This window comes from Paenibacillus sp. EB106-06-01-XG199, from assembly GCF_058791575.1.
Window position 1 is genome coordinate 1 of the sequence record NZ_JBYTDQ010000003.1, and the last position, 57,671, is coordinate 57,671.

Here is a 57,671-nt window from a genome sequence, read left to right on the forward strand (position 1 = left end):
TAGACTATAGCTCTTGTTTGCCATCTAAGATCATTCCTTCCGTTGAGCCTGAACATCTCAATTTTATCGGAATGGTCCTGGTGGTCAAACCCTCGTTCCCTCCACCCGCATAGCGGGTGGTTTTTTGTTTCGCGCGTTTCACGCACTCAACTGGCTAAAGCCATAAAAAAACCATCCCGGTTGCCGGGATGGGGATGATTGTACGTATTAGATTTACAGCAATGCTTTATTGAAGCGGTAGCCGGTAGTCTGCTCGAAACCCATATGACGGTAAAAAGCATGCGCAGGCGCACGTTCCACACGGTTACCGCTTCTAAGGAACAGCTGGCAGCAACCCTGCCCGCGGGCCCATTCTTCCGCTGCAGCTACCAATCTTTTGCCGAGGCCGTTGCCTCTAAGCTCCTCTGATACAATCAGCGCGTTGATTTCCGTAATACAATCCGCATGTTTGTAATAGGATTTCACCTGCCGAAGTCCAATCATTCCCACAACTTCATTGTCCAGTTCAGCGACCAGTGTGCAATGGAACGGATCATTCTCCATGCCTTCCATTCTCTCTTTCATCACGCTAAGTGTTGTCGGATAGCCGAATTCCCGCAGAAGGGCTGTTACTCTCTCCAGATCATTCATGCCGCATTTGCGAATTTGCAGTACTTGCTCCTGAGTACTACTGTTCATTCTCATATACCTCCACTTTTAGCATAGACGCCGCCTGTTTGGCGGTAGTCCGCGCGATTTCTACATCTTCCGCTGCACTGAGGGCTACTGCCATCCGCCGTCCAGGACGGATTTCAGGTTTGCCGAATACCCTAACCTGCGTACGGGGAAGCGCCAGCGCTTCGCCGATTCCGGATATGGCAAAAGCCTGTCCGGTTTTTTGTGCTTTCAGGGTAGCCGAAGCGCCCGGTGTTACAAGCGCAACCGAGTCCAGCGGAAATCCAAGAATGGCTCTGACATGCAGAGCGAATTCCGATAAATCCTGCGTAATCATTGTAACCATGCCGGTATCATGCGGTCTGGGCGATACTTCACTGAACAATACTCCCTGCTCTGTAAGAAACAGCTCCACTCCAAAAATACCAAGGCCTCCAAGCTGATCAGTTACCGTTTTGGCGATATTCTGAGCTTCTGCCAGCGTGCGCTCACTCATCTGATGCGGCTGCCAGGACTCTACATAGTCGCCGTCCTTCTGGATATGGCCGATCGGCGGACAGAATACAGTTCCGCTTGCCGATCGGACCGTAAGCAAGGTAATCTCACTTTCAAACGTAACGAAAGCCTCCACGATGACCCGTGTCCCTTTGGCCCGCGCTCCTTCCAGAGCCGTATTCCAGCAGTCCTCCACATCACCTGGTTTCTTGCAGACGCTCTGTCCTTTGCCGGAGGAGCTCATAATCGGCTTGATCACACAGGGTGTGCCAAGCTCTTCCACTGCCTGGCGTAATTCGTCCAGACTGTCCGCGAAGCGGTATGCCGCGGTCGGCAGGCCAAGCTCTTCAGCCGCTAAACGCCGGATACCCTCCCGGTCCATGGTCAGCCGGGCTGCACGTGCAGTCGGGACTACGAAGAATCCTTCCGCCTCCAGCTCCAGCAGCGCATGAGTGGCAATAGCCTCAATCTCGGGCACAATCAAATCAGGCTTCTCGGCACGGATGAGCGTCTTAAGCGCGTCCGCGTCCAGCATATCAATTACATAGGAGCGATGGGCTACACCCATCGCCGGGGCATCTTGATAACGATCCACAGCTACGGTCTCTACGCCAAGGCGCTGAGCTTCGATAATGACTTCCTTACCCAATTCCCCGCTGCCCAAGAGCAGCAGCTTACGGCTTTGAGCTGAAAAAGGAGCTCCCCACATTGTCGACTCCAACCTCTTTCGGCTAATTTGACTGCTGACTCTCTTTTTCTGTAAATGTCGCAGTTTTCATTGTAAATTTTCAGGCTTCTTTATTTTCTTCCATCAACGACCAGATTGCAAGCCTTCTTCGACATTTTCCTACAATCTTCACAGATCTCCGTCTACGAGATCGTCGAAATTTCTCTCCAGAACATTTAATTGATGGCCTATTTGGCCCCAATGTTCCGCAGAATCACCCCCTTTCAAGAGACCGGACATCACTTCCTCCCGCTCAGCCAGAGCTGCTCGGAGTATGTCTGCCGAACGTTTCAACGCCTGCTCCGCTACACCCGTATAAAAATCCAATAATAAACCTTCCTGCGTCCCGGCGGCTCCGGCAACTGCTTCCTTCAGCCAAGGGTCCGCTGAGGCTCTGACTTCATTGCGCCCCGGGCCCTCAAAGAAATGACGCGGCGATTTGAAGCGGCCCCATAATGCTGCCCAGTCCAGAGGGGATAACCGGCACTCCAGCTTATCCGGGGAAGGCCAGTGTTCTTCGGCATTGTCCATGAGCTGAAGCTCCTGAGCCGAAATCGACAGTTCCGATGCGGCTGATGAAGCTGCCGTCCGCACGAGTTTTTGACCTGCCGCTTCCAGGCGCAGGGTAGTCGCCCACAATTCCTGTTCCAGTTCACGCTCAAGGGTGCGTTCCAGCTCTCTGCCACAGGCTGTAAAGATATCTTTCAGATTACCGCTATCCTCACGCAGCACGGAAGGGTGGAAGGATTCCTGGAAGAAACGGCCAAAGGCAAAGCCAATCCGCTGCCGCACATGATAGAGCAGTTCTTCACCTTCCCGGCGAAGGTCGCGCAGCGGACGTTCCTCGGCGGAAAGCGCCGTGAGCCGTGCTTCTGCGGTGCGGCGGCGTTCCTGCAGCTCCAGCAGCCCGGCTTCCCGCCGGCCTGCCTCCATCTCAGCCAGCTTCTGCCATTCTTCCGCCCGCCTGCGCACGGAGGCAATGTTCTCTTGCGCGGCTGCAAGCGACAACCGCGGCAGTTCTCCGCCCGCGAATTCCGCAAGCGCCTCTTCAAAGGTCTGGAAACGGGAGCTTTCATAAGCTTCCCGGTTGTGGTCTGCTTTGCCTTGCAGCGCCAGCAGGCTGGACAAGGTATATATCCGCGGCGAGGTAAGGCCGCCGGCACGCAGGTTCTGCGCGACATGCCCCTTCACCTCTTCCAGCTCCGCTTCGTCTGCGGCCAAATCAGAAGCGTTGATGATAAAGAACATTTTATCCAGCGCGAAGCTGTCTTTAATTCTTCCCAATTGGGCCAGCAGACCACGGTCCGCTTTGGAAAAGGCATGATTATAATAGGTCACAAAACATATCGCGTCCGCATTCTTCATGTAACCGAAGGTTACACCGGTATGACGGGCATGCAGGGAATCCGCGCCAGGGGTATCCACCAGCACAATGCCGCTCGCGGTCAAGGGACAGTCATAATACAGGTCAATCCCCTGCACAAAACAGGCCCGGGTCTCCTCGGCGACCAGTCCACGGTATTCCTGCAGATCAACAGTCCGCACCGTTCCGAGCAGTCCCTCCGCTTCTGACCAGCCCGCAGCGGCCGCCCGCAGGAATCCGGCATGCGGCAGGGCGGAAGGATGCAGGCCGCTGACCTTCAGCCCTGCCACCTCAGCGGTCCAGCTCTGCCGCTGCGGGGGCGCAAGCTGCAGTACGCTGAAGGAATGGAGGATGTCTTCCCAGAAATCCTCCGCGGTCTTCATCGTTACCACCGCGCTGGCATGGCGGAACTCCCCTTCCGGTGACAGGATGCGGTTCACCGCTGCTGTCGCGGGGTGGGGAGACACAGGCAGCACTTCTTCACCCAGCAGCGCATTGGCGAAGGAGGATTTACCGGCGCTGAACGCTCCGAACAGCGCCATCGTAAAGCGGCCGGCGGCGATGCTCTCCGCCCGTGCCGCGAGACTGCGCACCGCCGAGGCCATGGCCGGCTCGCCGCGCAGCAGCTCTGCCGCAGCGCTCAGCGCCGCTGCGGCCTTCGTGAGCCGGCGGCGTCCGCCCGCCGGCGAGACCGGCCCTGCCGCCCAGGCTGCGGCGGCAGGCCTTCCGGCCGCTGCGCCCGGCAGCGGCTGGACCACTCGCGGTGCGGCGCTGCTGGCGCCTGCCCGCGGGGCAACCCTCACCTCCGGCAGAGTGCCGGGGGTGAGGGTCCGGCGCGGCGGCAATAGCGCCGCGAGCTCTGCCGCGCGGGCATCCGCCGCGCGGTCAAGGGCAGCAAGCGCGGCGAGTGCGCGCGCCTGCCGCTGCAGGGCTTCTTCGCGGCGCGACAGCTCGGTGCGCCGCTCTTCCAGCAGCGGCGGCAGCTTCGCCAGCAGCTCATCGCCAAGAGACAGGGCAGCCCGGCGGAACTGGGCTTTAATTTCAGCCGCAAGCGTGCGGGTGAAATTAAGCAACGCCTCGCCCGAGGCCCCGGTTCCCGGCTTCACCGCAGCCGCCAGCCACTCCTGGCTCACCGCCGGTAAACTTTGCTTGAGCAGATTCTCGGCCCCCTCCTCCCATACTCCAAGGTCTTCAGCCCATTCCCGGATCAACTGAAGAATATGCCATTCCAGTTGGGCGGTGATTTCCCGCGTTTGCAGTCCGTGCCAGGCTTTTAGCCGTTCTGCTTGCACCTTCTCCCGTTTCGCAGCCGTGAACAGCAGGCCCTGCCGGAAGCCGGGAGCCATGCTTTCAGCATAAGCACCCGCAGCTTCTCTTACATCGGCAGGCATCAGATTGCTGTTGCCCAGCAGCGCATCAAGTACGTTGCGCAACGTTAGGATTGACTGATCAGGCAGTTCTGCAAGCTCCTTACGTTCTTCGTTGCAAGCCTGAAACGCTCTTTCCACGGAGTACTCATCCGCACCGCCCGATGTTTCCAGCAGCGCCTCGCGCTCCTCCTGCTGCTGCTCGCGGTATTCTGTCACAACCGCATCGGCCACATGATGCACTGAGCGGGACAAGCTGTAGCCAAGCAGCTCCTCCCGCTGATCCAGCAGCTGGCGAATCAGCATAAGCAGACCGTCCCATTGATTTAGCGGATGCTCCATGTTCTTAAGGGAAGTGAACAAAATACCTGCGGATTGAATTCCCCATTCGTGGAAAGCGCTTTCCAATTGCTGCCGGTAGGCTTCAATGGCAATTTCCTGTTCACGGTGCTTGTCAATCTGATTGATAATAAGATACAGCGGTTTGCCCCAATCACTGAGGTTTTTGGCAAAAGCCAGATTATTCTCCGACTGCACATGATTGTAATCCATCACATAAAACACCACATCGGCTAAATGCAGTGCGGAGCGCGTCGCGGCTTGATGCCCGTCATCCGTGGAATCAACCCCCGGGGTGTCCATCAGAACACCATGTGCTCCAAGCAAAGGCACATCCTCCCAGACTTCAATCGCTGAATAATCACCGCCCTTACGGCAATATTCCTGCAATTTCTCCGGTGTGGTCTCCCATGCGGAATTTGTCTCATTCTGTCCTTCCACCTTGGGATAGAGCCGTACACGGGGCGCTCCGCTGCGTATAGACACGACATTGGCACTGGTCGGAACGGGTCCGGAAGGCAGTACATTGCTGCCGCATAACCTGTTAATCATACTCGACTTCCCTGCCGAAAAATGTCCGCAAAAGGCGAGTGTCAGCTCACGGGCACACTCTTTACTCTCCAAATCGGAGAGTACCCGCTGCGTTTCTGTCGCTCCCCACCGTTCCATCAGCGCTCCCAGCAGAGTAAGCGGCGAATCCGTCACATTCTCTGTTTTAATCTTGGTTTGTTCTGCTGCCACTATATCCACCTCCGCTGCATCCTAGAAAAAATCGACTTTATTTGAAGTCTATGTACTTAGCCTTCATAAAGCGATATCTAAAATAAATATATCTTAACGTAAAAATAAATGGCATAACTAGAATAATTACATTTTATCACCAGTTTGCCACAAATCAAATATTCACGAATTACAAAATCCCCTATAAACCTTTACAAAATTCAGTTGACTAAAAATTATGCATCCCTGACTTGACAATGCAATATTATGGAATTATTATATCCATATCAGATATATCGCTAATGGATATATCCATATCAGATATACCTTTTATTATAGAAAATGGAGGTGTGCCAATGTCCAGAGCTAATTCACTGCAGACCGAACAGTTGACTGATTCGGCTTACTACATCCTGCTTGCCTTACTCACTCCGAAACACGGCTATGCGATCATGAAATATATTGAAGAATTGACAGACGGGGAAGTTAAAATCGGGCCTGCAACACTTTACACCTTAATCAAGAAAATGCAGAAATCAGGCTATATCCTATTGAATGAGGACGACGATGACCGGCGGAAGACTTATCAGATTACCCAGAGTGGAGAGCTAATTATTACAGCTGAAATCGAACGGAGACTTAGAATGGTTGCACACGGGAATGCCGCATTACAAGCTGCGAAGGAGGAATAATCTCATGAAGAAGGATAAACAAACGCGTTATGTAATATCGAAGGGTCTGGCCTTTGCCGAGGATGCAGATATGAACAAATTGAGCACACTGTCAGAAAAAGGCTGGTTTCTGGATCATTTCTCTTTGTTTGGTTACGTAATCCGCAGGGGAACGCCGCATAAGCAGATTTACTGTCTGGATATACGTGAATTGCCGAAGGAGGAGGAAGCAGAGTACCATAATATTTTTGCAGACAGCGGCTGGACTTATGTATGCTCCGCTGGAGATCTCCATATCTTCTCGGCAGAACCGGGAACTGTTCCTATCCATACCGACCGTGCGACTGTTTATGATAAATATACCAAGGTTGCCCGAATCAGCAAAATAGCAGCTTTTGTAACACTGCTGCTGACCTTAGGAAGTATTGCTTTAAGATTCCTGTCTACAAAGGTATGGAACAATTTACTTCTGGAAAACACATCTTTCGTAGTCTTAACGTTGTGCGTCATGGCATTCGTACCTTCCACCATGGTCTATATTGCATACTCCTTGCGTTTAAGGAAGTTCTCAGCTTAAGCTCATTCCCCTAAAGATACCCGCGTTTTCAATAACGTATGACGAACAAAGAGCCGGCCCCAAGGCCGGCTCTTTGTTCGTAAATCCTATTACGCTGTTTCCAGTACCGGAAGCAGAATTTCGAATACTTTACCGTGCTGCAGAATGGTCAGACCACGGGATTTGTCTCTCATAACAACCACTTCAGGCTTCTGGGACATCCGCTCCAGGTAATGCTCAGGCACATCGCCGGAATGGCTGATCGTGATGCCTTCTACTTCCTGCTCTTCATTTTCTTCCAACGGACTTTCCACTACACGGTCAAAAATATCGGAAAAAGCTTCAAAATTATTGGTATATACAGAAATGCATTTCATCTCTATCCCATCCTCTTCTTCATCTCTAACTTTTTGCTTGCCTTTAATACATCATTATCTTTCCTGATTACAGCTGTTTTCATACGTTTCTTGCCCTCACGGCATACATCCAAGAGCGGGCAAACCTGACAACTTGGATTCTGGGCTTTGCAGTGATAGCGGCCAAAAAAGATCAGCCGATGATGTGTAAGTGTCCATTCCTCACGCGGCACCGCCTTCATCAGCTTCTTCTCCACTTCCAGTACGGAATCCTTCCAGCCCGCAAGTGCGAGCCGCTTGGCTACCCGTTCCACATGGGTATCCACAGCAATCGCAGGTACGCCAAAAGCGTTGGACACAACGACATTCGCAGTCTTGCGGCCGACCCCCGGCAATGTTACCAGCAAGTCATGAGCCTGTGGCACTTCTCCGCCATATTGCTCTATAAGAATAGAACACAGGCTTTGAATATGCTTAGCCTTATTGCGATACAAGCCGATACGCCGGATATCCCTCTCCAGTTCCTCCAGCGGCACGGAAATATAGTCAAGAGGGGTTTTGTACTTTTGGAACAGGTCCTCGGTCACTTTGTTCACTGTTGCGTCCGTACATTGGGCTGACAGCAGCACCGCAATGGTTAGCTCAAAAGCGTTGCTGTGATTCAGCTCGCAATGCGCATCAGGAAACATGTCTCGAATCGTATCCAGAATGTGGCGGACCTCTGCAACTTTCACCGGCGTCCCCTCCACGGAGTATTTACACTCAACAAACCAGACGAGCGTATCTTCTCTGATGTAATGAAATATTAACAAGTATAACTGCTTATATTTCAAAAAAAACGTCTTGATCCAGACAATCTCCTGGATCAAGACGGTGTTTCTCACGGAAAATCACCATTGCCACTATTGTTTCACGACTTCAACTAAGACATCGTTTTTGAAATACAATATAATATTATCATTTTCTTTGAGAGATTGCACGGATAAAGTCGTGTCACCCTGGTGAATATATACACTCGAAGTGATCGCAAACTGATAATTCGTATCGCTCAGAGAAGAGCGTTTGGTTACGATCTGGTTATTTAGGCTGTCGTAACGCGAAACCGAGCGGGTAAGCTGCTTCAGTACAGTGACGATCACTGACCCGTCAGCATCTTTGCGGACATCTACCCGGTCAGCTGTAGTCAGACTGCCGAGACCTGTCGTAGTAACACCGTCACGGATAATTTTTACGCCACCGCTGACTGCAATCGTCTGGGAGGTGCCTGCATAATCCTTAAGCACGAATGAACCCGCAGCTGCATCTACTGACGACACAACACCAGTATTCTGCTTGATGTACTGAAGTGATACTGGAGTGCTGCCGCTTACGGCCAGATTCACGTAATCACCGACCTTCAAGTCGCCAATTTTAAGGGTTTGTCCTGCTTCATTGGTCATCGTTAAAGTCAAAGTATTCAGTTCAAGCGTTCCTCCGGACCATTTCACACCCAGCTTATTCATTGGTGCATTAAGAGTAGTGATTTCAACCTGCACTGATGAGTTCACTTTAAGCACTGAGATGACATCCTGATTGCTCGTAAGCACTGCGGTTACCGAAGAGTTAAGAGGTATATCTGTGATGGCAGAAGATGTACGTCCGAGAATATCAATTACCTGTGGATAACCCAGGGTAAGAGTTTGACCTCCTGCGAGCTTCAGAACAATCGTTCTGGTTGTTGTATTAATCTCGGACAGGGTTCCTGTATATTTGGTGCTGGTTTCTACCGAAAGGGCCCGCTGGCCGACAGCTTTTACGTCCACCCTGCGCCCTTCGTAGAGATAAATCCCCATAGTAGTCAATGATGTGGTAATGCCCTCGTCAAAAGCAAGTTTTGTCTTGTCATCAATCTGTACCAGATGTGCTTTACTTTTGCCGTCCATAACTGTCAGCAGCTTTGTCTTGCTATTAAAAGCAATTACAGTCGCACCGATAAATTCATCCATCTGGCGGTTCAGCACTTCAATCTTTGTCACCTGATCAGAGCTGTTGAGGGTAATCCGAACATTGTCTCCACTGTTCGCATCGGCAAGCAGATCACCGATTACCGGGTTAGTAACGTTAGGTATCACAATTGTCGGCGCCGGCGATGTAGCCAGCAGCTTCACTTCGCGAGCACCGTCAGACTTTTTATAAATAATGCTTGAGCTTGTAAGCTCATAAATCGATCCCTCTACCGTTCGCTCCGTGCCTGAAGTCACTTCCACCGAACGGATGACATTGCTATTTATCGTATATTTCACAGCAGTTCCGGTCTTCAGGTCGGCTGGCAGCAAAACTGCGTTTTGCGAACTGAACAGTGTAACCCCGTCTTCCCACTTGAACGTTTCTGCAATTCCGGAAGCATTTTTGAACGTGATGCTTTTTGCTGCCTGATCCACACTTTGAATTGTCCCTGTAGTCGTTTTGTTCACAACGCCCGAGGTCACCTGAACCTTTACCACCTTATTAGTTCCTGTGAAAGTTTCACGCAGCAAGGTAACTTTACTGTTTGCCGTAATGGCTCCGGAACTAATCGTGCTTCCATTTACATCTACAAAAGAAGTATCAGTATCATAGCTGTACTGGTCATATCCCGTAGCAGAATCAAGCCAAATCGTACTTGGAGTGATCTTGGCAAAGTTCCCTTCGACACTTACCACCTGCTGGGCAGGATCTGTCACCTCAACATAAGCTGCATTATAGGTTGCACCAATAACGGTTACTTTGGTATATGGCTGAACATCATTCAGATTGATTCTTGTGTCTGCCGTACTAGTGTAGTATGCAGTTACGGGAGTCAAATTGAAGACAGACGGTGAACCGTTGCTGTAAACGGTCATTTTCCCGTCCTTCAGGGCACTGATGCTCCCTTTGACTGTGTTGTCATACCCTATAGTGTTAAATGCTTCTGCGCGGCTGAAGAAAGTTGCCACTTGTGCACGGGTTACCGCTCCTTGTGGATCAAATCGGTTGCCGTCAAGACCATTGGCCAGTCCCAATTCTACGGCAGTGTTCACGTAACCTCGTTTATTCGCCGAAACCTTGGCATCATCAGCGAAGCTAGTCGGCTTGCCTGATACTGCGCCCGCTTCGGAGTTTTTGCCGAGAGCACGGACCAGCAATTCGGCAATCCATTCACGTGATGCCTTGCGGTCGCCCCAGGATGTCTTTAGATTATCCGCCGACATTTCAACCGTCTTGTTCAGAAGGCCCTGCTGGAATGCCAGCACAACAAACGGCTTAAAATAATTGGACACCTGGAAATTAGTCGGAAGCACCACGTCAGTGCCGGTATTTACTTTGTCCTCAAGCTTCATGAAGCGAAGTGCGATCAGCACAGCTTCCTGCTGGGTAACAGAGTCACCCGCACGGAATAATCCGTTATTTCCGACAACAAGACCTTGCGCTGCCAGCTTATAGATATGTTTTTCTGCCCAGAAGCCTGTTTTTACATCGCTGAACAATCCTGGTGCAGCTGCAGGCGGCGTAGCTGTAGGTGCAGTTGTAGCTGCAGGCGTAGCTGTTGCTGTAGGCGTTGCTGTAGCTTTTGGAGTTGCTGTTGCTGCAGGCGTTGCCGTAGCTTTCGGTGTAGCTGTTGCTGCAGGCGTTGCCGTAGCTTTCGGTGTAGCTGTTGCTGCAGGCGTTGCCGTAGCTTTTGGTGTAGCTGTTGCTGCAGGTGTTGCCGTAGCTTTTGGTGTAGCTGTTGCTGCAGGTGTTGCCGTAGCTTTTGGTGTAGCTGTTGCTGCAGGCGTTGCCGTAGCTTTTAGTGTAGTTGTTGCTGCAGGCGCAGCAGTAGCTTTAGGGGCAGCAGTTGCTGCGCTCTCAGCGAATGCAGCCCCCGCACTGCCAAGCACCATAGCGCCGGCCAGAACAGCAGATGCCGCTTTGGTGGAATAAGCTTTAATAGAGTGATTGGATCTTTTATGACCGGACAATAGGTTATTCCCCTCTCTATGCTTCATGTAAATGGTATATTAGTAATTCGGCAAACATTCCCAAAAATCCTGTGCGACGTTTATAATGCGCTGTTCTCCCGGGTAATTGGATGTTCTAAATCCACATGCCCCATTAAACTTTCCACTTGCTCACCGTCTACCAGAAGCTCAACGCTTTTCACTTCTTCGAACTGGAAGAAGAGTTGAGCCAGCGCACTGATGGCCATGGATTCACCGCCTGCACCCAGTTGAGCCTCAGCCGGTTTATGAATGTCCATCACAATCTGTCCATCTGTAAATTTAAGTGATTTAAGCTCAATACCGCTCCATAACGGGATCATATCTGCCTTATCGCTGTTTTGAAGCGTTTTGAAGGCTTCAGTATATTTCTCCGTATCATTTGCGAAGCTTATCTTTGCTGCAGCCTTCACAAGTTCCATCTGCTGCGAATCCGTATAGTACGCGGAAATGCTCTGGCTTTGTTTGTCGACTTCAACGGGCTTGTCTGTTGCAGCAGGAGCATCGGTGCTAACCGGCTCGGCAGTGGCGGGTGTATTGAGTCCTCCTGCATTGCTGTTGTTGCTATTGCTGTTGCTGTCTCCATTTCCGTTATTTCCTTCGGCTCCGCTAACGACTGCAGGAGAATTTTGCCCCGCTTCATCAGCCGGTGCTGCAGCCGGCTTGTCTCCGCAGCCTGAGATCACCAGTAGAAGAAGTGCTGCAACCCCTGCATATGTCAGTTTTTTGTTCATCAACATTTACCCCCTCTAGATGAATACGGGCAGACAGAACTGCAAAGCCTCTTTCGCCTGCAAATCAGGCCGAAAGCTGGCTTTGCAGCTCTCATCTGCCGCTAAGTTTGCTGTTACATTCCCAGATATTCCTTAATCCCACTGACCATGGATGCTGCCACATTGTTCTGCAATGTTTCCGAGAACAACAGCGATTCATCGCCTTTATTGCTTAAGTAACCTACTTCAAGTAGTACGGCAGGCATTGTCGTCTCACGAATGACGTGGAAATTGCCATACCTCACACCACGGTCGCTAAGCCCGGTCGCCTTGACAAGATACTTATGCATCACTTTCGCCAGTGCCTTGCTTGCTTCCCGCTGATAATATGTTTCTGTTCCACTTGCAGCCGATGAACCACTGCTGTTCGCATGGACGGAAATAAACAGATCGGCCTTAAGCTTATTGGCCATACCCGCACGGTCTTTTAATTCCAGGAACGTATCATCGCTGCGAGTAAGAACTACATCGATTTTATTCTCCTGTTTCAGCAGTTCTGCTGCTTTAAGAACAACGGCCAAATTAAAATTCTTCTCATATTTACCGGTAACCCCTACAGCTCCGGAATCCTTGGCCCCATGGCCGGCATCCAGCACCACCAGCTTCCGGCCGTTATTGCCGGGCTGTGTCGTCGTATCTTCTGTGCTTTGCGCATTCAGATCAACCACAACCAGCTTGGAGGCATCACCTGATACTTCAAGACTATAGTTCTTGGAAGTGTTCAAATCAATTACAAAGCGGACGGTATAAGGGCTTGTACTGTACAAAGAATAACGTACACCTGATACATCCGGGTAATCCGTTACAGCAAGTTTACCATTCAGGTTAGGGTCAAGTTCTTGTCCACTTCCGAACACATCCGAGAACGTGGCATTTGGCAGATCGATAATAATCCGGTCCGGCCCTGTCATCTTTGTTATATTCGGCGCGGAGCTACCATCCATTGCAATGGTTAGACGGTTCTCGCTGAAGCTGATGCCATTCACCATTGTCAGGCCGCTTGTCGACTCTGCCGGAGGAACAACGACGGTTGATCCACCGTCACCAGAACTTCCCTCTGAACCGGTGTTATTACCGCCAGTTTCCGGGGTAATAATGTTTACAGTCTTCTGGGCGTTATCCCAGGTGACAGTAAGGCCAAACTGCTCGCTGACAAACCGGATCGGAACGAGTGTAGTACCTCCGCGCGCTACTGGCGCCGCCGTGAGAATCACGGTTTTGTCATCAACGAAAGCTGCCGTTTGATCCACGATCAGTTTGATCGTCTTGCCCTGCTGTTCAATTGTAACCGTCTTGCTCTTCTGATCCCAATCCACCTTATAGCCAAGGTTTTCGGCGATCATTCTTAGCGGCACCATAACTGAGTTCTTTACATTTTCGACCGGCGCATCCTGCCCTGCTGTCAGCTCCTGGCCATCCAGATAGATCTTATTCCCGGCAGCAGCATGTCCATGCTCCGGCAATACCAGTACAAAGAGCAGCAGCAACAGCGTAAAAGCAAATTTCTTCATTCTTCACCTCTAAGAATCTAGTATTCCGCCAGAGAACGGCGTTCATGATGATCTCGCCATTGACAACCCTCGACATTGATTAGACGCTGGTATCCGCTAAAAGTTGCGAATAAATCCCATTAAAAAGCTAGTAATTCCGCGCTCTATTAACAAGATTCTATATCTATAATCCCAAATATTCCTTAATTCCGGCTACGATTTCCCTAGCCAGCCTGTCTTGAAGCTGGCTATCATACATGCCCGCCTCATTCCCCTGATTGGTAAGATAACCTACCTCCAGCAGCACTGCCGGCATTGTAGTTTCTCTTGTAACATGCAGACTTTTGCTCCTGATCCCGTTGTCCTTGAAGCCTGTTCCCGCGACCAGATGCTTATGGAGGACCTGGGCGAGCGGCAGACTTTCAGTACGGGAATAGTAGGTCTCACTGCCATTGATCTTTTCCCTGTTGGGATATTTAAGGTCCAGCGAGTTTCCATGCACTGAAATAAACAGGTTCGCTTGTTTTGCTTCAGCAATTACGACCCGGTCCTGCAGACCGAGTGTACTGTCATCTGTGCGGGTAAACACCACGTCGACCAGACCTTCCTGCAGAAGCAGTGCCCCAACCTTATTCACAACTGAGAGATTGAAGTTTTTCTCCAGCTTCCCTGTCAGGCTAACGGCTCCAGATTGTTTACCGCCGTGTCCTGCGTCGAGAACGACAACCGGCTTGCCTGTAATTCCCGGTCCTACGGTAGTACTGCCTCCATTAGCCACTACATTTAAATCAATTGTAACCAGCCCGGTGCTGTCGTCAGTACTTACCTGATATGGCTGTGTTCCGATCGTTTGAATAACGAACCTTACGGTAGAGGGATTGGAACTGAACAGCGCATAACGGACTTCCGAAATCAATGGGTAACCGGTAACATCCAGCTTGCCTTGCGGACTGCCGTTAGGGGCTGTGCCAGGCAGACTGCCAACGAAATCCGCCGCGAACGAGGTATTGGGGAAATCAACCACAATCCGGTCAGGGCCGCTCATCTTGGTAACAGTAGGCTTGGCTCCACCCGTGGCGGAAACGATCAAACGATTTTCGCTGAACACCGCCCCCATGATCTGAGGAGACGTAACTATCGTACCGCCGCTGCCGGGGATCGGCGTTGGTGTTGGGCCTGCGGTTCCTGTCACGATCTCTCCCTCTGATCCAGTTTCATTCGGGACAGGGGTTGGACTTGGACTCAAAACAGGCGCCGGTGTTGAGCTGGCGGACGGCGCTGGAGTTGCAGAAATGTCCGTACCGCTTGTAGAACCGCCGCTTAAATAGACAGTTTTGTCGCTGTTGTCCCAGCCCACTATAAGCCCAAATTGCTCACTTACAAATCGGATAGGCACTAGTACAGTTCCATTATTCTGCTTGGGTGCCGCATTTAGAGCTAGTGTAGTTCCATCGGCTTCAGCCGTTTTGCTTCCTACGGCCAGCAGCACGCTTCTGCCATCCTGTTGAACGGTTACTTTACGCGACTTCGGCTCCCAGTCGACTTTGAACCCCAGATTCTCCACAACAACCCGAATAGGAATCATAACGCTTCCATCGACATATTCAATTTTGGCGCCTTTGGGCATTGTCAGCTCCTGATTATCCATAATAATCTTGCCTGTCCCGCTTCCGGCGGCGGCAGCTTCATGGCCGGCGAATGATAGCAGTAACAGTGGCAGCAGCAGCAAAAATAACACCCGTTGTCCGGCTCTTCTCATCCTTTCTTTTCCTCTCCTTCTGGTAAATGATAGATACATAGATAAGATTAAGACGACAGAAATCTCCAAAAGTTGCCTTCTGCGGCAATGAATATATCGATTATAGCAAAAAAACTTCTATTTCCGACACCCGGAAATAGAAGTTTTGTGTAAAATTTGTAAAGATTACGTATTCTTCAGGAATAAAACTCCGTTTCCCCTATGACTGGACGTGCTCTTTACATCGCTTACGAAAACAGCTTTGCCGCGTGGCGCTCCTCGTAGGCGGCGATTTCATCCGCATGCTGAAGTGTCAGCCCGATATCATCGAGCCCCTGCAGCAGGAACTGGCGGCGGTGCTCATCCAGCTCAAAGCTGATCACCAGTCCGTATTCATCGCTGAGCGTGTTGTTCTCAAGGTCAACCGTCAGGTTGTAGCCTTCATAGGCTGCCGTACGGCTGAACAGCTCATCGACCTGCGATTCCGACAGTTTGATCGGAAGAATCCCGTTCTTGAAGCAGTTGTTGTAAAAAATATCTGCATAAGATGGGGCAATTACTACTTTGAAGCCATAGTCCATAATCGCCCACGGCGCATGCTCCCGGGAGGAGCCGCAGCCGAAGTTGGCCCGCGAAATCAATACAGATGCGCCTTTATAGCGCGGTTTATTCATCTCAAAAGCGGCATTGTCATTGCCCGCTTCGTCAAAACGCCATTCATAAAAAAGAAATTGTCCAAATCCAGTCCGTTCAATCCGTTTCAAAAACTGCTTCGGAATAATAGCATCCGTATCTACATTTACCCGGTCAACCGGGGCAACGATTCCTGTTAATTTCTTAAAAGCTTCCATTGTTGTATCCTCCCGCTCTCTCTACGATTTCTATGAATTGACGGCTTCCGTCTTGTAGTTCCAGTCGCGGACGTCGGTGAAACGCCCCTTGATTGCAGCCGCTGCGGCCATTGCCGGGGATACGAGATGCGTGCGTCCACCGCGGCCCTGGCGTCCTTCAAAGTTGCGGTTCGAGGTCGATGCGCAGCGTTGTCCAGGCTGAAGTACATCCGGGTTCATCGCCAGGCACATGCTGCAGCCCGCTTCGCGCCATTCAAAACCTGCTTCCGTAAACACTACATCGAGACCTTCCTTCTCCGCCTGCAGCTTCACACGTCCGGAGCCCGGTACAACAATTGCCGTAACCTTGTCGGATACCTTGTGTCCTTTGGCTACTTCGGCTGCAGCACGCAAATCCTCAATCCGGCCATTCGTGCAGGAACCGATAAAGACATAATCAATCGGAATTTCCGAAATAGGTGTGCCTGGTGCCAGATCCATATATTCAAGCGCTTTTTCAGCGGCTTTACGTTCATTTTCAGTCGGGAAATCAGCAGGGTTCGGCACACTGGAATTGATGTCTGTGCCCATGCCCGGGCTAGTTCCCCAGGTCACTTGCGGAATCAAAGATTCCACATCAAACTCAACAATTGTGTCATATTCTGCACCTTCATCGCTTACAAGGCCTTTCCAAGTTTCAACGGCAGCATCATAAGCGGCACCCTGAGGGACATATTGGCGATCACGCAGGTAGTTGAAGGTAGTTTCATCTGGAGCGATCAGCCCCGCTCTTGCCCCGCCTTCGATTGACATATTGCAGACGGTCATGCGTTCCTCCATCGACAGCTCACGGATGGATTCGCCCGTGTATTCAATAACATAGCCTGTTGCAAAATCAGTGCCGTATTTGGCAATGACACCGAGAATCATATCCTTGGCAGTCACTCCAGGATTACGGTTGCCGATGAAGCGGACTTCCATCGTTTTGGCTTTGGATTGCTGCAAGCACTGGGTAGCCAGAACATGCTCAACTTCACTTGTGCCAATACCAAAGGCCAGTGCGCCGAATGCTCCGTGCGTGGAAGTATGGCTGTCGCCGCAGACAATGGTTTTGCCGGGATGTGTCAGGCCGATTTCCGGGCCCATAACATGCACGACACCTTGATCGATATCATTCAGGTCGAACAATCTGACTCCGAAATCACGGCAATTCTGCGACAGCGTGTCAATCTGCTGTTTGGAGATCGGATCTGTAATGTTGTAACGGTCTTTCGTAGGGACGTTATGATCCATGGTAGCAAAAGTAAGGCCGGGACGGCGGACTTGGCGTCCGCTGAGACGGAGACCTTCGAAGGCCTGTGGAGAGGTAACTTCATGAACCAGATGCAAATCAATATAAATAATGCTAGGCTTACCTTCCTCTTGATGGATTACGTGATTATCCCAAATCTTCTCAAACATTGTCTTCTTGCTCATGTCTTCACCTCATATAGTAGAATCGTTCAATGGAAGAGAGTGTGGAGTCCCTCTTGAATGATCTAAATATAACATCGCCCCGTTTATAATTCCAAGATATGATTTCTATAGAACTGATAGGGTAGGCCTATAAGATAATGGTTTGACCGGACTAGGAAATAGCACATCATGTACTTTCGCGGAGTATTGTAGAATACACCATCTTCTGGCCAGGTCACCCAACCTATATTAAACTGACTTACTATAGGTTATACTTATAAGCAATGATGTTCATTCAAGGAGCTTACTAATGGAACTAAGACAATTACAGTATGCACTGCAAATCGCGGCGGAACGGAACTTCTCCCGTGCTGCGGATAAACTGCATATCGCCCAGCCCTCGCTCAGCCAGCAGCTGTCCAAGCTGGAGAAAGAGCTTGGGGTCATGCTGTTTCAGCGCAATACTAGCTCGGTAGAGCTTACCCATGCCGGGCACAAGTTTGTGGAACAGGCAGGAGCGATTATCGACGCTGTGGAGCTGCTGCGCCAGGAAATGTCTGATATTTCCCAGCTTCGTACGGGAAGTGTGGTGGTAGGCAGCATGCCGATCACCGGAGCACATCTGCTGCCCCATGTACTCCCAGTGTTCAAGCGGAAATATACCGATGTGGAAATTACACTGCTTGAGGATTCTTCAATGAATCTCGAGAAACTGACTGCAAGCGGCCAGACTGATCTCAGCCTGCTTTCGCTCCCGCTGGAAATCCCCACTCTTGCTTACGAGGTGCTTGGTGAAGAACGGATTGATCTGGCCGTGCCGCCGGAGCATCCTTTGGCTTCCCGGAGCACAAAGGGTACACGCACCTCTCTTGAAGAATTAAAGGATGAGCCGTTCATCGTGCTTAAAGAAGGCCAAGGGTTCCGCAAAATGACGGTGGAGCTATGCCGCGAAGCCGGATTTGAGCCGCGCATCGTGTTTGAAAGCAACAATATGGAGACGGTTCAATCCCTCGTAGCTACCGGAATGGGCGTTACACTCGTGCCACACTTTATCGCCCGTGCCCCGCGCAGCGAGTTTGTTCCCGTCTATCTGCCGCTGGCCGAACCAGTGCCAAGCCGAACCCTGGTGATTGCGTACCGCAGGGGCCGCTATTTGTCCAAAGCCGCAGAAGCCTTCATCGGCACTTTCAAAGCAACCGTTGCCGGTCTGGCAGATGAGTAGCACAGAACAAAATGATTATTGTGTCGCCTTAAAAATGCCCTTTCGGCTCCGGCAATGGAAACGAAAGGGCATTTTTTTGTATTCAAGCGGTCCCTTTGTTCCGGAATCACCGGCTTTCTCCTCTACAAACTCCCGAATGGCCTGATTCTAAAATTCTCCCGGAGAATAAACATAATATTGGAAACTCCCGCTATTCCCAAAAAATATTAGTTCGTTCTCCCTTTGCAAACCACACTTTACCGTGGTATTCTAAATGTCAAATAGTGAAACGTGCAGACGGGACCAGTAAGAAAATGTCTCTATCCGCGAGCAGAGAGTAAATTCCGGCAGGCTGAGAGGATTTACCGCGGTTATCATTTCTGAATCCTACCCCCGAGCGGCCTGCCCCTGCAGGACGGAAACTCCCGTTATGAGAATGAAGTCGGATGAACCCTCATCAATGAAGGTGGTACCGCGGAAGTAATCAATGCTTTCGTCCTTTGCTAAGTCTTAGGATGGGGGCTTTTTGTCGTTTTCTGGGTTATCTTTATTATTTTAAGAAGGAAGTGAAGAACAATGACGACACGAATCGTAGTCAAAATCGGCAGCAGCTCACTTACCGGTCCGGAGGGCGGGTTAAACCGTTCCGCCGTGGCCTTCTTCGCTGCCGAGATTGCCGCACTCCGCCAGGCTGGCTGCGAGGTCCTGCTAGTAACCTCCGGCGCTGTAGCGGCCGGATTCCGCGGCATCGGCTACCCGTCCCGTCCGAAGCTTCTGCATGAGAAGCAGGCAGCGGCGGCGGTTGGACAGGTCCTGCTGATGCAGGCGTACCAGGAAGCGTTCGCGCAGCAGGGAATACCCACTGCACAGATCCTGCTGACCCGCACCGATTTCTGCAGCAGGCGGGCGATGAACAACGCCGTAATGACGGTGGAAGAACTGCTCCGCCAGGGTGCCGTACCGGTATTTAACGAGAACGACACCGTATCTGTCGACGAGCTGAAATTCGGCGACAACGACACTCTCTCCGCTCTGGTTGCCAACCTGCTGAAGGCAACGCGTCTGCTCGTCCTCACGGATATGGACGGATTATACAGCGGAGACCCGCGCAAGCATCCCGATGCCGTTCGTTACCGGCAAGTGGAGGAAATTACACCGGAGATTTATGCAATCGCCGGCGGTGCAGGCTCCAGCGTAGGGACAGGCGGCATGCGCTCCAAGATTGATGCCGCGAAGATTGCAACCCGTGGCGGAGTGCCGGTATTTATCGGCAGAGCCACCGAACCCGGCGATCTGGAGCTGGCGGCAACAGGCGACGGCAAAGGCACGTATTTTGCCACCACACTCTCTTCTCTCCCCGTCAAAAAACAGTGGCTCGGTTTCATGTCCACGCCGCTTGGTTCCCTCTATGTGGACGACGGAGCCGTTGAAGCACTGCTCCACGGGGGCCATAGTCTGCTCCCCGTAGGGGTCAAGCGGATCGAAGGAAGCTTCCACTCCGGCGACGTTGTAGAAGTACTCGGTCCAGACGCCAAGCTGCTGGGAAGGGGCATTGTGAATTATGATGACGCCCAGCTCCGCAGCATTCAGGGGCTTCCCAGCCGTGAGATTGTGCCTAAGCTGGGCGAAGTACACCGGCTTGAGGTCATCCACCGTGATGAATGGATTACTTTACGGTAACGTCCGGGTTGATGATTGACCCTAAGTAAGTCAACAATATGTTGATTCAGACATAATAAAAGACGTTTCTGAACGCTTGGCTAATAAAACTTTAGGAGGAACGGATATGAGTGAAGTCGTGAATAAAGCCACATTGGCCAAAGAAACAACCGGTGTACTGGCAAGCCTGACTACCGGTCAAAAAAATGAAGCGCTGCTAGTAATGGCGGAGGCCCTGCGCCGCGAAGCTCAAGCCATCATTGCCGCTAACGGCGAAGATCTGGAACGCGGCCGGCTGGCCGGCACTCCAGAGTCGATGCTAGACCGGCTCGCCCTTGATGTCGGACGGATCAACAGCATCGCAGAAGGTCTGCAGCAAATCGCCGTGCTGCCCGACCCTATCGGCGACACGCTGGAAACCATCAACCGTCCGAACGGTCTCTCCATTGAGAAAATCCGCGTACCCCTTGGCGTGATCGGGATTATATACGAAGCCCGTCCCAATGTTACCGTGGATGCGGCCGGTCTCTGCCTTAAGACAGGCAATGCCGTAGTTCTGCGGGGAGGCTCTTCTGCCCTGTCCTCGAACCGCAAAATTGTTGAAGTGCTGCATGCCGCCTTGGCCCAAACCGCGGTGCCGCCTGGTGCACTGCAGCTGATTGAGGACCCAAACCGTTCCTCCGTCGATGAGATGCTCAAACTTAACGGGCTGCTGGATGTCATTATCCCGCGCGGCGGAAGTTCCTTGATCCAGAATGTTGTGCTCAACGCTACTGTTCCGGTAATTGAAACAGGTGCGGGTATATGCCATACTTATCTCGACGCAAGTGCCCGTCCTGATATGGCAGAGCAAATCAGCCTGAACGCCAAAGCCCAGCGCCCGTCCGTATGCAATTCCATGGAGACGCTACTCGTTCATCGCGACTTTGCCATACAATATTTACCTTCCCTTGCGGAATCCTTCCGCACAGCTTCTGTAGAATTACGCGGTTGTCCGGAAACGGTTGCCCTTGTACCTTGGGCACTGCCGGTTACTGCGGAGGATTATGCGACAGAATACAATGATTATATTCTTAACGTCCGGATAGTCAGCGGACTGGAAGAAGCGCTGCGGCATATTGCCGAGTCCAGTACCAAACATTCCGAGTGTATTGTAACCGAAGATACTGAACATGCAGCCCGTTTCCTGCAGGAAGTGGATGCAGCAGCTGTATACCATAATGCTTCGACCCGTTTCACAGACGGCTTTGAATTTGGATTCGGCGCCGAAATCGGAATTAGCACCCAGAAGCTGCACGCCCGCGGCCCGATGGGCCTGCCCGCGCTCACTTCATGCAAATATAAAATATATGGCTCCGGCCAAATCCGGAGTTAGTACAAAGAACAAGGGGGACTTTTAGCCATGTGTCAGCAACCCGCAATTCCACTGATCAATCATAAAATTCTTTTTTATGGCGCAGGCTCAATGTCAGAAGCAATTGTACGGGGCATGATTGCCCGAAATGTCATTGATTCCAACAATATCGTTATGCTGAACCGCAGCAGCAACGAGCGTTTGGCTGAGCTGCGCAGCCGTTATGGCGTGCTTGGCTGCAATGATCCGGAACAAAAAATTGAACATCTGCGGACGGCTCCAGTCATTGTCCTGGCGATGAAGCCCAAGGACGCTGCCGAAGCGCTGCGCGTATTAGGATCTGTGCTCTCACCGGATCAGCTGGTGATCTCCGTAATAGCCGGTCTGACCGTCCGCACGATTCATGGCCTGTTGGGCACCTCTCAGCCTGTTGTGCGTACGATGCCCAACACTTCCAGTTCCATCGGCCTTGGAGCTACAGGAATTGTGTATTCCAAAGAAGTTAATGAAGAAGGACGCCGTACGGCGCTCAACATCTTTGAATCCGTTGGTATTACAGCTGTGATTGAGGAAGAACGAATGGAGACCTTAACCGGAATTTCCGGCAGCGGTCCGGCTTATATCTACTACATGATGGAAGCGATGATCGCTGCCGGCATCCGCGGCGGACTTCCACCGCAGCAAAGCACCGAGCTGACCGTGCAGACTGTCCTCGGCGCTGCGCGCATGGTGCAGCAGACGGGTGAGGAACCGGCAGCACTGCGCAAGAAGGTCACTTCGCCAAACGGCTCAACGCAAGCAGCCATTGAGGTGCTTGAAAAGGCCGACTTCTTCGAATCGGTCATAGCCGCAGTTAACCGCTGTGCAGAACGCTCACGCGAGATGGGTGTTGCGCTGGAGAAGGAACTGTCCTAAACTCCAGCCCATGCAACTCAGGATCGCACAGAAGCCCGCAGCCACTTTCCTCACGGAATGGCGCGGGCTTCTTATTATTCAGCTTTTTTAACCTCATCCTCACTTCGATTGTTGCAAACAACAAAAAAGAACCCTGTTGCTTTATTCCCAGCAACAGGATTCTTCCGTTTGTGCCGCTATCTTCCACCACTGCGGAACTTCTGTGTGTAGTTCTTAACATCCTCGGCGTTTTTCACCCGGTTGCGGGCCCATTCCAGCAAGATGCGGTCAATATAGCGGAAATGAACCTTCCCGGCGAATACCGATTCTTTTAAGGCAAGCAGAATCAGCTCTTCCGGGTACCGGTCCTGATCCACCCAGCCGGAGATTGTTTCACATTCCATCGGAGACAGTGGACGGCCGAATTCCTTCTCGAAGATACTGAACAGACTACGGCTCTCATCAGCGGCCTTGCCGGGTACAGCGACAGCCGTTCTGCCGTATCCCCCGTCCAGAACGGGAAAACCGGTAGCAAAGCGGGCTGCCTCGCGTGAAGGAGCCGTTCCAGCGTTCTTATCCTCTAAAGCCTCTTTCGCAGCTTCAGCCAGATAAGCACCCAGCTTTGTATACATTCCAGAGAAGTTGTAGCGCTCATAATGGATATCTCTCAGCTCATCATTATCTTCGTCGATGCTGATAAACCCTTCCTTCATGAGCTTCTGCAGTTCTCCCGCTATGACAGCGATACTTCGGCCTGTTACAGCCTGCAGTTCCTCCAGCGAAGGAAAGTCGATGCCCTCTACCTGCCGGAACGACAGAAGGTGAATCAGCAGCATCGCCTCACTGCCGCTGAGATTCAGCTTCCGGTAATGCTTCAAGAGTGCATAAGGAATGATGGCCATTCCATTCTGAAGACCAGCAGCCATTCCTTCGCCCCATGTACTCCATCCTTTGCCGTCCATGCACCAGCCCCCTTTATGCCCTTACGGGTAGAGACGGTACAGCGTACGAGGGAACGGTATCGTTTCTCGCACATGATCCAGACCACAAATCCAGGCCACTGTGCGTTCGAGTCCAAGACCGAAGCCGGAGTGTGGCACTGAACCGTAGGTGCGCAGATCCATGTACCATTTATAGCTATCCATCGAAAGATTATGTTCTTTGAAACGTTCCTCCAGCAATGCCGGATCGTCGATCCGCTGCGATCCGCCGATAATCTCCCCGTAACCTTCCGGAGCAATCATATCCGCACAGAGTACAACTTCAGGACGCTCAGGATGCGGCTTCATGTAGAAAGCCTTGAACGAAGCCGGATAATGCGTAATAAAGACAGGTTTGTCATTGGCTTCAGCAATTGCGGTTTCATGCGGCGCACCAAAATCGTCGCCCCAGGCAATTTCATGACCATTATCGTTCAGGAACTTAATCGCATCATCATAAGTAATACGCGGGAACGGCGCTTTGATATTCTCCAGCTTGGAGACATCGCGGCCTACCGCTTCCAGCTCAGCACGACAGTTGGTCAGTACCGATTGTACGATAAAGCTGATGAATTCTTCCTGAACTTTCAGACTTTCTTCGTGATCCGTGAAAGCCATCTCCGGCTCGATCATCCAGAACTCGATCAAGTGGCGGCGGGTCTTTGATTTCTCAGCACGGAAAGTAGGACCGAAGGAATACACGCGGCCCAGCGCCATTGCTGCAGCTTCCATATAAAGCTGGCCACTCTGCGTCAAATAAGCATCCTCATCAAAATATTTCGTGTGGAAGAGGTTGGTAGTGCCCTCAGCCGATGTCGGTGTCAGGATCGGCGGATCCACCTTTGTGAACCCGTTCTGATTAAAGAACTGCTGAATAGCGCGGATAATCTCTGCACGGATCACCAGTACGGCCCGCTGCTTCGCGGAGCGGAGCCAGAGATGACGATGATCCATCAGGAAATCGATGCCATGCTCCTTCGGTGTGATCGGGTAGTTCTCGGTAAGATGCAGAACCTCGATGCCCGTCACGGTCATCTCATATCCCGATTGAGCACGCGGCTCTTCGCGGATAATGCCGGTCACATACAAGGAACTTTCCTGGGTAAGGCTTTTGGCATCATCCCAGACCTGCTCAGGCACTTCGGATTTTACAACAACCCCCTGGATATAGCCTGTACCATCCCGGAGCTGCAGGAATTGAATTTTACCGCTGGAGCGCTTGTTGTTTACCCAACAGCCGATAACAACACTCTCTCCGACATGTTCATTAACGCGTTTAATTACACTCTTGTTTGCCATGCCTACGATCTCTCCTCTAGTTTAGCCGTTAACCCCTTGCACAATACGATAGGTATCGCGTGCAATAACAAGCTCTTCGTTCGTCGGTACTATAAGCACCTGCACCTTGGAATCAACTGTAGAGATGCGGCGCGGATCACCGGAACGAACCTTATTGGCTTCTGTATCCAGTTCGATTCCGAGGAACGTAAGCTGATTCAACACTCTTTCGCGCAACAGGGATGCATTCTCACCCACGCCGGCAGTGAACACGATAACATCCACACCGTTCATAGCTGCTGCGTAAGAACCGATGTATTTGCGCAGACGGTATTCATACATTTCAAAAGCAAGCGTAGAGTTAGGCTCGCCTTTTTCTGCACCATCAATAATATCACGCATGTCACTGCTGATGCCAGAAATAGCCAGCAATCCACTATGTTTGTTGAGCATGGAATTCACTTCGCCTACGGACAGCTCTTCCTTGTTCATCACATAAGGAACGATTGCCGGGTCAAGATCACCGCTGCGTGTTCCCATCATCAGACCTTCCAGTGGTGTCATCCCCATGGAAGTATCAATAGATACTCCGCCTTTAACCGCAGTAACACTGGCACCATTACCGATGTGACAAGTAATAATCTTCAGATCCTCGAGCGGACGGTCAAGATATTCCGCTGCAGCTTTGCTGACAAAATCATGCGAGGTGCCGTGTGCTCCGTAGCGGCGGACTTTGTATTTGTTGTAGAGCACTCTTGGGATAGCGTACATATAAGCCTTCTCAGGCATCGTTTGGTGGAAGGCTGTATCAAACACAACAACCTGCGGAACGCCGGGCATATTCTTTTCTGTAGCCGTAATCCCCATCACAGCAGCCGGGTTATGCAGTGGAGCAAGGTCGAACAATTGACGGATCTTCGACTTGGCATCGCCATCAACCAATGAGGATTCCTTGAAGAATTCTCCCCCGTGAACTACACGGTGGCCTACGGCATTAATTTCTTCGATCGAACTGATTACGCCATGCTCGCTGTCTGTCAGGCAAGCCAGAACCTTGCGGATGGCGGTATTGTGTTCCAGAATTTCACTGACTTCAGTGACTTCCGGTTTGCCTGTTGGCTTATGGTTCAGAATGGAAGAATCCATCCCGATGCGTTCTACCAGCCCTTTGGCCAATACAGATTCATCTGTCATATTATACAACTGATATTTCAAAGAAGAACTTCCTGAGTTAATTACTAATACGTTCATACACGGTCACCATCCTTGTCATACTTGAAGAAGCCTTCGCCCGATTTCATGCCCAGTTGTCCCGCACGCACCATCTTCTTAAGAATAGTCGATGGACGGTATTTCAGTTCCCCATACTCACGGAACATGTTATCCAGTGCGGCAAGAATCGAATCCAGACCGAAACGGTCAGCCATTTCAAGCGGTCCATACTGGAACTGATAACCGATGCGCATTGCGTCGTCAATATCCTCTGGGGAAGCGACACCTTCCTGCAGAACATGCATAGCTTCGTTAATGAACAAGCAAATAAGGCGCGAACTAACAAATCCTGGGGATTCATAAATCATTACGCCTTTTTTCTCAACGACCTCGTCAACAAAAGCTTTGGTGTCTTCGAAGGTACTGTCAGATGTCTTCAGTCCACGTACAATCTCCACAAGATCCACCTTACCTACCGGATGTATGAAATGCATGCCGATTACGCGTTCCGGGTACATTGTAGAGCTGGCAAGCTCCGTCAAGCTGAGCGTTGACGTGTTGCTGGCAAGAATAATGTGGCTCGGGCACACTTGGTCGAGCTGATTAAATACTTTTTGCTTAGCTTCCAGGTCTTCCGTAATTGTTTCGATGACCATATCACACGAGCTGAGCTCGGCGAAATGTGTCACTTTTTGGATGCGGCTAAGAATCAGTTTCTTTTCTGCTTGGGTAATCGCCCATTTCTCCAATTGTTTATCAAGACTTGTCTCGATCATTTCGTAGGAGTATTCCAGTCTTTCCGTGTTTTTCTCCACCAGCATAACATCAAGACCCTTGGCTGCCAGCATTTCAGCAATCCCTTGTCCCATTGTGCCACCGCCGATGACACCTATTTTTTTAAAATTCATAAAAAAGTCTCCATCCTTTCAGGTATCTATACTTTTGTATTGTACCTTTTCTGTCGTAAAAAATATGTAGCCCGACATATAATAATATCTTAGCATGTCTGAAAAGTAAAAAAAAATAACCGGCATAAAGAATTATGCCGGTAAAAGGACACTGTCACGAAATTGACAACGAAATTGCTCTCCGGAGAGGACTTCTTCCTTCATTAAAATGTCAAGAGAGTAATCAAATACATTTCTTTGCTTCTCCAGCAGGTCCCGGGTACGAACCATGAGCTCATCCAGAATCTTGCTATTTTCCTTCATCAGCTCTTCTGTAGTTACCATTTCCAGGTTGGCGATCCCAAGTGACGTGAGTCCCGACTTCATCATGGTCTCGACAATATTCAGCGCCTGATCGAAATCGCCGCGTGAACCTGTGCTGCGGCCCCCATAATACATCTCCTCGGAAGCTGCTCCGCCAAGCGCGATCATAATCTGATTCTCCAGATAATCCTTGGTATACAAATACTGCTCGGTTTGCGGGTTATGACGAACATAACCAAGTGCTTGTCCACGCGGAGTCAAGGTAACCTGGCTGACGCTGCCCGGACGCAGCAGCTCCGCCATAATAGCATGTCCAAGCTCATGGATGGCCACCCGCTGTTTCTCTTCATGATTGGTTTCGCGGTCAGTCTTCTCGCCCATCATCACCTTGTCAATCGCCATCGCCAGATGGCGCTGCTCGACTTCGGTCAGATTCTCGCGCATCATATAAATCGCCGCTTCGTTCATGACGCTCTCCAGCTGTGCACCGGAGAATCCGTAGGCTTCCTCGGCGATCTTGTCTAAATTCACCTCAGCATGCAGCGGCTTATTCTTGGCATGCAGATCGAGGATTGATTTGCGGCCCTTCTTGTCAGGCATATCCACCTGGATATGACGGTCAAAGCGGCCGGGACGCAGCAGCGCTGAATCCAGCATTTCCTTGCGGTTTGTTGCCGCAACAAGCAGAATGCGCGGTGTATCATTGTTATAGATCCCGTCCATCTCGGTCAGCAGCTGATTAAGCGTCTGATCGTATTCACGCTGCTGGCCACCTTCACGTTTGCCGCCGATAACATCAATTTCATCAATAAAGATAATGGCGCTTTGCTTATTCTCTTTCACTGCACGGGTCCGGGCATCCTTGAACAAGTCACGGACACGTCCGGCACCGACACCGACGTACATTTCCACGAATTCACTGCCTGAAGCGGCAACGAACACGGAATTGGTATAATGAGCCGCAGCCTTGGCCATCAGCGTTTTACCAGTTCCCGGAGGGCCTGTAAGCAAGATCCCTTTAAGCGGACGAATCCCGAACTTGCTGATTTCTTCGTGCCGGATCAGGAAATCAAGCGCTTCCCGCAACTCCTGCTTCGCGTTATCCTGACCGCCGATTTCTTCAAACGTAAGCTTGGAAGGGCCATTCTTCTTGCGTTTCTTGTCCCCGCCCGCATTCACCGTCAACCCGCCGCGCAAATGGGCGATCACCAGGAGTGCACAAACCATACCGGCTGCTATGATGACAGGAATAATGTTAATGCCCACAAAAGCCATAAATATCAGCAGGACCGGAACAAATCCGGCTATAATCTCTTTCCACCACTTAGGCATTGTTCCACACTCCCATCGTTGCCGCTGCACGCGGTAAAATGATGAACTTGCTCTCTTCACCGTTGCTCAGGCTCACATAGACGTTGTTGTCATCAATTTCAGTTGTTGCAGTCACATTCTTGTATTCCTGAAATTGCTCTTTCAATCCATCTAGTTTAGCAGGTATAAGTGTATACTTTTTGCTTTCCATCGCTTCTGCTACTGAGAACATCGCTTTATCCCAATATTCGTCCAGCAGTTTACTGGAATGCTGATCAACGTCCAGCTTGAGCGACCGTCCATTAATGGCTGACTTGCCTTCAGTGTTCACGTATTGCACCAGCTCGCGCAATTTCGTGCCAGGTTTCAAATCCAGTTTCAAGGTTACCTCATTGCGGTTAATAGTAATATGTGAATGATTAACACCTTCATAAGCCGATACTATCTTATCAAGCGGCTCATGGACCGCAAATTGACGATAAGCATAAAAGCTGCCAAAGAGCAGTGTAGCAGACAACAGAGACGTTAGCAGTACAGGCACAAGACGCAGTTTCAAGAAACGTCCTCCTCTCAAGTTGACCAAACTTAAATATATGATTTGCAATAAATAGCGTGTCTAGCGCCCATCCGAGACTGACATGCTCTTAAGCATGTCTTAATACAAGTAGAAGTATATCACAGGTGTATATACGATTTCGCACGAAAGTGTGAATATATTTAAAATTTTTGATACTAATTTCTGGGCATTCCCTTCAATCCTTGCTCCTTTATCGGCAAAAAGGACCTGAATGATTAATCCATTCAGGCCCTTTTCTATTCTGCTAATATATTAATTTCTCCTGACTTCGATATTGCTATTTGTATATACTTCGTTATGTACTCAGTATCATCAATATATACCCACAGCATCCATAAACCCGGCGGCAAATGAAAGGACTGGCAAGGCTATTTCAAAGGAAAGGATAATAAAGCCAAGAGCCACCAGCTTCCTCCTTTTGTTCTTTCTCCCATATTTCACTGCTCCCAATCCAACTGCAAGAGAAACTACGTACACCGCTAACGTTAAATAATCCACGACCTTCCCCCATCATCAACTAATTTTATCTACTGCTTGTTACAATTTTCTCACCTTTCAAAAGTTCAGACAGTTTGTAATATCTTGCACCCATGGCGTTCTTCTTCATAGCCCCCCTGAATTCTCTGCGTTATGTAATTCTTGATTCTGGCAGCCAGCTCATGCTGAACCCAGGCGTTTTTTGCGGTTCTCTGGAACAGGACAACGTAATATCGCGCCTTATTTTATGTACTCCTGCCTCAAGCATTTCTGAGTTCACCTGAACAAAATCATAATCTTCTTTGAAAGCCGGTGGGTCTACGGGGTTCCGGCGGTTTAACTCTTTAGCAGCAACCGGATCAAATTGGGATACCTTGAAATAAGGTAGGATATAAATTTCACAAAATGTCAGAGTAAAAAAACTGCCTATCGCTCCTACAGTTCCAAAATTCCCCTCTGCTGCTTTTGCCTCGGTTGTGCTTTAGTTCAACTTATTAGCAATATTATGCAAAAAAGCGGACAAGCACTGGTCCGCTTTGTCCGCTTTTCATTTGTTATTGCAAGCCTGCCTCTACTTGCTCGGCAAAGTATATCCATCCCCGATTGCTGTACCATCCGCAAAACGAAAGAACTTGTAATAATAACGTCCCTCCTGCTTGTAAAAAAGCTGCCAGGCGTACTCTCCATTATATACTCCCGGAAGCAGCCGTTTAATATCGACGCCGGGTAGCTGGGAGGCTATAATGGAGCGGATTTGCTTCTCCGAGGTTCCTTTGGCCAGCTCTTCCGCATAAACTCCGTTATCACCGCCGGCCGGCTTACCGTCTACGGTGAAACGTACCCACACCATCAGATCCGTACCGGCTTTATTTTTCCCTGTCAGCACCCAGTACACTGAATTTTCGTCCCATACCGATTTCTGCGCCTTGGATATCTCAGTAAGTCCCGCCCGGGTCTTGGCAACTTCTTTGGCCGCGCTGCGTTCATTCCATTGGTCCTTCATGATATAGGCATAAAATTGGCTTAGACCGAACAAAATGAGCAGAAACAGAGCGATCCCCAGCAGAAGCCATTTTTTCCTTTTCCTCAAAATGCAGCTTCCTTTCCTTAATATATGAAACGTTATAATGTCAACTACGGCGGCAGTCGAATTAACGCTTCAGCAGCCCTTCAAAAGTTTCTTGCGCCTTCCGGCGGATTTCTTCCTCGTCCAGTGTCAGGCACTGACCATGCTTCACAATCTGCTTGCCGTTCACCCAGACATGCTCGACATCCTTGGCGCTGGCCGAATACACGGCGTGGGAGAGCAAGTCGCTATGCGGCAGTAAATGGGGCTGGTCGATATCAATCGCAATAAAATCAGCCTTCATCCCTGCTGCAAGGCGGCCCACCTGGTTCAGGAAGATTGATTCCGCCCCGTACTGCGTGGCCATCAGCAGCGCTTCCGGTGCGGGAACTGCGGTAGGATCCCCGCTGACGCCCTTATGGATCAGTGCTGCAAGCCGCATTTCCTCGAACATATCGAGATTATTGTTGCTTGCCGCCCCGTCCGTACCCAGCGAAACTTTGACTCCGGCTCTCAGCAGCTCAGGCACCCGCGCAACCCCGCTGGCCAGCTTCAGGTTGCTGCCCGGGTTATGGGACACCCCCACCTTGTGGCGGGCGAGGATTTCGATCTCCTCATCGTTCAGATGGACACCATGGGCGATTAAGGACGGGCGGGTGAACATTCCCAGCTTCTCCAGGTGCGCTACAGGACGCAGGCCGTAATCAGCGGCATTCTGCTCCACTTCACGCAGCGTTTCCGACATATGCGTATGCATCGGCAGGTCCAGATCATGTGCTGCCTGCACAAACCGCATGAAAAAGTCCGGAGGACAAGTATACGGGGCATGCGGTGAAATCATGGTTGTAATTTTGCCGTCAGCCTTGCCGTGCCAGTTGCGGGCGAACGCAACAGCTTCCGCAAGCTTCTGGTTCTGCACCTCTTCAGGACATAGACCAATAACACCGCGCATCAGCACCGCACGGATGCCGGAATGTTCGACCACCTCGGCCACCCGGTCCATATGATCATACATATCCAAAAAGGTGGTTGTGCCGCCTTTCAGCATCTCCAGAACGGATAAGGAAGTGCCCCAGTAGACATCATCTCCCGTAAACTTCTCCTCCATCGGCCACATTTTCTCCTGCAGCCAGGCTTGAAGGACCATATCATCCCCGTAGCCGCGCAGCAGCGACATCGCAGCATGGCCATGGGTATTGACCAGACCCGGCATGAACAGCAGGCGGCTGCCGTCGAGCGTCACTGTGCCTTGTTCAAAAACGGGTTTCTCTTCCCCTATGTATGTGATCAAATCATTTTCTATAGTCATATAACCGCTCAGGACCGGCTTCTCGCTTCCGGGAACCAGAAAACGTCCGTTTGCAATTATCATCTTATTGCTGCTCATCTGTAATTCCTTCCTTTCCATCATGTAAATAATACGCCAGACTTTGCAGATCAGTCGTAAAGTCGGCAGCATGAATCCGGATGGTTGCAGGTGTCTTCAGAATGACCGGTGCAAAATTCAGGATCGCCTCGATGCCCGATTCTACCAGAATATCAGCCACATTCTGTGCCTCGCTGTCCGGTACAGTGATGATCCCGATCCGGATTCCCTGATCACGGATGGTCTGACTCAGCTCCTCCATTGGCTGAACCGTAAGAGAGTTGATCTTTTGTCCAATCTTGGGAGCGTAAGAATCAAATACAGCGGTGATTTTCATAGTATCCTTCAGATAAGCATTGTAATTGGACAAGGCATGACCGAGGTTACCGGCACCTACCAGGGCCACATTGATTTGTTGATCCAGCTTCAGAATATGACGGATCTTTTCGATGAGATAAGACACGTCATATCCAATGCCTTTTCTGCCGAAATCACCAAAATAGGCCAGATCCTTACGAATCTGCGCCGGATTAAGGTCCAGCTTCTGCCCGAGTTCCTGAGAAGAAACGGTTGAGATTTCACGCTTTTGGAGATCGTTCAGGAAACGCAGGTACACTGGGAGTCTGCGAACGACGGCCTCCGATATTTTATCCGATTTCATGTTTTCTCCTCCTAATTTAGAATTGCACTGACGCGATATCGTATGATAACCACGTGCAGTGCCCGCTCCACGAACGGGACACAGCCTATGGCACAAAGAGATAAAAAAAATTTATATACAATGACAGATTAGGAAACGCCGCCCTCGTCAAGCCATTCCGCAATCCGCGGAACCATCTGATCGGTAAGCATGTGCTCCATCTTCGGACCAGGGAGTGAATACAGGAAGTACTTCCCGTAATAAGCTTCGATGACCCTGGTATCATATACAATAACAATTCCCCGGTCTTGCGCTGTACGAACCAATCGTCCAAAACCCTGCTTGAACCGGATAACTGCTTGTGGAACAGACATTTTCATAAAAGGATTCTTCTTCTGGGCCTGCAGAAGCTCTGCCTTTGCCTCAGCAAGCGGATGATTCGGCGGCTGAAACGGCAGCCTTACAATCGCAAGACAGGTCAGCGCCTCGCCAGGGATGTCGACTCCTTCCCAGAAACTGCTTGTTCCAAGCAATACCGATGCAGAGCTGTCCTGAAAACGCCGGATCAGCTTGCTGCGGCTGCCTCCCTCCACACCCTGGCCCAAAACCGTAATGTCCTGGGAAGCCAAGGCCTCTTTCAGCGGATCATAAACCTGGCGCAGCATTTTGTAGGAGGTGAACAGCACCAGCATCCGCCCCTTGGTCGCCGCCGCCGCTTCAGCCAGCGAATGCACCAGCTTGTCTACAAAACGCGCATCGCCTACGCTGCCCTTAACACTGGGGAAATCGCGCGGGATGACAAGCAGCGCCTGTTCACGGTACTTGAACGGTGAAGGCAGCAGCGCTGTCATGAGACGCCCTTGCTCTGAGGCTTCAGAAAGACCAAGGTTGTCAATCATGAACTGAAAGGACTTGTCGACCGATAACGTGGCCGAGGTCAGCACTATGCTCTTCTTCTTGTCGAAGAACAGATCCTTGAGCTGGCTGCTTACATCGACAGGCACGGCGTAGAGCTGAAGCGACTTGCCCCGGTAGTTGCCGCTCCCTTCCATCCAGTACACGATATTATCGTCACTGAGACCCATAAAGAAGCGGATTTGTTCCCGGATGGATGCCAAATCCTTGAATAAGCCTCCGATATCGGTCACCAGGCTGTCCGAAGACGATTGACTCTCCGTATCGCGCATCTCGCTGAGCATTTTGTCACCCCTGCGGATGATGTCGCTCAGGGCTAAGTGCAGCGTATTCTCCAGCGCCGCCAGCTCTTCCCAATCTTTGGGCTTGCTGCCGGGAAGCAGGCGTGTGACCAGCTGGCCGGCTTCACCTGCCGCTGCATCGCTGCGTTCGGGCAATAGGCCGAACAGCTTGTCGCTCAGTGTATCCCAAGTTTCCTTCACGGTAAGCAGGTCGGGATAGATTTTATCAATTACGCCGCTCCACTCCGAAGCCTGCTCACTGCCCGAGGACTGCAGAGTCTGACGCAGTGCCGGCAGCTGGCCGCTGCGGCTGTCTTTATACAGCCTTGTAAGCGTGTGAGCTACCGTGAAATACTTCATTTGCATGCCCAGATGCTTGCCCGCCACATCCTCCAAATGATGGGCCTCGTCAATGACAAGATGCTCATAAGCCGGAAGCAGCTGGTGCCCGGCTTTGACGTCTGCGAACAGCTTGGAGTGATTGGTAATGACCACATCGGCAATCCCTGCTTCATGTTTGGCCCGGTGGTAGTAGCATTTGCGGAACCACGGACAGGAACGGCCCAGACAGGAATCGGTATCACTGGCTACCGTCTCCCAGAAATCCCCGCCGCGACCGCTCAAATTCAGCTCCTCATCGTCACCCGATTCCGTCTGGGTCAGCCATACGATCATTTGCGCTGCCGTAAGCGCTTCTTCCCGGGGACTTACGAAGTCTTTTTTATTTATTTTATGTTCAAACTTGCGCAGACACAAATAGTGCCCTCTCCCCTTGAATATCGCAGCCTTAAACGGGAAAGGCACAACACTGGTCAGAAGCGGGATATCGCGTTCGCGCAGCTGATCCTGAAGGTTAATGGTATGGGTGCTGACCATAACCTTCTGCCCGGTACGTACGCTCTGATAAATGGCCGGCAGCAGATAACCGAGCGATTTGCCGGTTCCGGTGCCTGCCTCGATCAGCAGATGTTTGTCCTCCTGAAGGGCCGTATTCACTTCGCCAATCATGATCTCCTGGGCTTCCCGGCTTTCATATTGCGGAAGCGTATCCTTAAGCCGTTTGGTCACCTCGGCCATATAATCCTCAAAGGATACATTCTCCACAGGATTGCCAACACCTTCTTCTCTTGGAGGCGCCAGCTCAGTCCAGTCGCCTACAGCCAGTGCAAGCTGACGGTAAAAATTCAGCTCTCCTTCCGGCTGGAAGGTCTCCATCTCGCGCTCCCGCAGCAGGCCGTCAAAATACCAGGCCAAGTCACTGTCTTCATCGGCAAACAGCTCGTTAAGACGCTGAATGGTCAGCAGAGGCAAACTATACAGCTCTTCGAGACATTTAAGCAACACAATCGCTGTAGCTTCTGCGTCACTGTCCGCCTGGTGCGGACGGTCATGAGTGATGCCAAAATGGTTACTTACCGCACCCAGCTGATAGGTCGTTAGTGACGGAAAGCATATTTTAAGGAAATCGATCGTATCCAGAATCCGTCCCTGAAACGGCAAATAGCCGCAGCGGTCTAAAGCATTCTGCAAAAAATGGAAATCAAAAGCAACATTATGTCCAACAAGCACTACATCGTCAAGCAGCGGGACGAGCTCCATCATCATCTCATCCAGCTCTGGCGCATCCTTCACATCTTCATCGGTGATACCGGTCAAGCCCGTAATAAAAGGAGGAATCGGTGTTCCGGGCTTGACGTAAGAACCATACACCCGGGAGATGGACCGGTCTTCTTCTATAATGGCAAGGCCAACCTGGATGATCTCACCCACAGATTGGGTTCCCGTAGTTTCAAAATCAAGCACGGCAAATTTCATTATAAGTTCTATTCCCTTTCACTTGAGACTCTTTATCAGCATAACAGAAGTTACGAAAAAAGGCGATGCACACCGCTTGTTGAAGTGGATGCATCGCTTAAATGAGTGGGCTATGATTACAAAAGCGAAACAAGCTGTTTTCCGAATTGCAGCTTCCCTCCCCGCCTGCGGCAAACCTCCAGATTGACATTCGGTTCCGGGAGTGACGGGTCATGAAGCAAAGAAAGGCTGAACAGCTCCTTTGCCTCATTGAAGCGTTCCTGAGAAGCCCTGATGCACCCCAGCGCATTGTAGATCATCGCCTTCAGCTTGCTTTCGCGAATCAGCGCAAGCATATGATCCAGATGCCCCCATGCGGTCTCCCCGTCGCCCTCCTGCAGATAGGCCATGGCCAAATACAGGCGTGCCGCCAGACTGTCGGGGTGCTGCGCAATAACTTCCTTAAATTGATCAATACACTTCCGGTACATCAACAGCTTGTAGTAGCCCTGCCCTCTGACAAAAGAATCCATGAAAAGCTCAGGCGCTTCCTGCTGTGGCATCTCTTCGTCCGGCTGTGGCGGAAATTCCGCATGTTCCCGGAACTGACTCAACTTCTCGGCAAAGGCGAGCCACTCGTCCATAACCTCATCGCTAAGCCGGTGAAGCATGTTGTACTTGCATAAAAGGTCATCCCGGCGGGCACCCTCCGAAGTAGGGTAATCCGTGGCGATCTCCTGAAGCATCTTATTCATCTCAGCAAATAATTGTTGAAACATGGGACATCCCCCCTTACTGAAAATGAAATCAGCCTAAGCTTGCCTGCCTTCATTTTTCGCAAGTGGGGGGCTCTTCATCCCTGCCATTGATTACATGGCTTAGGTCTGGTGATTAAGCAATAGTAGCATGAATCTCATGATCGGCCAGCTTCACCGGCTTGTTCTCGCCATCCACAAAAACTACAGTTGGTTTATGCCCTGCCAATTCTTCGGCGGAAAGCATCGCGTAGGAGATGATGATGACAGTATCCCCAGGCTGAACAAGCCGGGCCGCTGCTCCGTTCAAACAAATGACACCGCTGCCGCGTGGTCCCGGAATGACATAGGTTTCCAGCCGGGAGCCGTTATTGTTGTCGACAATCTGTACCTTTTCGTTCTCAAGCAAATCAGCTGCTTCCATCAGGTTCTCGTCGATGGTGATACTGCCCACATAATTCAAATTGGCTTCGGTAACCGTTGCCCGGTGTATTTTGGATTTCATCATATGTCTAAACAAGGGTCGCAACCTCCTTGGGATTAAATACATTATTGTCAATCAGACGGGTTCTGCCAAACTTCACGGCAAGTGCAATAATGATTTCGCCGTCAGCATCACTCAGCAATGAAGCACCATCCAGCGTTTCCAGGCCCGGGAAGGTCAATATTTCCGCATAATCAATGACGGCAAGCGGAGAAGCAGAAATGACCGACACCAGCAGTTTCCGGGCATCGTCAACCGTCCGGACCTTGCCTTCTTCCATGGATTGGCGAACCTCACGCAGCGAACGGGACAATACCAGAGCCTGGCTGCGTTCCTCTGCACTTAAATACACATTGCGTGAGCTAAGCGCGAGTCCGTCGCCTTCACGGATGATCGGGCAGGCCACGATTTCAACATTCATATTCAGGTCAGCTACCATCCGGCGCAAAACCGCCACTTGCTGGGCATCCTTGAGTCCGAAAAAGGCGTAATCGGGTTGTACCATATTGAACAGCTTGCTTACGACTGTGGTGACTCCATCAAAATGCCCGGGGCGGGATGCCCCGCACAGCTGTGTGGTCAGCGAAGAGACCGATACCTGGGTGCGGATCGGCTGAGGGTACATCTCTTCCACACTGGGAATAAATACGATGTCGGCTCCTTCACGCTCTGCAAGCTCCAAATCACGCTGCTCGTCACGCGGATAAGAGGAAAAGTCCTCATTTGGCCCAAATTGCAGCGGATTAACAAAAATGCTCATCACTACCGTACTGCTTGTTTCCCCTGCGCGGCGCAGCAGGCTTGCATGCCCCTCATGCAGGTATCCCATGGTCGGCACAAAGCCGATGGGAGTATGCCCGCCCTTACGCATATATTCAAGCGCTTCACGCAGCTGTTCAATCGTTCTAACGACTCTCATCTTATTTCGCTCCTTTTCCGGCAGCGCCGTATAAAGATTCCAATACAGTTTCATCCGCATTAAATACATGATTCTCCGCCGGGAAGGAACGGTTCTTCACTTCCTGTATGTAGCTGCCGATTCCCTCACGGATCAGGCTGCCTACATCAGCGTAGGTCTTAACGAAACGCTTCTCCCGGTAAGGTGAAGCATATTGCAGCAGATCGTGGAAGACCAAGACTTGTCCGTCGCAGTACCGGCCTGCGCCGATCCCGATGGTTGGAATGCTGACCGCTTTGGAAATCGCCTCAGCCACTTCTTCCGTAACCAGCTCCAGCACAATGCCGAAAGCCCCGGCAGCTTCAAGTCCTTTGGCCTCATCCATCAGCCGTTGCGCATCCTTCGCGTCCTTGCCTTGGATCCGGTAGCCGCCAATCATGTTGACCGACTGCGGTGTCAGACCGATATGGCCCAGCACCGGAACACCGGCCGCAACAACGGCAGATACAGCCCCGCAAATTTCCAGCCCGCCTTCCATTTTAACGGCTTGCGCCCGGCCTTCCTGCATCAGTCTGCGCACACCGCGCAGCGTCTCGTCAATGCTGCCGTGATACGTCATAAACGGCATATCCGCCACAATGAACGTATTCTGCGCACCACGCGCCACGGAACGTGTGTGATAGACCATATCGTCAATCGTTACCGGAAGGGTTGTATCATAACCCAGTACAACATTCCCGAGCGAATCACCGACCAGAATCAGATCGATCCCCGCTTCTTCGGCCAGCAGGGCTGAAGGATAATCATAAGCGGTCAGCATGCTCAGCGGCACACCGTCCGTTTTCATTTTTTTCATTTTCACAATATTCAGTGCATGTTTGTCTGCCATTTGCTCCCATTCCCCTTTTCGTAGTTAAAATACGCGTAAACGCGCAAACAAAAAAACCTTTTAGCATGGTCCGCTAAAAAGGTCCGAAGGGCAAAAAAGAGTCACTCGCGATCGTCCCTTCTGTCTCGGTCCTTACGGCTCAGAGCAGAATCCAACGTAACCGTGGAAATACAGTTATGAAGGTGAATCCGAAAAGCAAATTGCTGTTGTACAGCTTGCTTGAATGAGTACAGCTCGACCCTGCGATACCGTCTCTGAACATATTATAACAAAAACCGCTGCTAATTACACCAAAAAAATGTGACAAGGCATGGAACCCTTGTCACTGGATCATTTCAATTTCACCTGATAATATGCAGATGATATTCCCGGCAGTATCCCTTAGCAGCAGCCCGCCGCCGTCATCCAAACCGACCGCAGTACCTTCGCTGCGTCCCTCGGGTGTATTAAAGTACACCTGGCGCCCCAAGGTGACCGACATGGATTCCCAGAGCTCACGAACAGGCTTAAAGCCCCGTTCTATGTAAAGGGTGTACAAAAACTCCAGCTCGGCCAGCACCGCTTCCGTGAGTTGCTTGCGGTCAACGGGAATGCCTCCCCCTTCGATCAGCAGCGAAGTGCCGACTCCTCGCAGATCATCCGGATAGTCGTCCTCCGTCAAGTTCACCGCAATGCCGATTCCCGCGATACAATAATGAAGGCCACCTTCCCTGAGCGATGATTCCAGCAGAATTCCGCAAATTTTGCGTCCGCCTGCCAGCAGATCATTCGGCCATTTGATGCCGGCCTGCACGCCGCTGATCTCGCGAATGGCGCGGCAGACGGCTACGCCAGCCAGCAGCGTCAGCTGCGGCGTCAGTGACAGCGGAAGATTGGGGCGCAGCACCACACTCATCCAAATGCCTTTGCCGCGCGGTGAATGCCACCTTCTGCCCATCCGCCCGCGGCCGCCGGTCTGTTCCTCGGCGATGATCGCCGTTCCTTCCGTAGCGCCATTTTCGGCGAGCCTTTTGGCTTCCTCCTGCGTAGACACCACCGATTCCAGTCGCTGTACACTTCGGTTCCAGCCCGAAACAAAAGTATCTCTGTTCAGCCCGGAAAGCCCCGGCGTTTCATCGCTATTCATCGTTATCCATCCTTTTTGCTTCCTGAAGCAATGATTGTTTATTGTTAGCAATATCTCCAGCCGCTACGGCCTGCAGCAGCGCATGCAGCAGCTCTCCCAGCCACGGGCCGGGACGTTTCTGCAAAGCTTCGGCCAGCTCATTGCCTGTCACCGCAAGCTCTGCCAAGGTCTGCAGCGGCATTGATGCGCTCCAGGACCGCAGGAGACCCGTGGAGAGCGCCGGGGCTCCAGATGGCTGCACGGCGGCGTTATCCGTCTTAGGCTCTGATGGATCAACCTGCTCGACCAAGGGACTGCCTAACCCTGGCATGTCCACATGCAGCTGCACAGCTGCTCCGGGCCCGGCTTGGGCCAGGCCAAGACGCTGCTGATAGGAGGCGGCCTCCGGCACCGCCTCCAGCAGCGTCAGCCACCCTTCGGTGGCTGACGTGCCCAAGGCCAGCACGGCGGCGATCCAGCGCCGCCGAAGCGCCTCGGTGCCGCCCGGAGATTCCGGCGGCACCTCTGCAAGCGCTGCGGTCCAGGCTTCGCGGACACGCAGCACCGAGGTGACGGCGCTGCGCGTCGCCCCCGGGAACGTCCATGCCCGCATCAGGGCGTCGGCCTCAGCGGCCGGCGTCTTCAGGGCATGGAGCAGGAGCGCCCACCGCAGGAGGGCGCCGGGCAGTTCCCCGATCCCGGCTAGCATGGCGGCTGCTGCCGCCATGTCGCTGCCGGTCCAGGGGAACGGGGCTTTGCCGCGCGGCAGCAAGCCGCTGCGCGCGAGAAGACCGAGGCCGCGCGCAGGATGCGGCCCTTCTATCATGCGCTCCAGCTCCGCGCGGAGACGCTCCACAGCAATATGCGCCAGCTTGTCACGCTGGCGCAGCAGCCCCCGCCACGTATTCTTAGCGATGGCGAAGTCCAGCACAGACGCGAACCGCACGCAGCGCAGCATGCGCAGCGCGTCCTCGTCAAAGCGTTCCTCCGCCGTGCCCACACAGCGGATCAGGCGATGCTTCAGGTCAGCAGCTCCGCCAAAAGGATCGACCAGCTGCCCGTCCAGGCCGCAGCATATGGCATTGATCGTAAAATCACGCCGCCGCAGGTCCTCCTGCACATCGCTTACAAAAAAGACGTGCTCCGGGCGGCGGTGATCAGCATAGCCGCTCTCCGTCCGGTACGTCGTTACTTCAAAGCTATATCCATCCTGCAATACGGTAACCGTGCCGTGTGCAAGCCCGGTCGGGACACAACGTGTGAACATGGCCATTACTTCTTCCGGCAGTGCCGAAGTCGTAAGATCCATATCATGCACCGGTCTGCCCAACAGCTCATCACGGATGCAGCCGCCGACAAAATAAGCCTCACGGCCGGCTGCATGCAGGGTGGCAATCACTTTGCCTGCCGCCTCTGCCATGCCGGATGGTGCCATTTTCCATTCCATGAAGCACCCCTTACCCCCGGACTTTATCCATTCCGAGCACCTTTCGCCCAAGCACACGGTAATAAATATCCTCATATTGATTCGTAATCATGTCTCTGCTGAAATCGTTACAGGACCGCTCCAGACAAGCTCTTCTGAACTGCTCTATCATGTCCTCATTCGAGAGCAGCTGAACGGCATATTTAGCCATGGCGGCTGTATCGCCAATGGGAGCCAGGAACCCGGTTTTGGCATGCTGGATCAATTCGGGAATGCCGCCAGCCTGCGAGCCGATTGTCGGCACTCCGCAAGCCATCGCTTCCAGGGCTACAAGGCCAAAGCTTTCCTTCTCGGAAGGCAGCAGCAGGAGGTCGGCCAGGGAAATGACCTGGGCAATATCATCCTGCTTACCGAGAAAGCGAACTTTGTCTTCCAGACCCATCTCATTGATCTTCGCCTGAATCTTCGGCAGATCGGGCCCTTCACCCACCAGCAGCAGCTTGGCAGGCAACTCATGGCTCACCTTTGCAAAAATGTCAACCACATCACCGACACGTTTGACTGGACGGAAATTGCTGATATGCATCAGGATTTTCTCATCCGGTGAAGCAAAATCCCCCCGCAGATCGGACACGTCACGCGGATAATACACGCGTTTATCGACAAAGTTATAAGTTAGGTCAATATCGCGGGTAATATCCAGCACACGCCGTGTCTCTTTAATCAGATCCAGCGACACCGCCGTCACCGCATCACTCTCATTGATGGCAAGTCGGATCAAATCCTTAAGCGATTCATCCTGGCCAAGCACGGTAATATCGGTACCATGCAGTGTCGTTACCACTTTGATATCATTCCCTAACATCTGCTTGGCAAGGAACGCGCAGACCGCGTGCGGGACCGCATAATGGACATGTAATAAATCCAGCCCCTGCATCTTTGCGACCTGGGCCATCTTAGTAGCCAGCGCCAGATCGTAGGGGGGGTAACGGAAGACATAATAATCGTTAACCTCTACCTCGTGGTAAAATATATTTTTCTGAAACGTACCAAGCCGGAACGGGATACTGTGTGTAATAAAATGGACTTCATGGCCTTTCTCAGCCAACAGCTTGCCCAGTTCAGTCGCCACTACACCCGAGCCGCCAAGAGACGGATAACAAGTGATGCCTATTTTTAGCCGGTCCATAGCTCCGCCCCTTCGATAAACTTATGTTATGTTAGTACTATTAGTAATGACATGAGTTAATTATAGTTGTTCATCGGGCTGAAATAAAGCTTTGTGTTTAACGGTCTCCGGTGGTGAACAATTCAACTGCATGCGGCACTTTACTGGCGAAGCCCTCCGCATAAGGAATAAGCCTCCGCTGTCCGAGCAGCATATCCCGCGAACGGACGCGTTCGATATAGCCTTCATTAAGCGGGGTCGAAACTATATCCTCACCCGGTGCTTTCTCGAATTGCGAACGGTAGCAGGATAGCGCCTGCTCTTTAATGCTGTATTGTGCAGTCACATCTACGATAAGATCACACCGTCCGAGATCGTTAATGAAGTAAAAATAAAGCAGCGGTGCCGCTACCGCAGGCTTGTCCGGCATATATTTGCGCAGCTTGGCATTAAACACAGCCTCTTCCACCAGCTTGCTGCAAGCAATATGGTCAGGATGGCGGTCTTCCCAATAAGGTGCAAATACGATGTCCGGTGCGAATTTGCGAATTTCCGAGGTCACCGCTGAGAGATGCTCCTCTGTTAAACAGAGTCCCCGGTCAGGGAGCCCCAGATTCGTGCGGAGTGAGGCACCGAGCAGATCAGCGGCCTGCTGAGCTTCCAGCTTGCGCCGTTCTACGGTTCCGTTCGAGGACATTTCCGCAGCGGTCAAATCGCATAAGCCCACTTTCAGGCCGGCAGCAGTATGTTTGGCGATGGTTCCGGCCATGCCGATCTCGGCATCATCGGCATGAGCGCCGAATACTAGGATATCCAGCTTCATTATTCGTCCACACCAGGCTTGTACTTATGTACCAGCTCCCGCCAGCCGAAATCGCCCCGGTCAATCGCCTTGACCAGAATTTCTGCAGTAGCAATATTTGTCGCTACCGGAATGCCATACACATCACATAAACGCAGAAGGGCAGTAATGTCGGGCTCATGAGGTTGTGCCATCAAAGGATCACGCAGGAAAATAATCAGATCCAGCTCATCCTGCGCCACCAGCGAACCGATCTGCTGGTCACCGCCCAGCGGACCGGACATGTAGCGGTGGATATGAAGGTTGGTTTCGTCCATAATCCGCTGGCCGGTCGTTCCTGTAGAGTACATCTCAAGTCCAGTAAATACATGCTCATAAGCGGTTACAAAATTCACCATCTCATCTTTTTTCCGGTCATGTGCGATAAATGCAATCTTCAACATGTGTTCTTCTCTCCTGTCTATTCTATAAAGTGCTCAAAACCATAGATCATTCCTGTGTACTCCATCACTTTCTGGATACCCAGCTTGACTCCAGGCATATATCCAGCCCGTTCGTAAGAATCATGGCGTATTTTAAGCGATTGCCCAAAGCCGCCGAAGACTACTTCCTCCTGGGCAAACACACCGGGGAGGCGGACGCTATGAATGCGGAAGCCGTTGTAGTAGCCGCCCCGCGAGCCCTCAATAATTTCTTCTTCTTGAGGATTGCCTTGACGCAGCTCCTCACGCGCTTCAGAAATCATTTCCGCTGTCTTGATTGCCGTGCCCGATGGAGCATCCAGCTTCTGATCTCCATGATACTCGATAATTTCTAGATGTGGGAAATACTTGGCAGCTTGGGCGGCAAACTTCATAAGCAGGATAGCCCCGATGGAGAAGTTAGGTGCGATCAGCCCGCCGATTCCCTGTTCCTGGCATTGCTTGTCCAGTTCCTTAATTTGTTCGGGAGTAAATCCGGTAGTACCAATCACCGGACGTACCCCGTATTTAATTGCGAGTGTCGTATTAGCAAAGGCTGATTGAGGAGTCGTAAAATCAACTAACACATCCCCGTTGCTATGTGCAAGGGCGGCCTCAAAGTCCGATGTAACATTAACTCCGCATTCTTCCAGTCCCGCGAGACGACCGGCATCGATACTGCCTGCCGATCGATCTACAGCCGCAGCCAGTTCCAGTTCATCATCCTGCAGCACCAGCTTTATAACCTCTTTGCCCATTCTGCCTCCTGCTCCGGAGACAATTACTCTGATCTTGTCGCTCACCCTTATTTCCTCCTCGCTTTCACTGGTTCCATGTTTATTGGATATATTTTTGCAATGATTTCTGAAGGTCCTTCATGAGCTGCCGCAGACCGGAATCATCCGGATGCAGGGAAATGACCTCTTTCATCGCGGCGATGGCCTGCAAGTGCTCGTTCATCCGGCTGTGCGCAATGGCGAGCCATACATATGCATCCCCGTATAGTGGATCCAGCGTAATCGCTTCTTTCAGCAGCGTGATCGGATGATACGGATTATTCGTCCCTGCCGTTTCATCTTCAAGCAGCCTTTTGGCCTCCTGGACAAGCTGCAGCGCCTGCAGATGCTGAAGATGCAGCCGATATTCAGGCTTGCCATTATCAAGCTTGAGCGCTGCCAGTGCATGCTCCAGCGCCTTCTCCAGCATCCCGCTGCGGGCATAGGTAATGGAACAGCGGTATCTCACCTCGGCATCATCCGGACTGGCCGCTATAGCTGCCTCAAAGAAGTGTATCGCTTCGGCGAAATCGCTGCGCAGAATAGAGCGGTAGGCCGCTTTTACAAAATCGTTATGATTCATATCCTCACCATCCTAACGGCTAAATCCCGTTCGTTTGGTACAGCATATGTTATAGAAGCCTAATCGGTGTTTTTCAGTGTCCATCGCCCGGCATCGCGGGTATTGAACTTATGCATGACTTTATTGTGGGCTTCAGTCAGATCGATGCCCAGCGAATTGGCGAAGCAGATCGTAATGAACAGAATATCGCCCAGCTCCAATTCAATGGAATTTTCCGCTTCGTCGGATTTTTTCGGCTTCTCACCGAACTGATGGTTTACTTCACGGGCCAATTCACCCACTTCCTCGGACATTCGGGCCAGCATAGACAGCGGGCTGAAGTAACCTTCTTTAAATTGTGAGATGTACGCGTCGACTTCACGCTGCAAATCACCAAGACTTTTATCCATAATTTGTTTCTTCGCCCCCCTGAGAGTTCTTGCCTTCTGTTTGCCCCTATGTTATCGTAAAGACGTTTTGAAGACAAATCTTTTTTAAATTTACAGCTTTACCCCATGAAAGCAATGTTAGTACAAACTGCCCATTAAGAGGCTTAGGCGAGGGATTATATGAAATCATCCAAATTGTTCGCGATCGGCAAAACAGTAGCTCCCATTATGCTCGGTGCCGCAATTTATGCATTTGGGCTCCTCTATTTTATAGTGCCCAACCAGCTGATGGAAGGCGGGGTAACCGGGATTACCATCCTGCTGAATTACGCCTTTGACCTTCCTATATTCCTGACTACCTTACTACTTAACCTTCCGCTGTTCCTGCTCGGCTGGAAAGTGCTCGGCTCAAACCAGATTTTTTATACAGGTATAGGAATCGGTTTGTTGACCTTTTTCCTCTGGGTATTTGAACGGCTGATTGCTGGCGGCTGGCTTGTCCCGTTCAGCACCGAGCATGATTTCATTCTTGCTTCATTATATGCAGGGGTGACGCTTGGCGCAGGACTTGGGATCGTCTTCCGTTACGGCGGGACCACCGGCGGTGTCGATATCGTAGCCAGAATTCTTGCCCGCAAGTTCGGCTGGAGCATGGGACAGATTATTCTGGCTGTCGACATTCTCATCATCGGCGCCTCCCTGCTCTACATTCCCCGGGAAAAAATATTGTATACCCTGGTGGCCGTCTTTATTTCTTCGCGGGTCATTGATTTTATTCAGGAAGGTGCATATGCCGCCAAAGCCTTCACCATTATCAGCGATGACGCCCCGCAAATTGCCGATCTTATCACGGCAGAGATGGACAGGGGCGTAACGCTTATCCCTGCAATCGGCGCTTACTCCAAGCAGGCGAAACACATGGTGTACTGTGTCGTCTCCCGCCAGGAGATCCGCCGCCTCAGCCAGCTGGTGAAATCCATCGACCCCACGGCTTTTGTGATCATCAGCGATGTGCATGATGTACAGGGGGAGGGGTTTCGGCAAACCTAAATCCATGAATCAATGTGATTCATCATTAATAAAGAGTGGACAAAAAAAGGCTTTCCCTGCCATCATCACGATGGATGATGGGGGAGCCTTTTATTTAGCAACATCTTATAATCCGCAGAAAATATATCGTCACAGAACTATTAACCATACGGGATCTGCCACCGCCTGCCTCATGGCCGGATCTATACCGGCTTCCACTCCTCATTCTCACCGCGGTACTTCCGGTATCCGGTATAGGCCAGCGCTGCCAGAATGAACGCCCCGGCAAGCAGCCCCCACCCTCCATACTCCGGCGGAGACAGCGGCAGAGATAAAGCCGGCTCATCCCTCTCTTTGCCAAACATCACCCGGACAGCGTCCTGTCCGTAAGAAACGATCTCCAGCAGGCGTGTGCGTTCGATCGGCTGAGATGAGGATGGAATACCCGCCGCGTAAGATAACCAGGAATCAAAGGCGTTCACCACCTCCGGCTGGCGGGAGATGACCACTGCAGGACGGATATTGTCATATCTGCTTTGCAGTCTAGTTACTGCCGTTTTCCAATCCTTAAGATTATTAGCAACAGCACTTTGCTCCATATCGTTCAGATCCTCGCGGATCAGCTTGTAGTACTGCAGCCACATCGGTTGCTTTGGATGATTCAGGCTATTGGCAGCGAGCCTGAGCTTGGCAGCGGCAGCTTCCCACTTCTGGGGATTGATTTGCTCAGCCGCCATTGTAGTCTTAAGATCCATAACCAATGTCGTCAGTGCATTTATCCCCTCCACCGAGGTCAGGCCTTCAAAGGATGAGGATACAACAATCTGTGAAATCTCCTCGCTCTCCTGCCTTGCCTTGGCGACATTCCCTTCCAGAACATAGCTGTATAAAGCCTCTGCCGCCTGCTCCAGCCGCTGTGCTCCAGTCCTGCCGGTAAGCGCCGGAGATTCTCCGCTTACGGAACTCCCGGTACTAAGCAAATTTGCAAAGCCGGAACCTGCAGCGTCAGCACTAGAATCTGCCATAACCTTTCCACTATTCCCTCCGGCAAGCAGCCAGCATAACACTAACCCTGTCAGCACATAATATCCCCTGCGCGGCATGAGACATCCCTCCTACCCTAAATGTATGGCAGGAGGACAAGAGATAGAACAGCCTGTCAGCGCCTGTTGCTGAAGCTCTCCATGGGCCTGGTTCTTCTGCTGAAAATCCAGGCCGCGGCGGCGCTGAGCAAGGTTAAACCAATAGTGAAGTACTGCACCCCTATTACATCATCCTCCAGCACAGAAGGCAGCCACGGATAAATCCCAATCGAATAATCCACCATGTCATTGGCAAGGGTCCAGAGCAGCGCCAATGGCAGCATTCTGCGGAAAGCGAAGAAGCGGGCATAGATCAGTGCTTCAACCGCCATCCCGGTATGCGATGCGACCAGCATCCAGTCCTTCCAGCTCACAGTGTCCCCCTGATATCCCCCGGCAAAAATAATGCTTACCGCCCAGATTCCGTACTTCACGGAGGTGAGAACCGCCAGTGCTTCTATCAGTTCACGCAGCAGTGTCCCTTTCAGGCGCTTCGGCGGATACAACAGGAGCAATAAAGCGGCAGTAAAGAACAGGCTCGCAGTCGGACTATCCGGAACGAACGGAAGCAGCCAGGCAGGATAATTAGCTGCTGTATATTCCAATTGATTGCCGTACCACATGTAACCGTAAATCGTACCGAAGAAATTCACAATAAAGAGCAGCCATATGACTCCCCGGTGTTTAAACAACCTCTCGAACCAATGAACCGGCATATCGACACATTACCTCCTAGATCATGGCAGCCTCTGCATTTACACAACCAAAAACCTGACCGCATGCACGATCAGGTTTGCGCTTATCATTATTTTACTGTTCGCTTTTTTGTTTGGCAAGCCAACCGGCAAGAGTGTCAATATCCTGCTCTGTCAGACCTGCCGCCACCGCCGTTTCATACATCGGAGGCATTTGCCCCTGTCCCTCTTTAATGATCGCAAGAATCGCATCTTTGTCATGGGTATCGCCGACACCACGAAGCGCAGGCACACTACCTCCACCTTTCATATCGACAGCATGACAAGAGACACAGGTAGCTTGCTTATAAAGCGCCATCGCCGGATCACTCTTGTCCACGATGGCTACTTCCTTCGTTTCAACAACACTTGTGGTCGGCAAACCTTTGGCTCTGTTCTCTGCCGCCTTTTCCTCACGCTGCACATCCTCAGGAATTTGATCCGTTAACGCCATTTCATGCTTATATTCCGTCCAGGCTGTATTCGTCAAATAAATGATCGCTGCGAGCGAGAGGAACATTAAAGAGGAAGCAATCGGCCGGCGGTAGAACCGCCGTTCCCGGCCCGTATCCAAAAAGGGGGCCAGCAAAAGCGCTCCAAAGGCTACACCTGTAACGCCGAGTGTGCCCAGCACAATATAGTCACCAGAGGCATAGGGCAGCTTCAAATATTGATACAGGAACAGGAAATACCAGTCTGGTATCGGAATTACAGTTGCACTGGCATTCGCAGGGAAGCCTAGCGGCGCCGGCTCTGAAATGGTCAGCACCAGGATGCCCACCAGCACGACAACACCGACCATCCATTCTTTCAATAGGAAGTTGGGAATAAACGCTTCCGATTTGCCCGGATATGCCGTATAGTCCGGCGGTGTAATGAAACCGTTACCCTTGCGGACACGGGAATCGCCGACAAATACGACTTTTTCTTTGGTGTTGTCCTTGTCTTTGTGTGCCATCTGCAGTTCCCCCTTTCTGTCAATTGACTTACAGCGGACCGGAGATACCCTGTCTGCGGATCATAATAAAGTGTCCGACGAGCAGAATAAGCAGGACCGCCGGGAGGAAAAATACATGCAGTGCAAAAAAGCGGGTTAAAGTTTCTGCGCCGACAATAGTGCCGCCCTGCATCAGTTCCTTCAGCACAGGCCCCATAACGGGTACAGAATTAGCAATTTCCAGTGTAACCTTGGTTGCAAAATAAGCTTTGTTGTCCCAAGGCAGCAAATAACCGGTCAGTCCAAGCCCTAGCATCACGAAAAAGATAAGCATACCGACGATCCAGTTCATTTCGCGCGGTGCCTTGTAGGAACCGGTGAAAAATACACGCATTGTATGAAGGAACATCATCACGATGACGAGACTTGCGCCCCAGTGATGCATACCTCGGACGATCTGCCCGAAGGCCACCTTCGTCTGCAAATATTCCACACTGGCATAGGCATTTATAATATCTGGAACATAATACATGGTCAGAAACATACCCGATAAGATCTGAATGACTGTAATAAAGAAAGTAAGTCCGCCAAAGCAATAAACAAATGCCGAAAAGTGATGTGCCGGATTGACATGCTCAGGTACCTCATGATCGGCTACATCTCTCCAAATCGGCGTAATATCCAGACGTTCATCAATCCAGTTGTAGACATTTTTAAACATCAGATTTACGCCTCCTTCTTAGCTTCGGTGTTGGGGACGATATCGCCAAGATAGACCCAGCCTCCATCAATCTTGGTCTTGTACTGGTCAAGCGGCTTCGGGGCTACCTCTAGATTCTTGCCTACTTTGGTATACCTCGCTCCATGACATGGGCAATGGTATTCATCCGGATAGGACTTGTTATTGTTCCATCTGACCGTACATCCCAGATGCTTGCAGATCGGTGAAAGCGCATAAATTTCTCCGCTCTCATTTTTACGGATCCAGGCTGTCAGCGTAGCTGTACTGGCATACCATCCGTCCTGCTGTTTCAGCTCAAACGTAAACTCCTGCGGTTCATCGGTAATTTTAGAGGTCTCCGCAATTTTGATGAATTCACCCTCGCCTTTTTTATGTAATATCGGGTCTACGGCAAAACGGATCATCGGCAGGACTGCCCCGGCCCCCATAAAAGCGGTAGCTCCGCCAAGGGTATAGGTTAGAAACTGTCTGCGTGACATCTCTTTTAGGCTGGGCGGTCCTTGCGGATGCGGCTCCTGCTCTTCTTCATGGCTGCTCATACTGTGTGTAACCCCCTATTCAGAAATTGGAGAAGGCACCTGCAGTGTTATCCAGAGGTTTTTCCTGTAAATAATCCGTTTACAATGATATAAGTCACACGACATATAAGTTCAACCTAATCATAGCGTAGGGTCCAAAACCCGTCAAGAATATTGTCTAAATTGTGACAGGCATATTGGGGTGCTTTTCTATAAATTGTTGATTTTTTGTCACATTTAACTCATTTATCTTCTTGCCACATCTGCTCAATTTTCCTCCCTATCTGACTCTTAAAGGACATTATCCGGGACGCGTCAAATCCAGTCAGGGAAAGGAATAAATCGCTTTCAACAATTTCGTTGGACAACAGTTCCAAATCGGATGAAGCCACAATGACATATTGGAAGTGACTGGATTTGACTTTTCGGCAAATCTCATTTACGTATTGAGAACTGTCACCTGAGCTGTACTGAATTGCCGGGTAGGTTACAATGCGCCCTTGAAAGGGTTGTTCAATACAGTCCAGCAAATCACGCAACCGTTCAAGTGCCTCTGCCGCCTCCGGCGGACTCTCCGTACCCTTCAGGCCAGTAAACGGAATCAGGCAGGTATCGAAGTATTTGCAGTTTGCCTCCCAGCTGCTTTTGTCAAAATCACTAAATTTCATTACTGTTCATTCCCCTCAACCTGAAATGTTCAAACATTTTTGACAACCATTTCTCCTTGCTTTCTCGAAGACACTGCTAAATCCCTCTTTTACAGGAAAACAAAAAAAGAAATGCGCCAAGCGCATCTCTTATGCCAAACTTTTCAGTTCTTCAGTCAGATACCGGAAAGCCGTTTTATCTCCGGCCGCCAGCGCTGTGTCAATCTCCCGGTACAAGATGTCGGTACGACGCTTTCGCAGCGCTTCATCCCACACCATTTCTGCCGCAAGCCCTAGCATCACTTCATAGGTAGCCTTCATTTTGTCCATTCGATACACCTCCGCTGTTTAGAAGTTTCCATATTCCTTCGCCTTGTTCACATAACTCTCGCTGGTTCGTGACATTCTCAGTAAGTCCTGCTCGGTCAATTCACGGACCACTTTGGCGGGGGTACCCAAGGAAAGGGTGTACGGCGGGATCACTTTGTTTTCGGTTACAAGAGATCCGGCTCCTATTAAAGCATATTCACCAATCTCTGCTCCGTTCAACACAATCGCACCCATTCCGACTAATGTGCCTCTGCCTATCCTGCAACCATGAATGATTGCGGAGTGCCCTACCGATATGTCATCCCCCAGTATCAGCGGCAAATTCTCCGCCACATGGCCTACAACCCCATCTTGAATGTTGCAGCCTTTTCCAATAATGACTGGAGCAAGATCGCCCCGAAGCACCGCATTGAACCAAATACTTGAATACTGTCCTACACTCACATTCCCTACCAGCTTAGCCCCTTCTGCCACGTAAACAGATTCATCGAGCTGCGGTATGTAATTCCCATAAGCAATCCGCATTTTCCTCCCCCTTACTTCGGCAGTCGCTTCGGAGTAGCAGCTTCTGTCCCCCATGGCGTCATTTGGACTACCGGACCTTCAGGTGTCTCCCCAAGCCGGATCATTCCAAGATGCAGCATCATCCGCAAAATACGCTGTTCCAGGATCGATGCGGCATCATCATAATAAAACGGTTTGATCAGCCAGCCCAATCCCTCCACTAAGGAAGAAACGCTCACCCACTCTTCCGCACTTACGCTAATCCAGTATACGAGCGATGGAAGATTAGGAACAGCACCTTTATAGAGTTTTAACCAAAAGGTGAATAACTGCATCAGTCTTTCTGATTTTCCTTCCGCAAGCAGCGTCTCACCTGCCGAGGTCAACTTCAAACGGTAACCTTCTTCCGAAATATAGCGGCGGTGCCTCGCATAATCATACAGAAGCGCCATTCTTGGCGGATAATGCTCGCATGCTCTGCCGTAACCGAATCTCCAGCCCCCCTTGCCCAGCAGCGGCTCAGGAACTTGGATCGCGTTCATTACGCCCTGCTGATAACGTTTATAGAGGGCACCCTCCTGGTTCAGCTCCAGCTCATTGTCCATCACATAACGCAGGAACATCAGCAGATCGCCCGCCAGCAGGTCACCTTCCCCGCGGTATACCGCTGGCTCGCTGCTCCGGACCACATGTTCCTTGATATGCTGGCCCATCCTCTCGCGGAAACGGTTCTTCAGATCCTCCGGCACCTGAAAGAGGTATCTGCTCTGCTGTGAGGCGCCGCTGAAGAGCCATCCGCCGCTTTTGAACCGGCTGACCATCTCACGGTAACCGCCGGTTTTGCCGGCAGGTGCATCAAAGCAGGCCTGCCTCGCGGCAGCCAGCAAATCTTCAAGACTGAATTTGCTGCGTTCGTCGAACAACAGTGTGTTGAGAAACCGCAGTTCCTCCGGGGTGCAATCCCGGATATGAGTCTCCATGAAATCGCGGCTTCCTAGCGTGATCAGTATACTCTGAATCAAATCATGTTTAGAATTTCGTTTGCAATCGCACTGGTAGCGCCCCGCAATGGCGGTAAGCTGACCAATGTCTGCGTAAGTGAGCATATCCGCCAGATTCATCTTTTATCGCCTCACCGTTTTACTACCATTATGGGAAATACAGCCCTTTTTATTCCTTATTACGCAAAAAAAATAACCCGAGGCTTCGGGTTAACGCTGATTTTGCAAGATATGACGTGTACAATTGTATAACAGCGGACTCCATTCCAGTTCCTTCTTCTCCAGAATGGTCAGCGACAGATTGCCAAGACGTTCTGTGTACTTGTCCTTATAAAGCGCGGTGTACAGCTGAGCCAGAAAGCCGCCGTGGGAAATTACCAGCACATTGCTCTCCGGGTAACGGGCCGATAGATCCTCCAGAAAAGCCAGACCGCGTACCTGCAGCTGTTCATCCGTTTCTTGACCCAGCGACAGCAGGTTCCACTCTTTGCCCCACTTCTCCTCCCGCTGCATGGCAGTCATGCCTTCCACCTGCCCATAGGCACGCTCACGGATCCGGTGATCGGGTTCAAGCAGTGGAATGTCCAGCTTGGCAGCTACGATCTTCCCTGTCTCCGCTGCACGGGAAAGACTGCTGGTAATGCAGTAGTCCCAGCGGTAAGGTTCCTGCAGAAGCCTGTCTCCCAGCATCTCAGCCTGCCTCCGGCCCTCATCGTTAAGCGGAATATCACTTTGCCCCTGTATCTTTCCTTCCGCATTCCAATCGGTCAGCCCATGGCGTACTAAGCCGATAAGCATTGCCATCACCCTTCCCCTCCTTTATGTTTGCTTAATAATGTATCATGAATGAAAACAAATGTCTTCTTTTCGAAAGATTATTATGCCTTTTCGCTCTTCCTGCACGGAAACAAGACAACAAAAAAAGCCCGCTTTACTTGGTAGTAAAGGGAGCCCCTCATTGTCTGCGGTAACGGTTCAACCGGATGAGCAAAAATATCGATAAGCCTACCCCTAGCATGGACAGCATCATCCAATATTGTGGATGGGTTGGCCCCATACTTACTACAAGCGGCTCGATAATGCCGCCTTCTGATTCAAGAACAGGATAAGCCGGTGACCATCCTAGTGAAAGGCCGGCCACACCCGTATCCACAATTCCGCTTTGCGCTGTGGTTGTGTTATGGGATGTCTTAAACATAGTGAAATATAGGAAGCTCGATAGAAACACTGCCAGAAAGCAGGCAATCCAAAGGCTTATCCGGCGGCGGAAAACTGTAGAATTACCGGCAGATTTCCCGTCCCCGGGCATCAGCCAGGGACTCTCGAGATAAATCCGCTCCATAACCCTGAGGTTTATAGCTTCCGCACGTTCTTCGCTGACTTCTACCTTCGCCTCAAGCATAAGCTCACTGCTCTCCTGCCACAATGCCCACTCGGAGGCGCAGTACGGGCAACTTGCAATATGCCTCTCAAGTTCAATCCGCTTGGGGTCGGTGGGGGGAGCGTCCCACAATAGCGGAATGAAATCTTGCGCTTCCCTGCAGTTCATTGGCCTTACACCCTCTCAGCCTGCTCTTCAAGTTCAGGCTCATAGAAATAGGACTCGAGCTGGAGCTTCACACTGCTCCTGGCACGGAACAATAATGATTTCACGGAGCTGACACTCTGATCCAAAATAATGGCGATTTCCTGATAATCCATTTGATCATATTCACGCAGAATGAGTGCAGAACGCTGCTTCTCCGGTAGATTATTGATCGCTTCACGGACCAGCATCATCCGTTCCTTACGAAGTGCCGCTTGCTCCGGCGCTACCTCCGGCGGAGCTACAGGAGTATAGCCGCTTTCCTCAAGAGATACATTGCCTGCACGATTCTTGCGAAGCTCACTCAGCACCGTATTGCGGGCGATTGTATACAGCCATGTTGAGAATGAAGCATCCACTTCACGGAAGGAATGCAAGCTGCGGAACGCCTTATAAAAGGTCTCCGAGCAGAGATCTTCAGCAATCAGCTCCATATGGGAATTCTTAAGCATATGATAGACAAAAGCCAATATTTTTCGTTGGTATCTTCGCATCAGTTCCGAGTATAATTCTGTGTTTCCTTGCTTAATAAGCTGGATCAACTGGGAATCCGTCATGGTGAGTTCGGCCCTCCTCGCCCTTGCACGTTTAATCCCGGCCGGTCTGTAACTACTTATACCGGTCGGGGCTTAAAAAGTTGCGCTATTACGCTAAATTTGTACCGTTTTATGAAATACTTCCTATGTATATTCAAATACCCGGTAAAAAAGGCATGCCACATGTAAATACAGAAATAAATACGCATCTTTACAGGTTTCCTTACATCCCGCACGGCTCTTTTTTGATGATTATGGAAAGGAATCTATTAACATACTTAACCCAGTATAGCATAGATTCTAACAGGATGACATTAATAGACTCGAGGCAACAATACACTATTTTACATTTAGGATATTAAGTCGAATCCTGCTTCATTCCAAAGCCTGCCATCTGTGCACATAAAAAGTCATCGAAACGCTCTTTCTTATCAATTCCGAATGGCCTGACCTGCGATTTGGAAAATAAAGTTTAAATAAAGTGTTGACAAAATGTAAACGGATACATATAATAAAAGTACAGTATGGTTTCTCTCCACTCCTATCCAAACACTGCACAATTCCAATTCATTGTGAATTGTAGCCGCTTACTTTGTAAGCGGTCTTTTTTTGTCCATTTTCAGGCAGAGGTGCGCTGTAACCTAAAACAAACAGGGTTTTGACTTCGAAGTTTACTCAGTTAATTTGCGTGGAGTCCGATAACTTACTACAATTTATATAGCGTGAAGCATATAAATTCCTATATTTTTAAAAAAGCCGGGGCATTCGCCCCGGCTTCTACACATATACCGTATAATCGTTGTGCTGCAGCAGAATCTTAGCCCGCTCCATGTCATTCTCTTGACGGAAAGACAGCCGCATAATGCCGGGAACGTCTTCACGGCTTTCAATAATCTGCACATTGCTAAGGTTGATACCCTGATCCCCCAGCTCCGTAGCGATTCGCCCGATAATACCCGGATGATCGGGAACATCAATATGGAGATCGAACAATGGCGTAATCATTCCTTTGCGGCGCTCCGGCAGCTGGCTGCGGAAGCCGTTAGCTTCGCTGAAAGCCTCCTCAATGCCTTCTCCGTCCGCCGTCTCCAGCAATTGGATAAATGAAGATACCTCCTGATTCCAATCCTTCAGCAAGCGCAGCATCACCGTACGGTTGTTAAGCAGAATATCGCGCCAGATGATCGGATCGCTGGAAGCAATCCGTGTGATATCGCGGAAACCGCCTGCAGCCAAAGTACTGTACAGGGAATCCGTATTATCATAGGCGTGAATCTGATTCACAAGCGCGACGGCAATAATATGCGGAAGATGGCTGATCGCACCGACGATTTCATCGTGGCGTTCAGGATCGAGCCGGACAATCTGCGCTCTTGTATGTAATAGCAAGGATTCAAGTGCATGATATGCTTCTTCCGGCACTCCCGGCGGAGGCGTCAGCACATAATAGGCATTCTCAAACAGCAGTGAGGAGGCTGCTTCCACACCGGAGCGTTCGGAACCGGCCATGGGATGCCCGCCTATGAAATGCACATCAGGAAAGTCCAGTGAAACCGCGCAGGCGGCAATGCTGGCCTTGGTGCTGCCGACATCCGTAATGATGCAGCCGGGTTTCAGCGGAAGCTTGCTTAACTGCTGCAAATAATCCTCCAGCATGCCTACAGGCACGCATAGAAAAATAAAATCGGCGTCCAGCGCCGCTTCTTCAACAGAAAGTGTTGCCTGATCGACAACACCTCTGCTGACATATTTAATTGCGGATTCAGGACGATGGGCATGGCCTACGACGGTCAGGCCCTTCTTGCCTTTGAAGCAAAGGGCCAGTGAGCCTCCGATCAGACCGACACCGAAAATGGCTATTTTTGTCGTCATGTTCTTTGTACTACCTGCCTTCTATAGGTATCGTCTTGTCTGTTACAGGTTACACCTGTACCTTCTGATCTTTAAGGACCCGCTCCAAAGCGGCGATAAAAGCCTTGTTCTGCTCTGTCGACCCGACAGTAACACGGATATAAGTCGGGTAAAGCCTGTGGCCTGCTCTTACAATGATGCCTTGGCGCAGCAAGGCGTCGAATACTTCGGTTGCAGGCTTGCGTACATCTACCATAATGAAATTACCGTGTGCCGGGAAAAAGTCCAGGCTCAGGCGTTTGAATTCTCCCTGAAGCTGAATGATGCCCGCGCTGTTGAGACGGCGGCATTCCTGCACATAATCCTGGTCAGCCAGTGCAGCCAAGGCGCCAGCCTGGGCTAGACGGGAGGTGTTGAAAGGTTCCCGAACCTGATTAATCAGCTTGATAATCTGCGGACTTGCAACACCATAGCCGATGCGGAGTGCAGCCAACCCATAAATCTTGGAGAAGGTGCGCAGCACAACCAGATTCGGATACTTAGCGAGCAGCTTAATTCCGTCGGAATAGGAAAGGTCTGTTACGTATTCGGAGTAGGCTTCATCGAGCACCACCATTACATTCGCAGGAACCGCGTTCAGGAAAGTGACCAGCGCCTCTTCAGGCACAATCGTACCGGTTGGATTATTGGGATTACAGATCCAGATCACCTTTGTCCGTTCCGTCACTGCAGCCAG

At 51.0% G+C, this 57,671-nt stretch carries 55 protein-coding genes (1 of these 55 running past the window's edge); 7 read left to right on the plus strand and 48 right to left on the minus strand.

Annotated elements, in window-relative coordinates; genetic code table 11:
* Nucleotides 1-213: 213 nt before the first annotated feature.
* From AC3WT9_RS10780 to AC3WT9_RS10790, 3 genes are all read right to left on the minus strand, one after another.
* Complete coding sequence (locus tag AC3WT9_RS10780; protein ID WP_144024272.1) at nucleotides 214-678, minus strand: GNAT family N-acetyltransferase; 465 nt, start codon at nucleotides 676-678, stop codon at nucleotides 214-216.
* Nucleotides 668-1,858 (minus strand): formate-dependent phosphoribosylglycinamide formyltransferase, encoded by a 1,191-nt coding sequence (purT, locus tag AC3WT9_RS10785; RefSeq protein ID WP_341380389.1) that lies wholly within the window; start codon nucleotides 1,856-1,858, stop codon nucleotides 668-670. Before purT ends, AC3WT9_RS10780 begins: the two co-directional genes overlap by 11 nt.
* A gap of 147 nt (nucleotides 1,859-2,005) precedes the next feature.
* Nucleotides 2,006-5,686: a dynamin family protein gene (locus AC3WT9_RS10790; protein ID WP_492407586.1), complete on the minus strand. Its 3,681-nt coding sequence runs from the start codon at nucleotides 5,684-5,686 to the stop codon at nucleotides 2,006-2,008.
* Nucleotides 5,687-6,021: 335 nt separating this feature from the next.
* Between AC3WT9_RS10790 and AC3WT9_RS10795 the strand changes: the two genes are divergently transcribed.
* Nucleotides 6,022-6,357 carry a PadR family transcriptional regulator gene (locus AC3WT9_RS10795; protein WP_341094416.1) on the plus strand — a complete coding sequence of 112 codons (336 nt, stop codon included), beginning with the start codon at nucleotides 6,022-6,024 and terminating at the stop codon, nucleotides 6,355-6,357.
* A 4-nt stretch (nucleotides 6,358-6,361) separates the two neighbouring features.
* Entirely contained in the window at nucleotides 6,362-6,913 is a 552-nt protein-coding gene (locus AC3WT9_RS10800; RefSeq protein WP_341094417.1) for a DUF2812 domain-containing protein, read from the plus strand.
* 89 nt (nucleotides 6,914-7,002) lie between these two features.
* Here AC3WT9_RS10800 and AC3WT9_RS10805 read toward each other — a convergent pair whose 3' ends face one another.
* From AC3WT9_RS10805 to leuC, 8 genes are all read right to left on the minus strand, one after another.
* Nucleotides 7,003-7,269, minus strand: coding sequence for a hypothetical protein (locus AC3WT9_RS10805; protein ID WP_038594340.1), 267 nt, complete (start codon nucleotides 7,267-7,269; stop codon nucleotides 7,003-7,005).
* A gap of 2 nt (nucleotides 7,270-7,271) precedes the next feature.
* Nucleotides 7,272-7,982: an endonuclease III gene (gene nth / locus AC3WT9_RS10810; protein ID WP_341094420.1), complete on the minus strand. Its 711-nt coding sequence runs from the start codon at nucleotides 7,980-7,982 to the stop codon at nucleotides 7,272-7,274.
* 168 nt (nucleotides 7,983-8,150) lie between these two features.
* Nucleotides 8,151-11,204, minus strand: coding sequence for an S-layer homology domain-containing protein (locus tag AC3WT9_RS10815; protein WP_492407587.1), 3,054 nt, complete (start codon nucleotides 11,202-11,204; stop codon nucleotides 8,151-8,153).
* Nucleotides 11,205-11,284: 80 nt separating this feature from the next.
* Complete coding sequence (locus AC3WT9_RS10820; protein ID WP_341379128.1) at nucleotides 11,285-11,956, minus strand: GerMN domain-containing protein; 672 nt, start codon at nucleotides 11,954-11,956, stop codon at nucleotides 11,285-11,287.
* Between the two features lie 113 nt (nucleotides 11,957-12,069).
* A complete protein-coding gene (locus tag AC3WT9_RS10825; RefSeq protein ID WP_341094426.1) occupies nucleotides 12,070-13,506 on the minus strand; it encodes an N-acetylmuramoyl-L-alanine amidase family protein in 1,437 nt (478 codons plus the stop codon).
* Nucleotides 13,507-13,669: 163 nt separating this feature from the next.
* The gene (locus tag AC3WT9_RS10830; RefSeq protein ID WP_341094428.1) at nucleotides 13,670-15,244 is read right to left on the minus strand and encodes an N-acetylmuramoyl-L-alanine amidase family protein; all 1,575 of its coding nucleotides are present in this window, start codon (nucleotides 15,242-15,244) and stop codon (nucleotides 13,670-13,672) included.
* A gap of 227 nt (nucleotides 15,245-15,471) precedes the next feature.
* Nucleotides 15,472-16,074 (minus strand): 3-isopropylmalate dehydratase small subunit, encoded by a 603-nt coding sequence (gene leuD / locus AC3WT9_RS10835; RefSeq protein ID WP_341094430.1) that lies wholly within the window; start codon nucleotides 16,072-16,074, stop codon nucleotides 15,472-15,474.
* Nucleotides 16,075-16,104: 30 nt separating this feature from the next.
* On the minus strand, nucleotides 16,105-17,529 hold the full coding sequence (gene leuC / locus AC3WT9_RS10840; protein WP_341094431.1) for a 3-isopropylmalate dehydratase large subunit: 1,425 nt from the start codon (nucleotides 17,527-17,529) through the stop codon (nucleotides 16,105-16,107).
* 289 nt (nucleotides 17,530-17,818) lie between these two features.
* Between leuC and AC3WT9_RS10845 the strand changes: the two genes are divergently transcribed.
* From AC3WT9_RS10845 to proC, 4 genes are all read left to right on the plus strand, one after another.
* A complete protein-coding gene (locus AC3WT9_RS10845) occupies nucleotides 17,819-18,730 on the plus strand; it encodes a LysR family transcriptional regulator (protein ID WP_341094433.1) in 912 nt (303 codons plus the stop codon).
* Between the two features lie 555 nt (nucleotides 18,731-19,285).
* The gene (proB, locus tag AC3WT9_RS10850; protein WP_341094435.1) at nucleotides 19,286-20,389 is read left to right on the plus strand and encodes a glutamate 5-kinase; all 1,104 of its coding nucleotides are present in this window, start codon (nucleotides 19,286-19,288) and stop codon (nucleotides 20,387-20,389) included.
* 106 nt (nucleotides 20,390-20,495) lie between these two features.
* Nucleotides 20,496-21,743: a glutamate-5-semialdehyde dehydrogenase gene (locus AC3WT9_RS10855; RefSeq protein ID WP_341094436.1), complete on the plus strand. Its 1,248-nt coding sequence runs from the start codon at nucleotides 20,496-20,498 to the stop codon at nucleotides 21,741-21,743.
* Nucleotides 21,744-21,770: 27 nt separating this feature from the next.
* Nucleotides 21,771-22,637, plus strand: coding sequence for a pyrroline-5-carboxylate reductase (gene proC / locus AC3WT9_RS10860; RefSeq protein WP_341094438.1), 867 nt, complete (start codon nucleotides 21,771-21,773; stop codon nucleotides 22,635-22,637).
* 176 nt (nucleotides 22,638-22,813) lie between these two features.
* Here proC and AC3WT9_RS10865 read toward each other — a convergent pair whose 3' ends face one another.
* From AC3WT9_RS10865 to AC3WT9_RS10975, 23 genes are all read right to left on the minus strand, one after another.
* On the minus strand, nucleotides 22,814-23,578 hold the full coding sequence (locus AC3WT9_RS10865) for a DnaD domain protein (RefSeq protein ID WP_341094439.1): 765 nt from the start codon (nucleotides 23,576-23,578) through the stop codon (nucleotides 22,814-22,816).
* 21 nt (nucleotides 23,579-23,599) lie between these two features.
* Nucleotides 23,600-24,895, minus strand: a complete 1,296-nt coding sequence (gene asnS / locus AC3WT9_RS10870; protein WP_038594390.1) for an asparagine--tRNA ligase — start codon at nucleotides 24,893-24,895, stop codon at nucleotides 23,600-23,602.
* A 21-nt stretch (nucleotides 24,896-24,916) separates the two neighbouring features.
* Nucleotides 24,917-26,125: an acetate/propionate family kinase gene (locus tag AC3WT9_RS10875; RefSeq protein WP_341094441.1), complete on the minus strand. Its 1,209-nt coding sequence runs from the start codon at nucleotides 26,123-26,125 to the stop codon at nucleotides 24,917-24,919.
* Nucleotides 26,122-26,994 (minus strand): 3-hydroxyacyl-CoA dehydrogenase family protein, encoded by an 873-nt coding sequence (locus AC3WT9_RS10880; RefSeq protein WP_341094443.1) that lies wholly within the window; start codon nucleotides 26,992-26,994, stop codon nucleotides 26,122-26,124. Before AC3WT9_RS10880 ends, AC3WT9_RS10875 begins: the two co-directional genes overlap by 4 nt.
* A gap of 132 nt (nucleotides 26,995-27,126) precedes the next feature.
* On the minus strand, nucleotides 27,127-28,629 hold the full coding sequence (locus AC3WT9_RS10885; protein WP_341379129.1) for an AAA family ATPase: 1,503 nt from the start codon (nucleotides 28,627-28,629) through the stop codon (nucleotides 27,127-27,129).
* Nucleotides 28,622-29,164, minus strand: coding sequence for a hypothetical protein (locus tag AC3WT9_RS10890; protein ID WP_341379130.1), 543 nt, complete (start codon nucleotides 29,162-29,164; stop codon nucleotides 28,622-28,624). Before AC3WT9_RS10890 ends, AC3WT9_RS10885 begins: the two co-directional genes overlap by 8 nt.
* A 333-nt stretch (nucleotides 29,165-29,497) precedes the next feature.
* On the minus strand, nucleotides 29,498-29,683 hold the full coding sequence (locus tag AC3WT9_RS10895; RefSeq protein WP_341379131.1) for a hypothetical protein: 186 nt from the start codon (nucleotides 29,681-29,683) through the stop codon (nucleotides 29,498-29,500).
* Nucleotides 29,684-30,233: 550 nt separating this feature from the next.
* A complete protein-coding gene (locus AC3WT9_RS10900) occupies nucleotides 30,234-30,752 on the minus strand; it encodes a cell wall elongation regulator TseB-like domain-containing protein (RefSeq protein ID WP_341094451.1) in 519 nt (172 codons plus the stop codon).
* 61 nt (nucleotides 30,753-30,813) lie between these two features.
* The gene (locus AC3WT9_RS10905) at nucleotides 30,814-32,115 is read right to left on the minus strand and encodes an amidohydrolase (protein WP_341094453.1); all 1,302 of its coding nucleotides are present in this window, start codon (nucleotides 32,113-32,115) and stop codon (nucleotides 30,814-30,816) included.
* Nucleotides 32,102-32,794 carry a redox-sensing transcriptional repressor Rex gene (locus tag AC3WT9_RS10910; protein WP_341097724.1) on the minus strand — a complete coding sequence of 231 codons (693 nt, stop codon included), beginning with the start codon at nucleotides 32,792-32,794 and terminating at the stop codon, nucleotides 32,102-32,104. The genes AC3WT9_RS10905 and AC3WT9_RS10910 overlap by 14 nt, the downstream gene beginning before the upstream one ends.
* A gap of 89 nt (nucleotides 32,795-32,883) precedes the next feature.
* Nucleotides 32,884-35,745 carry an ATP-dependent DNA helicase DinG gene (dinG, locus tag AC3WT9_RS10915; RefSeq protein ID WP_341379132.1) on the minus strand — a complete coding sequence of 954 codons (2,862 nt, stop codon included), beginning with the start codon at nucleotides 35,743-35,745 and terminating at the stop codon, nucleotides 32,884-32,886.
* Between the two features lie 116 nt (nucleotides 35,746-35,861).
* Entirely contained in the window at nucleotides 35,862-36,503 is a 642-nt protein-coding gene (locus AC3WT9_RS10920; protein WP_341094456.1) for a tetratricopeptide repeat protein, read from the minus strand.
* 112 nt (nucleotides 36,504-36,615) lie between these two features.
* A complete protein-coding gene (panD, locus tag AC3WT9_RS10925; RefSeq protein WP_038594422.1) occupies nucleotides 36,616-36,999 on the minus strand; it encodes an aspartate 1-decarboxylase in 384 nt (127 codons plus the stop codon).
* On the minus strand, nucleotides 36,992-37,882 hold the full coding sequence (gene panC, locus AC3WT9_RS10930; protein ID WP_341094459.1) for a pantoate--beta-alanine ligase: 891 nt from the start codon (nucleotides 37,880-37,882) through the stop codon (nucleotides 36,992-36,994). Before panC ends, panD begins: the two co-directional genes overlap by 8 nt.
* A gap of 1 nt (nucleotide 37,883) precedes the next feature.
* The gene (gene panB / locus AC3WT9_RS10935; RefSeq protein ID WP_341094461.1) at nucleotides 37,884-38,750 is read right to left on the minus strand and encodes a 3-methyl-2-oxobutanoate hydroxymethyltransferase; all 867 of its coding nucleotides are present in this window, start codon (nucleotides 38,748-38,750) and stop codon (nucleotides 37,884-37,886) included.
* Nucleotides 38,751-39,072: 322 nt separating this feature from the next.
* Nucleotides 39,073-39,876 carry a biotin--[acetyl-CoA-carboxylase] ligase gene (locus AC3WT9_RS10940; RefSeq protein ID WP_341379133.1) on the minus strand — a complete coding sequence of 268 codons (804 nt, stop codon included), beginning with the start codon at nucleotides 39,874-39,876 and terminating at the stop codon, nucleotides 39,073-39,075.
* On the minus strand, nucleotides 39,869-41,302 hold the full coding sequence (locus tag AC3WT9_RS10945) for a CCA tRNA nucleotidyltransferase (protein ID WP_492407588.1): 1,434 nt from the start codon (nucleotides 41,300-41,302) through the stop codon (nucleotides 39,869-39,871). The genes AC3WT9_RS10940 and AC3WT9_RS10945 overlap by 8 nt, the downstream gene beginning before the upstream one ends.
* Before the next feature lie 10 nt (nucleotides 41,303-41,312).
* Nucleotides 41,313-42,470, minus strand: a complete 1,158-nt coding sequence (bshA, locus tag AC3WT9_RS10950) for an N-acetyl-alpha-D-glucosaminyl L-malate synthase BshA (RefSeq protein ID WP_341094466.1) — start codon at nucleotides 42,468-42,470, stop codon at nucleotides 41,313-41,315.
* Between the two features lie 97 nt (nucleotides 42,471-42,567).
* Nucleotides 42,568-43,272, minus strand: coding sequence for a bacillithiol biosynthesis deacetylase BshB1 (gene bshB1, locus AC3WT9_RS10955; RefSeq protein WP_341094468.1), 705 nt, complete (start codon nucleotides 43,270-43,272; stop codon nucleotides 42,568-42,570).
* Complete coding sequence (gene mgsA, locus AC3WT9_RS10960) at nucleotides 43,272-43,694, minus strand: methylglyoxal synthase (protein ID WP_341094470.1); 423 nt, start codon at nucleotides 43,692-43,694, stop codon at nucleotides 43,272-43,274. Before mgsA ends, bshB1 begins: the two co-directional genes overlap by 1 nt.
* Nucleotides 43,695-43,711: 17 nt before the next feature.
* Entirely contained in the window at nucleotides 43,712-44,515 is an 804-nt protein-coding gene (gene dapB / locus AC3WT9_RS10965; RefSeq protein WP_341094472.1) for a 4-hydroxy-tetrahydrodipicolinate reductase, read from the minus strand.
* 34 nt (nucleotides 44,516-44,549) lie between these two features.
* On the minus strand, nucleotides 44,550-45,071 hold the full coding sequence (locus tag AC3WT9_RS10970) for a tetratricopeptide repeat protein (RefSeq protein ID WP_340897447.1): 522 nt from the start codon (nucleotides 45,069-45,071) through the stop codon (nucleotides 44,550-44,552).
* Between the two features lie 59 nt (nucleotides 45,072-45,130).
* Nucleotides 45,131-45,460: a nucleotide pyrophosphohydrolase gene (locus AC3WT9_RS10975; protein ID WP_038594447.1), complete on the minus strand. Its 330-nt coding sequence runs from the start codon at nucleotides 45,458-45,460 to the stop codon at nucleotides 45,131-45,133.
* A gap of 159 nt (nucleotides 45,461-45,619) precedes the next feature.
* Between AC3WT9_RS10975 and AC3WT9_RS10980 the strand changes: the two genes are divergently transcribed.
* Nucleotides 45,620-46,489, plus strand: coding sequence for a YitT family protein (locus AC3WT9_RS10980; RefSeq protein ID WP_341094473.1), 870 nt, complete (start codon nucleotides 45,620-45,622; stop codon nucleotides 46,487-46,489).
* A gap of 182 nt (nucleotides 46,490-46,671) precedes the next feature.
* Here the strand turns inward: AC3WT9_RS10980 and AC3WT9_RS10985 are convergent, their stop codons facing one another.
* The 14 genes from AC3WT9_RS10985 to hisC all read right to left on the minus strand — a co-directional run.
* Complete coding sequence (locus AC3WT9_RS10985; protein ID WP_341094475.1) at nucleotides 46,672-47,571, minus strand: sporulation protein YpjB; 900 nt, start codon at nucleotides 47,569-47,571, stop codon at nucleotides 46,672-46,674.
* A gap of 56 nt (nucleotides 47,572-47,627) precedes the next feature.
* Nucleotides 47,628-48,266, minus strand: coding sequence for a DUF1405 domain-containing protein (locus tag AC3WT9_RS10990; protein ID WP_341094477.1), 639 nt, complete (start codon nucleotides 48,264-48,266; stop codon nucleotides 47,628-47,630).
* A 94-nt stretch (nucleotides 48,267-48,360) separates the two neighbouring features.
* The gene (locus AC3WT9_RS10995) at nucleotides 48,361-49,242 is read right to left on the minus strand and encodes a c-type cytochrome (protein WP_341094479.1); all 882 of its coding nucleotides are present in this window, start codon (nucleotides 49,240-49,242) and stop codon (nucleotides 48,361-48,363) included.
* A 28-nt stretch (nucleotides 49,243-49,270) separates the two neighbouring features.
* The gene (gene qcrB, locus AC3WT9_RS11000) at nucleotides 49,271-49,942 is read right to left on the minus strand and encodes a menaquinol-cytochrome c reductase cytochrome b subunit (RefSeq protein ID WP_038594453.1); all 672 of its coding nucleotides are present in this window, start codon (nucleotides 49,940-49,942) and stop codon (nucleotides 49,271-49,273) included.
* Between the two features lie 5 nt (nucleotides 49,943-49,947).
* Nucleotides 49,948-50,502, minus strand: a complete 555-nt coding sequence (locus AC3WT9_RS11005) for a QcrA and Rieske domain-containing protein (RefSeq protein ID WP_076109842.1) — start codon at nucleotides 50,500-50,502, stop codon at nucleotides 49,948-49,950.
* A 221-nt stretch (nucleotides 50,503-50,723) separates the two neighbouring features.
* Nucleotides 50,724-51,149: a DUF2487 family protein gene (locus AC3WT9_RS11010; RefSeq protein WP_341094482.1), complete on the minus strand. Its 426-nt coding sequence runs from the start codon at nucleotides 51,147-51,149 to the stop codon at nucleotides 50,724-50,726.
* Nucleotides 51,150-51,278: 129 nt separating this feature from the next.
* Nucleotides 51,279-51,458: an IDEAL domain-containing protein gene (locus AC3WT9_RS11015; protein WP_341094484.1), complete on the minus strand. Its 180-nt coding sequence runs from the start codon at nucleotides 51,456-51,458 to the stop codon at nucleotides 51,279-51,281.
* 18 nt (nucleotides 51,459-51,476) lie between these two features.
* Nucleotides 51,477-51,983 carry a gamma carbonic anhydrase family protein gene (locus AC3WT9_RS11020; protein ID WP_341094486.1) on the minus strand — a complete coding sequence of 169 codons (507 nt, stop codon included), beginning with the start codon at nucleotides 51,981-51,983 and terminating at the stop codon, nucleotides 51,477-51,479.
* Nucleotides 51,984-51,994: 11 nt separating this feature from the next.
* Entirely contained in the window at nucleotides 51,995-53,083 is a 1,089-nt protein-coding gene (locus tag AC3WT9_RS11025) for a hypothetical protein (RefSeq protein ID WP_341094489.1), read from the minus strand.
* Nucleotides 53,084-53,173: 90 nt separating this feature from the next.
* On the minus strand, nucleotides 53,174-53,761 hold the full coding sequence (locus AC3WT9_RS11030) for a histidine phosphatase family protein (protein WP_341097725.1): 588 nt from the start codon (nucleotides 53,759-53,761) through the stop codon (nucleotides 53,174-53,176).
* Between the two features lie 157 nt (nucleotides 53,762-53,918).
* Nucleotides 53,919-54,512, minus strand: a complete 594-nt coding sequence (locus AC3WT9_RS11035) for an anti-sigma factor (RefSeq protein ID WP_341094491.1) — start codon at nucleotides 54,510-54,512, stop codon at nucleotides 53,919-53,921.
* A gap of 5 nt (nucleotides 54,513-54,517) precedes the next feature.
* Nucleotides 54,518-55,105, minus strand: a complete 588-nt coding sequence (locus AC3WT9_RS11040) for an RNA polymerase sigma factor (RefSeq protein ID WP_038594474.1) — start codon at nucleotides 55,103-55,105, stop codon at nucleotides 54,518-54,520.
* Between the two features lie 756 nt (nucleotides 55,106-55,861).
* On the minus strand, nucleotides 55,862-56,956 hold the full coding sequence (locus tag AC3WT9_RS11045) for a prephenate dehydrogenase (RefSeq protein ID WP_341094493.1): 1,095 nt from the start codon (nucleotides 56,954-56,956) through the stop codon (nucleotides 55,862-55,864).
* Between the two features lie 49 nt (nucleotides 56,957-57,005).
* Nucleotides 57,006-57,671 carry the 3' portion of a histidinol-phosphate transaminase gene (hisC, locus tag AC3WT9_RS11050; RefSeq protein WP_341379138.1) on the minus strand. Its footprint extends 432 nt past the window's final position, so only the last 666 of its 1,098 coding nucleotides appear in the window; the start codon falls outside the window, past its right edge — the gene reads right to left on this strand; its stop codon occupies nucleotides 57,006-57,008.

Coding starts and splice junctions, on each gene's coding strand:
- AC3WT9_RS11005 (WP_076109842.1), bottom strand. CDS start 50,502: ATGAGCAGCCATGAAGAAGAGCAGGAGCCGCATCCGCAAGGACCGCCC.
- AC3WT9_RS10975 (WP_038594447.1), bottom strand. CDS start 45,460: ATGGATAAAAGTCTTGGTGATTTGCAGCGTGAAGTCGACGCGTACATC.
- dinG (WP_341379132.1), bottom strand. CDS start 35,745: ATGAAATTTGCCGTGCTTGATTTTGAAACTACGGGAACCCAATCTGTG.
- AC3WT9_RS10905 (WP_341094453.1), bottom strand. CDS start 32,115: ATGAGCAGCAATAAGATGATAATTGCAAACGGACGTTTTCTGGTTCCC.
- AC3WT9_RS10945 (WP_492407588.1), bottom strand. CDS start 41,302: ATGGAATGGAAAATGGCACCATCCGGCATGGCAGAGGCGGCAGGCAAA.
- AC3WT9_RS10880 (WP_341094443.1), bottom strand. CDS start 26,994: ATGAATTTTAAAAAAATAGGTGTCATCGGCGGTGGCACAATGGGACAA.
- leuC (WP_341094431.1), bottom strand. CDS start 17,529: ATGAGCAAGAAGACAATGTTTGAGAAGATTTGGGATAATCACGTAATC.
- AC3WT9_RS10865 (WP_341094439.1), bottom strand. CDS start 23,578: ATGGACGGCAAAGGATGGAGTACATGGGGCGAAGGAATGGCTGCTGGT.
- AC3WT9_RS11010 (WP_341094482.1), bottom strand. CDS start 51,149: ATGAAATTTAGTGATTTTGACAAAAGCAGCTGGGAGGCAAACTGCAAA.
- mgsA (WP_341094470.1), bottom strand. CDS start 43,694: ATGTTGAAGATTGCATTTATCGCACATGACCGGAAAAAAGATGAGATG.
- AC3WT9_RS10845 (WP_341094433.1), top strand. CDS start 17,819: ATGGAACTAAGACAATTACAGTATGCACTGCAAATCGCGGCGGAACGG.
- AC3WT9_RS10990 (WP_341094477.1), bottom strand. CDS start 48,266: ATGCCGGTTCATTGGTTCGAGAGGTTGTTTAAACACCGGGGAGTCATA.
- bshB1 (WP_341094468.1), bottom strand. CDS start 43,272: ATGAAGCTGGATATCCTAGTATTCGGCGCTCATGCCGATGATGCCGAG.
- AC3WT9_RS10885 (WP_341379129.1), bottom strand. CDS start 28,629: ATGCCTAAGTGGTGGAAAGAGATTATAGCCGGATTTGTTCCGGTCCTG.
- bshA (WP_341094466.1), bottom strand. CDS start 42,470: ATGGACCGGCTAAAAATAGGCATCACTTGTTATCCGTCTCTTGGCGGC.
- AC3WT9_RS10795 (WP_341094416.1), top strand. CDS start 6,022: ATGTCCAGAGCTAATTCACTGCAGACCGAACAGTTGACTGATTCGGCT.
- AC3WT9_RS10940 (WP_341379133.1), bottom strand. CDS start 39,876: ATGAATAGCGATGAAACGCCGGGGCTTTCCGGGCTGAACAGAGATACT.
- AC3WT9_RS10780 (WP_144024272.1), bottom strand. CDS start 678: ATGAACAGTAGTACTCAGGAGCAAGTACTGCAAATTCGCAAATGCGGC.
- AC3WT9_RS10985 (WP_341094475.1), bottom strand. CDS start 47,571: ATGCCGCGCAGGGGATATTATGTGCTGACAGGGTTAGTGTTATGCTGG.
- AC3WT9_RS10805 (WP_038594340.1), bottom strand. CDS start 7,269: ATGAAATGCATTTCTGTATATACCAATAATTTTGAAGCTTTTTCCGAT.
- AC3WT9_RS10875 (WP_341094441.1), bottom strand. CDS start 26,125: ATGAACGTATTAGTAATTAACTCAGGAAGTTCTTCTTTGAAATATCAG.
- asnS (WP_038594390.1), bottom strand. CDS start 24,895: ATGGCAAACAAGAGTGTAATTAAACGCGTTAATGAACATGTCGGAGAG.
- AC3WT9_RS11030 (WP_341097725.1), bottom strand. CDS start 53,761: ATGCTTATCGGCTTAGTACGCCATGGGCTGACCGATTGGAATGCGGAA.
- panC (WP_341094459.1), bottom strand. CDS start 37,882: ATGAGAGTCGTTAGAACGATTGAACAGCTGCGTGAAGCGCTTGAATAT.
- AC3WT9_RS10855 (WP_341094436.1), top strand. CDS start 20,496: ATGAGTGAAGTCGTGAATAAAGCCACATTGGCCAAAGAAACAACCGGT.
- AC3WT9_RS10820 (WP_341379128.1), bottom strand. CDS start 11,956: ATGAACAAAAAACTGACATATGCAGGGGTTGCAGCACTTCTTCTACTG.
- AC3WT9_RS11015 (WP_341094484.1), bottom strand. CDS start 51,458: ATGGACAAAATGAAGGCTACCTATGAAGTGATGCTAGGGCTTGCGGCA.
- AC3WT9_RS10970 (WP_340897447.1), bottom strand. CDS start 45,071: ATGAATCATAACGATTTTGTAAAAGCGGCCTACCGCTCTATTCTGCGC.
- leuD (WP_341094430.1), bottom strand. CDS start 16,074: ATGGAAGCTTTTAAGAAATTAACAGGAATCGTTGCCCCGGTTGACCGG.
- AC3WT9_RS10920 (WP_341094456.1), bottom strand. CDS start 36,503: ATGTTTCAACAATTATTTGCTGAGATGAATAAGATGCTTCAGGAGATC.
- AC3WT9_RS11035 (WP_341094491.1), bottom strand. CDS start 54,512: ATGAACTGCAGGGAAGCGCAAGATTTCATTCCGCTATTGTGGGACGCT.
- AC3WT9_RS10995 (WP_341094479.1), bottom strand. CDS start 49,242: ATGGCACACAAAGACAAGGACAACACCAAAGAAAAAGTCGTATTTGTC.
- AC3WT9_RS10980 (WP_341094473.1), top strand. CDS start 45,620: ATGAAATCATCCAAATTGTTCGCGATCGGCAAAACAGTAGCTCCCATT.
- AC3WT9_RS10825 (WP_341094426.1), bottom strand. CDS start 13,506: ATGAAGAAATTTGCTTTTACGCTGTTGCTGCTGCTCTTTGTACTGGTA.
- AC3WT9_RS10830 (WP_341094428.1), bottom strand. CDS start 15,244: ATGAGAAGAGCCGGACAACGGGTGTTATTTTTGCTGCTGCTGCCACTG.
- panB (WP_341094461.1), bottom strand. CDS start 38,750: ATGGCAGACAAACATGCACTGAATATTGTGAAAATGAAAAAAATGAAA.
- AC3WT9_RS11025 (WP_341094489.1), bottom strand. CDS start 53,083: ATGAATCTGGCGGATATGCTCACTTACGCAGACATTGGTCAGCTTACC.
- proC (WP_341094438.1), top strand. CDS start 21,771: ATGTGTCAGCAACCCGCAATTCCACTGATCAATCATAAAATTCTTTTT.
- AC3WT9_RS10800 (WP_341094417.1), top strand. CDS start 6,362: ATGAAGAAGGATAAACAAACGCGTTATGTAATATCGAAGGGTCTGGCC.
- AC3WT9_RS11045 (WP_341094493.1), bottom strand. CDS start 56,956: ATGACGACAAAAATAGCCATTTTCGGTGTCGGTCTGATCGGAGGCTCA.
- AC3WT9_RS11020 (WP_341094486.1), bottom strand. CDS start 51,983: ATGCGGATTGCTTATGGGAATTACATACCGCAGCTCGATGAATCTGTT.
- purT (WP_341380389.1), bottom strand. CDS start 1,858: ATGTGGGGAGCTCCTTTTTCAGCTCAAAGCCGTAAGCTGCTGCTCTTG.
- AC3WT9_RS11040 (WP_038594474.1), bottom strand. CDS start 55,105: ATGACGGATTCCCAGTTGATCCAGCTTATTAAGCAAGGAAACACAGAA.
- proB (WP_341094435.1), top strand. CDS start 19,286: ATGACGACACGAATCGTAGTCAAAATCGGCAGCAGCTCACTTACCGGT.
- qcrB (WP_038594453.1), bottom strand. CDS start 49,942: ATGTTTAAAAATGTCTACAACTGGATTGATGAACGTCTGGATATTACG.